This window comes from Vasconcelosia minhoensis LEGE 07310 (assembly GCF_015207255.1).
Lineage (GTDB): Bacteria > Cyanobacteriota > Cyanobacteriia > Phormidesmidales > Phormidesmidaceae > Vasconcelosia > Vasconcelosia minhoensis.
In genome coordinates this window covers 1-51,576 of record NZ_JADEXG010000037.1, presented here as the reverse complement: position 1 = coordinate 51,576, position 51,576 = coordinate 1, and the positions used below count along the sequence as shown (strand labels likewise).

Annotated in this window: 47 protein-coding genes; 20 read left to right on the top strand and 27 right to left on the bottom strand. The window is 57.6% G+C overall.

Annotated features, from left to right (window positions below; translation table 11 throughout):
- The 3 genes from modB to IQ241_RS15465 form a co-directional block, all read right to left on the bottom strand.
- Positions 1-1,750, bottom strand: a 1,750-nt coding sequence (modB, locus tag IQ241_RS15475) for a molybdate ABC transporter permease subunit (protein ID WP_193908773.1), incomplete at its 3' end; no start/stop codon positions are given.
- A 36-nt stretch (positions 1,751-1,786) separates the two neighbouring features.
- Positions 1,787-2,629 carry a molybdate ABC transporter substrate-binding protein gene (gene modA / locus IQ241_RS15470; protein WP_193908765.1) on the bottom strand — a complete coding sequence of 281 codons (843 nt, stop codon included), beginning with the start codon at positions 2,627-2,629 and terminating at the stop codon, positions 1,787-1,789.
- Positions 2,630-2,836: 207 nt separating this feature from the next.
- Positions 2,837-4,837 carry an amylo-alpha-1,6-glucosidase gene (locus tag IQ241_RS15465; RefSeq protein ID WP_193908763.1) on the bottom strand — a complete coding sequence of 667 codons (2,001 nt, stop codon included), beginning with the start codon at positions 4,835-4,837 and terminating at the stop codon, positions 2,837-2,839.
- A gap of 309 nt (positions 4,838-5,146) precedes the next feature.
- On the opposite strand from IQ241_RS15465, the gene IQ241_RS15460 reads away from it, so the two are divergent.
- Complete coding sequence (locus IQ241_RS15460; protein ID WP_193908761.1) at positions 5,147-5,566, top strand: GNAT family acetyltransferase; 420 nt, start codon at positions 5,147-5,149, stop codon at positions 5,564-5,566.
- Between the two features lie 208 nt (positions 5,567-5,774).
- Here IQ241_RS15460 and egtD read toward each other — a convergent pair whose 3' ends face one another.
- From egtD to IQ241_RS15445, 3 genes are all read right to left on the bottom strand, one after another.
- Positions 5,775-6,734: an L-histidine N(alpha)-methyltransferase gene (egtD, locus tag IQ241_RS15455; RefSeq protein WP_228021753.1), complete on the bottom strand. Its 960-nt coding sequence runs from the start codon at positions 6,732-6,734 to the stop codon at positions 5,775-5,777.
- A 46-nt stretch (positions 6,735-6,780) separates the two neighbouring features.
- Positions 6,781-8,037, bottom strand: a complete 1,257-nt coding sequence (gene egtB / locus IQ241_RS15450; RefSeq protein ID WP_193908759.1) for an ergothioneine biosynthesis protein EgtB — start codon at positions 8,035-8,037, stop codon at positions 6,781-6,783.
- Positions 8,038-8,187: 150 nt separating this feature from the next.
- A complete protein-coding gene (locus IQ241_RS15445) occupies positions 8,188-8,817 on the bottom strand; it encodes a restriction endonuclease subunit R (protein WP_193908757.1) in 630 nt (209 codons plus the stop codon).
- Positions 8,818-8,863: 46 nt separating this feature from the next.
- Between IQ241_RS15445 and IQ241_RS15440 the strand changes: the two genes are divergently transcribed.
- The 8 genes from IQ241_RS15440 (at position 8,864) to IQ241_RS15405 (ending at position 15,707) form a co-directional block, all read left to right on the top strand.
- Complete coding sequence (locus IQ241_RS15440; protein WP_228021752.1) at positions 8,864-9,730, top strand: urease accessory protein UreD; 867 nt, start codon at positions 8,864-8,866, stop codon at positions 9,728-9,730.
- Positions 9,731-9,820: 90 nt separating this feature from the next.
- Positions 9,821-10,123, top strand: a complete 303-nt coding sequence (gene ureA / locus IQ241_RS15435; RefSeq protein ID WP_193908755.1) for an urease subunit gamma — start codon at positions 9,821-9,823, stop codon at positions 10,121-10,123.
- 4 nt (positions 10,124-10,127) lie between these two features.
- Positions 10,128-11,186 carry a S41 family peptidase gene (locus tag IQ241_RS15430; RefSeq protein ID WP_193908753.1) on the top strand — a complete coding sequence of 353 codons (1,059 nt, stop codon included), beginning with the start codon at positions 10,128-10,130 and terminating at the stop codon, positions 11,184-11,186.
- Positions 11,183-11,491, top strand: a complete 309-nt coding sequence (locus IQ241_RS15425; RefSeq protein ID WP_193908751.1) for an urease subunit beta — start codon at positions 11,183-11,185, stop codon at positions 11,489-11,491. The genes IQ241_RS15430 and IQ241_RS15425 overlap by 4 nt, the downstream gene beginning before the upstream one ends.
- A gap of 180 nt (positions 11,492-11,671) precedes the next feature.
- Positions 11,672-12,571 (top strand): hypothetical protein, encoded by a 900-nt coding sequence (locus tag IQ241_RS15420; RefSeq protein ID WP_193908741.1) that lies wholly within the window; start codon positions 11,672-11,674, stop codon positions 12,569-12,571.
- 174 nt (positions 12,572-12,745) lie between these two features.
- Complete coding sequence (locus IQ241_RS15415) at positions 12,746-14,335, top strand: glycoside hydrolase family 57 protein (protein ID WP_193908739.1); 1,590 nt, start codon at positions 12,746-12,748, stop codon at positions 14,333-14,335.
- A gap of 17 nt (positions 14,336-14,352) precedes the next feature.
- A complete protein-coding gene (locus IQ241_RS15410) occupies positions 14,353-15,018 on the top strand; it encodes a hypothetical protein (RefSeq protein ID WP_193908737.1) in 666 nt (221 codons plus the stop codon).
- Between the two features lie 116 nt (positions 15,019-15,134).
- Entirely contained in the window at positions 15,135-15,707 is a 573-nt protein-coding gene (locus IQ241_RS15405; RefSeq protein ID WP_193908735.1) for a Uma2 family endonuclease, read from the top strand.
- Between the two features lie 67 nt (positions 15,708-15,774).
- On the opposite strand, the gene IQ241_RS15400 is transcribed toward IQ241_RS15405, so the two are convergent.
- From IQ241_RS15400 to gyrA, 7 genes are all read right to left on the bottom strand, one after another.
- Entirely contained in the window at positions 15,775-16,659 is an 885-nt protein-coding gene (locus IQ241_RS15400; RefSeq protein ID WP_193908733.1) for a ferritin-like domain-containing protein, read from the bottom strand.
- A gap of 16 nt (positions 16,660-16,675) precedes the next feature.
- A complete protein-coding gene (locus IQ241_RS15395) occupies positions 16,676-17,329 on the bottom strand; it encodes a ferritin-like domain-containing protein (protein ID WP_228021751.1) in 654 nt (217 codons plus the stop codon).
- Between the two features lie 625 nt (positions 17,330-17,954).
- Positions 17,955-18,503, bottom strand: coding sequence for a DNA starvation/stationary phase protection protein Dps (dps, locus tag IQ241_RS15390; RefSeq protein ID WP_193908729.1), 549 nt, complete (start codon positions 18,501-18,503; stop codon positions 17,955-17,957).
- Positions 18,504-18,571: 68 nt separating this feature from the next.
- Positions 18,572-19,114 (bottom strand): CDP-diacylglycerol--glycerol-3-phosphate 3-phosphatidyltransferase, encoded by a 543-nt coding sequence (pgsA, locus tag IQ241_RS15385; protein WP_193908727.1) that lies wholly within the window; start codon positions 19,112-19,114, stop codon positions 18,572-18,574.
- Between the two features lie 4 nt (positions 19,115-19,118).
- A complete protein-coding gene (locus IQ241_RS15380; protein WP_193908725.1) occupies positions 19,119-20,024 on the bottom strand; it encodes a cation diffusion facilitator family transporter in 906 nt (301 codons plus the stop codon).
- A 147-nt stretch (positions 20,025-20,171) separates the two neighbouring features.
- On the bottom strand, positions 20,172-21,443 hold the full coding sequence (locus IQ241_RS15375; RefSeq protein WP_193908723.1) for an ABC transporter ATP-binding protein: 1,272 nt from the start codon (positions 21,441-21,443) through the stop codon (positions 20,172-20,174).
- A gap of 133 nt (positions 21,444-21,576) precedes the next feature.
- Positions 21,577-24,081 (bottom strand): DNA gyrase subunit A, encoded by a 2,505-nt coding sequence (gene gyrA, locus IQ241_RS15370; RefSeq protein WP_193908721.1) that lies wholly within the window; start codon positions 24,079-24,081, stop codon positions 21,577-21,579.
- A gap of 194 nt (positions 24,082-24,275) precedes the next feature.
- Between gyrA and IQ241_RS15365 the strand changes: the two genes are divergently transcribed.
- Positions 24,276-24,680 carry a response regulator gene (locus IQ241_RS15365; protein ID WP_193908719.1) on the top strand — a complete coding sequence of 135 codons (405 nt, stop codon included), beginning with the start codon at positions 24,276-24,278 and terminating at the stop codon, positions 24,678-24,680.
- Between the two features lie 128 nt (positions 24,681-24,808).
- Here IQ241_RS15365 and IQ241_RS15360 read toward each other — a convergent pair whose 3' ends face one another.
- Positions 24,809-25,660: a tetratricopeptide repeat protein gene (locus IQ241_RS15360; RefSeq protein WP_193908717.1), complete on the bottom strand. Its 852-nt coding sequence runs from the start codon at positions 25,658-25,660 to the stop codon at positions 24,809-24,811.
- Between the two features lie 122 nt (positions 25,661-25,782).
- Positions 25,783-30,831, bottom strand: coding sequence for a translocation/assembly module TamB domain-containing protein (locus tag IQ241_RS26195; RefSeq protein WP_193908715.1), 5,049 nt, complete (start codon positions 30,829-30,831; stop codon positions 25,783-25,785).
- Between the two features lie 196 nt (positions 30,832-31,027).
- Here IQ241_RS26195 and IQ241_RS15350 point away from each other — a divergent pair, with 196 nt between their 5' ends.
- Both IQ241_RS15350 and IQ241_RS15345 read left to right on the top strand, forming a co-directional pair.
- Positions 31,028-33,151 (top strand): serine/threonine-protein kinase, encoded by a 2,124-nt coding sequence (locus tag IQ241_RS15350; RefSeq protein WP_193908712.1) that lies wholly within the window; start codon positions 31,028-31,030, stop codon positions 33,149-33,151.
- Positions 33,152-33,228: 77 nt separating this feature from the next.
- On the top strand, positions 33,229-34,371 hold the full coding sequence (locus IQ241_RS15345; protein ID WP_228021750.1) for a serine/threonine protein kinase: 1,143 nt from the start codon (positions 33,229-33,231) through the stop codon (positions 34,369-34,371).
- Between the two features lie 259 nt (positions 34,372-34,630).
- Here the strand turns inward: IQ241_RS15345 and IQ241_RS15340 are convergent, their stop codons facing one another.
- Both IQ241_RS15340 and IQ241_RS15335 read right to left on the bottom strand, forming a co-directional pair.
- Positions 34,631-35,341 (bottom strand): SDR family oxidoreductase, encoded by a 711-nt coding sequence (locus tag IQ241_RS15340; RefSeq protein WP_193908710.1) that lies wholly within the window; start codon positions 35,339-35,341, stop codon positions 34,631-34,633.
- A 47-nt stretch (positions 35,342-35,388) separates the two neighbouring features.
- The gene (locus tag IQ241_RS15335; protein ID WP_193908708.1) at positions 35,389-36,021 is read right to left on the bottom strand and encodes an NADPH-dependent F420 reductase; all 633 of its coding nucleotides are present in this window, start codon (positions 36,019-36,021) and stop codon (positions 35,389-35,391) included.
- A 132-nt stretch (positions 36,022-36,153) separates the two neighbouring features.
- On the opposite strand from IQ241_RS15335, the gene IQ241_RS15330 reads away from it, so the two are divergent.
- The gene (locus IQ241_RS15330; protein ID WP_193908706.1) at positions 36,154-37,068 is read left to right on the top strand and encodes a LysR family transcriptional regulator; all 915 of its coding nucleotides are present in this window, start codon (positions 36,154-36,156) and stop codon (positions 37,066-37,068) included.
- Between the two features lie 181 nt (positions 37,069-37,249).
- Positions 37,250-38,677 (top strand): 1-acyl-sn-glycerol-3-phosphate acyltransferase, encoded by a 1,428-nt coding sequence (locus IQ241_RS15325; RefSeq protein WP_193908704.1) that lies wholly within the window; start codon positions 37,250-37,252, stop codon positions 38,675-38,677.
- On the opposite strand, the gene IQ241_RS26595 is transcribed toward IQ241_RS15325, so the two are convergent.
- From IQ241_RS26595 to IQ241_RS15310, 3 genes are all read right to left on the bottom strand, one after another.
- Positions 38,652-39,092 carry a TA system VapC family ribonuclease toxin gene (locus tag IQ241_RS26595; RefSeq protein ID WP_193908702.1) on the bottom strand — a complete coding sequence of 147 codons (441 nt, stop codon included), beginning with the start codon at positions 39,090-39,092 and terminating at the stop codon, positions 38,652-38,654. The genes IQ241_RS15325 and IQ241_RS26595 overlap by 26 nt on opposite strands.
- Positions 39,089-39,337, bottom strand: coding sequence for a DUF2191 domain-containing protein (locus tag IQ241_RS15315; RefSeq protein WP_193908693.1), 249 nt, complete (start codon positions 39,335-39,337; stop codon positions 39,089-39,091). Before IQ241_RS15315 ends, IQ241_RS26595 begins: the two co-directional genes overlap by 4 nt.
- Positions 39,338-39,435: 98 nt before the next feature.
- Positions 39,436-40,458 carry a Gfo/Idh/MocA family protein gene (locus tag IQ241_RS15310; RefSeq protein WP_193908691.1) on the bottom strand — a complete coding sequence of 341 codons (1,023 nt, stop codon included), beginning with the start codon at positions 40,456-40,458 and terminating at the stop codon, positions 39,436-39,438.
- A 134-nt stretch (positions 40,459-40,592) separates the two neighbouring features.
- On the opposite strand from IQ241_RS15310, the gene IQ241_RS15305 reads away from it, so the two are divergent.
- Together IQ241_RS15305 and hpsJ-B are read left to right on the top strand one after the other, a co-directional pair.
- Entirely contained in the window at positions 40,593-41,327 is a 735-nt protein-coding gene (locus IQ241_RS15305; RefSeq protein ID WP_193908689.1) for a glycosyltransferase, read from the top strand.
- Positions 41,328-41,422: 95 nt separating this feature from the next.
- A complete protein-coding gene (gene hpsJ-B / locus IQ241_RS15300) occupies positions 41,423-42,205 on the top strand; it encodes a hormogonium polysaccharide biosynthesis protein HpsJ (RefSeq protein ID WP_193908687.1) in 783 nt (260 codons plus the stop codon).
- Positions 42,206-42,228: 23 nt separating this feature from the next.
- Here hpsJ-B and IQ241_RS15295 read toward each other — a convergent pair whose 3' ends face one another.
- Both IQ241_RS15295 and IQ241_RS15290 read right to left on the bottom strand, forming a co-directional pair.
- The gene (locus tag IQ241_RS15295; protein WP_193908685.1) at positions 42,229-43,047 is read right to left on the bottom strand and encodes an SWIM zinc finger family protein; all 819 of its coding nucleotides are present in this window, start codon (positions 43,045-43,047) and stop codon (positions 42,229-42,231) included.
- Positions 43,044-44,468 (bottom strand): aspartate ammonia-lyase, encoded by a 1,425-nt coding sequence (locus IQ241_RS15290; RefSeq protein WP_193908777.1) that lies wholly within the window; start codon positions 44,466-44,468, stop codon positions 43,044-43,046. Before IQ241_RS15290 ends, IQ241_RS15295 begins: the two co-directional genes overlap by 4 nt.
- 209 nt (positions 44,469-44,677) lie before the next feature.
- Between IQ241_RS15290 and IQ241_RS15285 the strand changes: the two genes are divergently transcribed.
- Positions 44,678-45,529, top strand: coding sequence for a tetratricopeptide repeat protein (locus IQ241_RS15285; protein WP_193908683.1), 852 nt, complete (start codon positions 44,678-44,680; stop codon positions 45,527-45,529).
- 13 nt (positions 45,530-45,542) lie between these two features.
- On the opposite strand, the gene IQ241_RS15280 is transcribed toward IQ241_RS15285, so the two are convergent.
- The 3 genes from IQ241_RS15280 to IQ241_RS15270 all read right to left on the bottom strand — a co-directional run bounded on the left by IQ241_RS15280 (position 45,543) and on the right by IQ241_RS15270 (position 46,660).
- Entirely contained in the window at positions 45,543-45,710 is a 168-nt protein-coding gene (locus IQ241_RS15280; protein ID WP_228021749.1) for a hypothetical protein, read from the bottom strand.
- A gap of 237 nt (positions 45,711-45,947) precedes the next feature.
- Entirely contained in the window at positions 45,948-46,187 is a 240-nt protein-coding gene (locus IQ241_RS15275) for a hypothetical protein (protein WP_228021748.1), read from the bottom strand.
- Between the two features lie 122 nt (positions 46,188-46,309).
- Positions 46,310-46,660 (bottom strand): rhodanese-like domain-containing protein, encoded by a 351-nt coding sequence (locus IQ241_RS15270; protein ID WP_193908775.1) that lies wholly within the window; start codon positions 46,658-46,660, stop codon positions 46,310-46,312.
- Positions 46,661-46,855: 195 nt separating this feature from the next.
- On the opposite strand from IQ241_RS15270, the gene IQ241_RS15265 reads away from it, so the two are divergent.
- The 3 genes from IQ241_RS15265 to IQ241_RS15255 all read left to right on the top strand — a co-directional run bounded on the left by IQ241_RS15265 (position 46,856) and on the right by IQ241_RS15255 (position 49,873).
- Complete coding sequence (locus IQ241_RS15265; RefSeq protein WP_193908679.1) at positions 46,856-47,065, top strand: heavy-metal-associated domain-containing protein; 210 nt, start codon at positions 46,856-46,858, stop codon at positions 47,063-47,065.
- A gap of 178 nt (positions 47,066-47,243) precedes the next feature.
- Positions 47,244-48,782 carry a GMC oxidoreductase gene (locus tag IQ241_RS15260; RefSeq protein ID WP_193908677.1) on the top strand — a complete coding sequence of 513 codons (1,539 nt, stop codon included), beginning with the start codon at positions 47,244-47,246 and terminating at the stop codon, positions 48,780-48,782.
- 98 nt (positions 48,783-48,880) lie between these two features.
- Complete coding sequence (locus IQ241_RS15255; protein ID WP_228021754.1) at positions 48,881-49,873, top strand: ligase-associated DNA damage response exonuclease; 993 nt, start codon at positions 48,881-48,883, stop codon at positions 49,871-49,873.
- Here IQ241_RS15255 and leuB read toward each other — a convergent pair.
- Positions 49,870-50,913, bottom strand: coding sequence for a 3-isopropylmalate dehydrogenase (gene leuB, locus IQ241_RS15250; RefSeq protein WP_193908674.1), 1,044 nt, complete (start codon positions 50,911-50,913; stop codon positions 49,870-49,872). The genes IQ241_RS15255 and leuB overlap by 4 nt on opposite strands.
- Before the next feature lie 76 nt (positions 50,914-50,989).
- A partial coding sequence (locus IQ241_RS15245) for an SDR family NAD(P)-dependent oxidoreductase (protein ID WP_193908672.1) occupies positions 50,990-51,576 on the bottom strand: 587 nt, incomplete at its 5' end.

Sequence of the window (51,576 nt, the reverse complement as noted above, 5' to 3'; positions counted from 1 at the left end):
GGGGAGAGGGGAGCGGAAAGAGGGAAGAGGGGGTTGTGTCTTCAACTGCCGTTGCTGTTTTTGGGTCTTGAGGTCCTGGCGTATTTTGTTTTGGGGTGTCCTTCTGTTCTTTGGTTTGGCTAGCCGCTTCTAAAAATCCAAACTGGTGGGCGCGCATCCCAATGTGGGTGAGCGTGTTTGGGATCGGTTGATCCACCTGCAAGGTGCAGTTCCAATCTAGGGCATGAACCGTAGACGAGCTGATGGAAACGGCGCAGGAGATGTTTTTGCACCCGGTCAGGCGGGCGGCGCTGACGGTTGTGGGATGTTCCAGCACTTGGTGCTTCGAGTCGTGGGCGTTGATGCGGCCCTGATCCAATACCAGCAGGGTGCTGCAAATTCGATAGGCTTCTTCGATGTTGTGGGTGACAAATAGGGTAATACCTGGATATTGCTCTAGCCACAGCTTGAGGTCTCGCTCTATCAGGTAGCGCAGATGGGTGTCTAGGGCCGAGAAGGGCTCATCCAGCAGCAGCACCTCAGGCTGGCTGGCCAGCACCCGAGCGATCGCGACTCGCTGCTGCTGACCGCCAGAAAGCTGGGTGGGGTAACGATCTCCCATCCCCTGCAGCTGCACCCGCACCAGCTGAGACGCTACCATCTGGTGCTGCTGCCGCTTCGTCAGACCGCTAGGCAGGCCAAAGGCAATGTTTTGGGCGACGGTCAGCTGGGGAAACAGGGCATAGTTTTGAAATAGGACACCCACTCTGCGATCGCGGCTGGGCAAGTTGATATTTTGCTGGGAATCAAACAGCACCCGACCATTTAGCACAATGCGCCCGCTATCCGGCGTTTCCAGACCAGAAATACAGCGCAGGATCAGGCTTTTTCCCGCTCCAGAAGCCCCCAGCAGGCCCAGGGGTTGACGATTGGTAGAGAACGATACGTCCAGGCTGAAGCCCGGCAGGTGCTTAGTCAGCGTAGCCGAGAGCTGAGGCGGGGGGTTGCACTGCTGGAAACGGTTGGGGTGCGGCAGGTCGGGGGGTGGAGATACAGCAGTGACCGGGATTGATGCATAGGGGGTTGGCGCATCGGTGCCGCTCCTCCATCTGCTTTTTCCAACCGATCTTCCTGGGTTCGCCAGCCAGCTATTCACGGCAATCAGGCCTCCCAACGCGATCGCTAAAATCACGCCGCTCCAGACGGCAGCTTCGCGGAAGGCGCCCGCTTCTACCGCGAAGTAGATTGCCATGGGCAGGGTTTGGGTCCTACCAGGAATATTGCCTGCCAGCATCAGGGTGGCTCCGAATTCACCCAGGGCACGGGTAAAGGCCAGGGACGTACCGGCTAGAATCCCCGGCAGGGCCAGGGGCAGCGTAATCCGCCAGAACAGACGCAGCTCAGAAGCACCGAGCGTTCGGGCCGCCTGCTGTAAGTTGCGGTCAATCTGGTTGAATGCGCCTAGTACGGTCTTGTACATCAGCGGAAAGGCCACGACCGTCGCCGTCAGGACGGCTGCATACCAGGTGAAAACGATATTCACCCCCAGCCCGCCGAAGGGGCCGTTTTTACCCAGCAGCAGCAGCAGCAGAAAGCCCAGCACGGTCGGTGGCAGCACCAGCGGAGCGAGAAACAGTCCCTCCAGCAGCGCTCGCCCACGGCCCCGATAGCGATGCATGAAGTGGGCCGCACCGATGCCGATAAAAAAGGTAATGACGGTGGCAATAGCCGCAATCCGTAACGAGATATAGAGCGGCGATAGGTCAACCATAGGAATCGGCAGCGGGGGCGCTGTCAATCAGAGACATCAGGCAGAGACATCAGGACTATTCAGATGGGCGGGGCCAAACCCAAATTCTGCAAACTTTATCTGGACTGCTGCGGTAGAGAGAAAATTAATAAAGTGCTGGGCCGCCTCTGGATGTTGGCTACTCTGAACAATCGCAATGGGATAAACAATCGGCTGGTGAGCGTCCGGGGGAACCGTCGCCAGCACTTTTACCCGATCTGAGAGCGCCGCATCGGTCGCATAGACCAGGCCGAGCTCGGCATTTCCACTTTCGACCGCACTTAGAACGCTGCGGACGCTGTTGCCAAAGACCAATTTGGGTTGTAGCGCCTCTAGCAAGTTCATGTGGGTGAGGACTTGTTTGGCATACTGACCAGCGGGGACGCTGCGAAATTCACCTACGGCAAAGTGAGTGATACTGGCTGCTTTCAGCTCAGTAAGGCGGGTGAGGCTAAGCGTTGAGGCTTTAGGCGCGATCAGCACCAGGCTATTGGACACTACATTTTGGCGAGAGTCAGGCAGAATCAAGCCCCGATCGGCTAAGGCATCCATCTGCTGGGTGGCGGCTGAGAAAAATATATCAACGGGTGCCCCCTGCTTGATTTGCTGCTGAAGAGCACCGGAGGAACCAAAGTTGTAGTCTACGATAATTTCTGAGTGGGCCGCTTGAAACTGAGGCGCGATCGCTTCTAGCACTTCCTGCAAGCTAGCCGCAGCCGACGCCACGATCGCCACCGGCTGGGTGGAGACTGCTCCAGAAGCGGCCTCAGGCAGTTCTGAACAGCCGACAGCTGTCAGGCCAGAGATTAGGCCAGAGATTAAACCGGCCATCAGCCAGCTCAGCCATCGACGACGTTTCATCTCTTGAACAAATTGATATTCGGCAGGGACACTGTCGGGTACCCGAAGCGAGTAAGCAGACTCAAGTCTTTAAACAACACGGTTCTGAGATACCGCCCGCCAAAGCTCGGCTAAGTCATCACAATCAGCTTACCTGCATTCTTAGGGCGCTGACCTATCTGGAGCGCCACAGACTCTTGGGGTATCTGCTGGATGAACGAGGCCAATCTACTGGGGGCGCGATCGCTGCTGAAGCTGTGTCCAGGTGCGGAGGACTTCTGCTACGGTCCAGGCTTGAGCATAGGTGCCTCGGGGCTGATGGGGTGCTTCGCCGTCAAAGATTTCGCTGAGGTTGCCGATACAGCCTCCGCTCAGGTGGTCGGCCATGGGCTGGAGGAAGCTTAGTGCCAAGCGCCGATCCTGATAGACCTGGTAGTGGGCGTCGATGAAGGGGCCGATCAGCCAGCCCCAGACGGTGCCCTGATGATAAGCGCCGTCGCGCTGGTAGCGATCGCCAATATAGTGGCTGTGATAGTCCCGATGGTTAGGGGCCAGGGACCTCAATCCGTAGGAGGTGAGCAGCTGCTGGGCGCAAACATCGACAATGGCGCGCTTTTGCTCAGGCGTTAGTAGCGAGGACTGAGCATTCAGCGTCAGTGACAGGGCAAAAATCTGGTTAGGCCGGAGGCTGTCGTCGTTTCCGTCTGGCGTATCCAGCAGGTCATAGCAGTAGCCCTTGGCTGGGTTCCAAAAACGCTGGAATCCCTTTTGAGTTTGCTCAGCCATCTGCTGATAGGGCTCGGGCGACTTGCCTAAAATCTCGGAAAACTGCACCATGCAAAGTAGCGCATTGTGCCACAGCGCGCTAATCTCAACCGGCTTGCCGATGCGGGGCGTCACCACCCAGTCATCGACTTTGGCATCCATCCAGGTCAGCTGCACCCCGGCCTCTCCGGCGTAGATCAGATGATCTTTGGGGTCGAGGTGAATGTTGTAGCGGGTGCCGCGCCGATGCCAGTCGATGACTTCGTCCAGAGCGGGGAACAGCGTTTCGAGCAGAGCTTTATCCTGAGTCGCACTGTAGTAGGTTCGGACGGCCTCAAAATACCAGAGGATGGCGTCTACCGTATTGTAAATGGGCGTCTCTCCGACGTCGGGAAAGACGTTGGGCAGCATCCCCCGGTCGAGATATTGGGCAAATGTTTTCAGCAGCGTATGGGCAATATCGGGACGGCCGGTAGCAAGGGTTAGGCCTGGCAGGGCAATCATCGTATCTCTGCCCCAGTCCGTAAACCAGGGATAGCCCGCAATTACGGTTTGGCCCGACTCACCCCCGGCCAAGGGGCGATAGACAATAAACTGGTCGGCGGCTAGGACGAGCTGGGCAATCCAGTTGGGCGGCTCAGGCTGAGGCGAAAACTTTTGCCAGCGTTCGAGCAGCTGCCGCTCATGGAGATCGCGATCGCGTCTAGCCCAATCTCCCGACAGCTCAGGCTGAGGTTCCGTACTCGCGACCAGGGTAACCGAGCTACCCGGCTCTAGCCGCGCTTCAAAGTCTCCTGCCGCATAGTGATCGTCGCTGGGGGGAAGGCCGCGATCGCGCGCGATCGCCAGCCGATAGCCCCGCCGCCAGTCTCCTGTCGGGATGGCTTTGGCTTCGGTAGATAGCAGGTAGAGCGGTGTCGCCTGCTGATGGGCTGTGAACTTTAGACCGTTCGTCATCGTTTCGGTCTGGCCGGGCCAGTCGCCCGCAGTCGTCTCGGCCCCATGGTCGCGGTAGTTGACCAGCGCCGTCAGCCTTAGGGTCAGCGGAGCCTGGGCGCGCTTAAGGGTATAGCGAACGTAGGTCGTATTAGCCCCGGGCTGCATCCAGATTTGCTTTTCGAGCTGGGCATCGGCGCAGGCGAAGGTCCATGCGGGGGTAGTCCCCTTTAGGGTGAAATGCTCAATTAGGCGAAAGCCTGAGGTGACGCTGCCGTCAGATTTGCGATCGCAGCTCAGGTCATAGCGCTGCCTCCCATACTCCACCTGCTCATCGAGCTTGGCCAGCAGAAAAACCCGCTCCACCGGCGGCTGTAGCGCTGCGACCAGCAGCCCGTGATAGTGGCGGGTCAGCATCCCCGCGACGGTGCCACAGGCGTAGCCGCCAAGGTCGTTGGTCACCAGCCACTCTCGCTGTTCAGCGCTAGACAAATGGCCGCAGATCTCGCGCCCAAACGAAAGAGTCATGATCCTGAGTCCTAATTGGCTATGGCCAGATTTATAGAATGCGACTATGGCACGTATGGTAAACCATGAAGACAATAAAAAGAGACGCCTATCTCAACCGCATCGGCTATCGAGGGTCGCTTGCCCCCACCGCTGAGACGCTCAGGTAGCTGCACCGGGCGCATATGCTGACGGTTCCCAACGAGAGATAGACAGTGAGGCTGCCTACCGCGCCGTGCTAAAGTCCGTCTTTGGGATTGAGCTGGAGTCAGAGACAAAGATTGATACACTGATGGTTCCGCTGTCCGCTGACTCGGGCTGAAGTTAGCCATGTATATTCGCCCTTTCGAACCGGCTGACGAAGCTGCTATCGTCGTTCTATGGAAGCGCTGCGGCCTGCTGCGGCCCTGGAACGATCCCCACAAAGATATCGCCCGCAAGCAGCGGGTTCAGCCCGAGCTATTTCTGGTGGGGCTGATTGAAAACCGAATTGTGGCAACGGTGATGGCTGGGTTTGACGGCCATCGCGGCTGGATTAACTATCTCGCGGTGGAGCCAAGCCGCCGTCGGCAGGGCTATGGTCGTCTGCTGATGGCAGCCACAGAAGAGCGCCTGCTTGCCCTGGGCTGCCCTAAAATCAACTTGCAGATTCGTCATGATAATCTGGACGCCATTCAGTTTTACGAACGGCTTGGCTTCAGCCAGGATGCAGTGGTCAGCTTGGGTAAGCGTCTGATCTCAGATAACTGAGAATCAGATTAGGGATTGGCAAACAAATAAAGTACCAATGGCCCTCTCCCCAACCCCTCTCCCAAGCTTGGGAGAGGGGCTCCGAAATCTAGTTCCCCTTCTCCCAGATTTGGGAGAAGGAGCTAGGGGATGAGGGCCTCTGAGATGTTATTTACGCGCAGCTCCCTTAGGACGAGACAATTAGAAAAGACAGCGCCTGCTGAAGCCGCTAATCGATTTGGGTTAAGTATTGAACGCTGAACAGCGATCGCGCATCCGTCCAAACCTCCTCTACCCTGAATCGCTCGGCCAGCTGGGCAAAGCCTTCTAGGGTGTACTTATAGGAATATTCCGTACAGATCGACTCGCCGGGTTGAAAGTTAAATGTCGCATTGCCAATCTGAACGTTCTGTTCTTTCTGCGAGATCAGGCGCATCTCTATGCGACCAAAAGCCTCATTCCAGATGGCCCAATGCTCAAACTGTTCAACTTCAAAATTGGCGCCGGCCTCGCGGTTGAGCCGATGCAACAGATTGAGGTTGAACTCAGCCGTGATGCCCTGGGCATCGTTGTAGGCGGGCAGTAAAATGTCGAGATCTTTTTGCAAATCGACACCAATCAGCAGGGCACCGTCGGGTCCGACCAGGTCGGCAATGCGGTTGAGGAAAGCGCGGGCCTCGGGCTGAGGAAAATTGCCAATAGTGGAGCCGGGAAAGAAGGCGACCCGCCGCAGCCGGGACTGTTCATTATCGGGCAGGGAGAAATCCTGTTCGTAATCGACGCAGAGCGGATGTACCTGGAGATGGGGATAGGCGGCCCGGAGCTTGCGAGCCGACTCCAGCAGCGGTTCACAGGAGATATCAATGGGCACATAGCTAGCCAGCTGGTCAATCGCCTCCAGCAAAATCCGAGTTTTAATGCTCCAGCCGCTGCCGAATTCGATCAGCTGGGCGTTGGAGCCGATTAGCGTCGCTATCTGTTCGGCATGACGCTGCAAAATCCCAATTTCAGTCCGGGTGGGATAGTATTCCGGCAGGTCGCAGATCGCTTCAAACAGCTGGGAGCCGCGTTCGTCATAGAGCAGCTTGGCCGGTAGCACCTTGGGCGACTGGGAGAGACCCGCGATCGCGGTAGCCATCAGCGCCTCTCCCTGAGCGTCAGCAAAGGTCTGAGATGAAGAAATAGACATTGTTATTGTTTAAGATTTAATCGACGTTTATGGTGCGGTGACAGCCTTAGCGGGCTAGGCGAATGCCGCTGAACTGCCAGCGGGCCTGGGGTGGAAAAAAGTTGCGATAGGTGGGTCGTATATGGCCCGGCGGCGTAGCGCAGGAGCCTCCTTTAAGGACGCGCTGGCCGTTCATAAATTTGCCGTTGTATTCGCCAATCGCGCCGTGGACGGGCTTGAAGCCGGGGTAGGGCAGATAGGCGCTCTGGGTCCATTCCCAGACATCGCCGTAGAGCTGGTCGGGGCGGGTCATGCCGCGGGCTGCAATGGGCTGGAGGTAGCCCTGCTCCAGCAGGTTGCCCTGGCGGGGGACTGAAGCGGCAGCGACTTCCCATTCGGCTTCGGTGGGCAGCCGCTTATCGGCCCACCGGGCAAAGGCGTCGGCTTCAAAAAAGCTGACGTGGCAGACCGGTTCATGCAGGGGGAGCGATCGCAGTCCGCCCAGCGTCATCACCGCCCAGCCGTCTGCTTTCTCCCAGTACAGCGGGGCCTGCCAGCCCTCCGCTTGAACAGTCGCCCAGCCCTCTGCCAGCCAGTAGTCGGGCGTCTGGTAGCCGCCTGCTTCAATAAATTCTAAATACTCACCGTTGGTGACCAGACGAGCGGCCAGCCAATAGTCCTGGAGATAGACCGGATGCGACGGTCCCTCGTTATCAAAGGCAAATTCCGATGCCGTATGCCCTAGGGTGTAAAGGCCACCGGGATAGTCTAGCCACTGCTCGCGGGATTGAGCCGCTTCATTCGGCGGCTGCGGCAGGTCTGTGCGATAGGCGGGCCGCAGCGGATTCGTTGCCAGAATATGTTTGATGTCGGTGAGCAACAGCTCCTGATGCTGCTGTTCGTGGTGCAGCCCGAGCTGAAGCAGCGATTCGTCTACTTCGGCAGACTCCGACATCAGCCGCTGCATGGCCTGATCGACATAGGCGCGATAGGCATAGACTTCCTCCAGCGTCGGTCGGGACAGCAATCCCCGCTGGGGTCTCGGCTGGCGGTCGCCGACGCTCTCGTAGTAAGAATTAAACAGATAGTTGAATTTGGGATGGAAGACCTCGTAACCCTTTAGGTAAGGCTTGAGCAAGAACGTTTCAAAAAACCAGGTGGTATGGGCCAGATGCCACTTCGGCGGGCTCACGTCGGGCATGGACTGAATCACCGAGTCTTCAGCCGTCAGCGGCTGGCAGATGGCGGCACTGAGCTGACGCACCTGCTGATAGCGCTCAGACAGCGGAGCGCGTTCGGGCGCCGTCACTTGAGAAAGCTGCATATTATAAAGGGTCCTAGAAAGAACCCCGAAAAGTACTCCATAAAGAACTCCAGAAGAATTCAAACGCCGAAAGCCTAACAAGGTTAGGTTAAGGCTTCATGAGAAAATCCGAATCTGTCTGGGCCAACTTTCTGTCTCTGGGTGGAAAGTTCAGCCTTCGATTGGACTAATCGCTGCGGCTAGATGCTTCATAATTTGCAGTACTCGCGCCAGTCCGGCGTTTTGACCTAAGACGAACTGGTGCGATCGCGCATAGTTCGGTCCGGCGTGGTCTAACTTTAGAAATATAAAATCGGTTCCATGGGTCACCAAGCCGTACAAAGGCTGCCTTCGTTCAGGTGCTGCAAGCATATAGGACAGTACTTGGGGAATGCCAACTTTAAGCGAAAACTCAGCCCGCTTAGACTCGATCACCATTACCCAAAGCCGATCTTGCAGGACTAAAATATCGAGTCGTCCCCTGACTGTCAGACTATTATCAGCCGCTTCAATGTCAACCGTTTTTTCTGTCGTGACATAAAACGGCGGTAAAAACAATCCCGCTAAATCAAGCAGCGGGGCGATAACGGCAAGCTTGACCGTGTTTTCGAGCACGGAACGATGTTCTAAATTGGCGACAGCAGCCTCAACCCTAGCGAGTCGCTGCTGCTCGGCATCGGTTAGCTTAGGGAGCTCAGCTTGCCATTCCGGAAAGAATCCTCCAGACTCGACCTGTCGCAGCCCAAACCGCTGCTCTAAGTCATAGAGTGTGACCTGATCGACTGAAACGGTTTGAGCCATTCTCAGTTCCTGCTATCTTTACTAAATTATACGCAGCCTCATTCTTTTGCCTCAAACTGCCTTCGATTTATCACCTATTTCAACTTCGGGCTGGCAGGGCAGCCTCAAACTCAGCTTTGAGCAGCGTCAGGGAAAAACAATGCCGCTGCGCAGCTATACTAGCGCTCCCCTGCGGCTCCAGCGGCCTTTTTACCCAGACGATTCGGGCAGCTGTCAGAGCGCGATCGTGCATACGGCGGGGGGCATGGTCGGGGGTGATGGGTTAGATATTCAGGTCCGATTTGGCGAGCGCAGCCAGGCCCTGGTGACGACGACGGCGGCGCACAAGGTCTATCGCAGCAGCGGGGCGGTGGCGCAGCAGCGGATCGATCTGCGGCTGGAGGCCGGCGCCTACGGCGAGTGGCTGCCCCAGGAAACCATCCTATTCAGCGGCGGGCGCTTTCACCAAAGCCTACGGGTAGAGCTGGGGCCAGCGGCGGTGTGGACGGGCTGGGAGATTACCCGGTTTGGCCGCAGCGCTCGGGGGGAGCGGTTTACAGCGGGGGAATGGCAGAGTGCTACTGAGGTATGGCAGGCGGGGCGACCGCTGTGGATTGACCGGCAGCGGCTGGTCGGCGGTTCAGCAGTGCTCGATAGCGCCCATGGACTGGCGGGGTATCCGGTCGTGGGCGCTATCGCAATTCTGGGGCATGACTTTGATCCGGCCCAGCTCGATTCCCTGAGAGCCTTGGCGGGCGGCGCTGATATCGGCGTGACCAGCCTGATGAAAGGCTTACTTTGTCGCTATCGGGGGACTTCCAGCCAGCAGGCGCGGCAGTGGTTTACCCAGGTCTGGCAGGCGCTGCGGCCTCAGCTAGGGCAGTCGGCGGCCTGCCCACCCCGGGTGTGGGGGCCGAGTTCAAAGTCCAGCTAAAAGCTCGGCCCCCAGGGCTGGGATGACTGTAAGCCGGGGCGCGAACCTGATATAACGAATGAATGTAATTGTGAACCGCAGGGCAAGCCTATGCAACTGTCTCCCCAGGAAAAAGACAAGCTGCTGATCTTTACGGCGGCGCTGGTGGCCGAGCGCAGGCGCGATCGCGGTCTCAAGCTCAACCATCCCGAAGCCGTTGCCCTGATCTCTGCCGCTATCCTAGAAGGCGCTAGGGACGGGCGGACGGTAGCCGAGTTGATGGACTATGGCACCACCCTGCTGTCCCCCGACCAGGTGATGGAGGGCGTCGCTGAGATGATTCCCGACGTTCAGGTCGAGGCAACTTTCCCCGACGGGACGAAGCTAGTCACCGTTCATAACCCAATTCGCTAGCCCTATGAGCCCCGCTTCCCGCCGCCTGCCTGACGACGATTTACCCCTCGACGCCGAGACTCGGACGGCGGTGCTCCAGGCGGTGATTGAGCATCTGGACCACTATGCCTTTCCCGAAATAGCGCAAAAGCTCCAGGCCGATCTGGAAGATCGCTTAGCAGACGGCTATAAAGACGTCCGCAGCGGCCAGCAGCTAGCGGCTACCCTGACCGCGCAGCTCCAGTCCCTGAGCAACGATCGCCAGCTAAAGCTGCACTTTAGCCCGGTGCCCCTGCCCCAGCTCGACCCGCAGCAGCAAATTTCCCCAGAGGAGCTAGCCGAACAGCGATTGCTGAGCCAGCTACGCAATTTTGACTTTAACCGGGTGGAGCGACTGCGGGGAAATATTGGTTATCTGGAGCTGTTTAGCTTTGAGCCGCCGGAGTTTGCGGGGGAAACCGCGATCGCGGCTATGACTTTTCTGGCTCACACCAGCGCCCTGATTGTGGACCTGCGCCACAACCGCGGCGGCTCACCGGCGATGGTGGCGATGCTGTGCAGCTACCTGCTGCCGGACTATCCACCCATCCACCTGAACGACCTCTACTGGCCCGGCGAAGACCGGGTGCAGCAGTCCTGGACGCTGCCCTACCTGCCGGGGCAGCGCTACGATCAACCGGTCTACGTTTTGATTGGCGCTGAAACCGGCTCGGCGGCGGAGGAATTTGTCTATAACTTAAAGCAGCTGAGCCGGGCTACGCTAGTCGGTGAAACGACGGCGGGGTGTGCCAATCCAGGTCGCGGCTATCGGCTGCACGACCATTTCTGGATGTTTATCCCAACCGGGCAGGCGATCAGCCGGCTGACTGGGGAGAGCTGGGAGGGCAGCGGCATTCTGCCAGACTTTAAGGTGCCCGCGGAGCTAGCGCCCCAGACGGCCCAGCTGCTTGCGTTTAAGCGACTGCTGGAAAGCGACCTGATGCCCAGCCTGCGGCGAGAAATTGAGCAGACCTATACGGTGGTGGAGGCCGAACTCAACCGCAAACAGCAAGACTTAGTCAGTCAATTAGGAGGATTGCGATGATTCCCGGTGAAATAATGCCCGCCAGCGACGACCTTGAGCTCAACGCCGGTCGCGCGACGGTAACTTTAGAGGTAGCCAATCAGGGCGATCGCCCCATCCAGGTGGGGTCGCATTTTCACTTTTACGAGGTAAACGAAGCCCTGGCCTTTGACCGCGAATCGGCCCGGGGAATGCGGCTGGATATCCCGGCTGGGGCGGCGATTCGGTTTGAGCCAGGGGATCAGCGCTCGGTGACGCTGGTGACGCTGGCGGGGAGCCGGGAGGTGTATGGGTTGAATGGGAGGGTGAATGGGGCGTTGGAGTGACTTCTCAGGCGCTGCTGCTCACCGTTCATCGCTGTCACTATCGAAGGCCGGAGTGCGATCGCTGTGTGCTGCTAGACCTCTGCCCGGCGGGGCAGCGCCGGGTAGAATAAGCGAATCGACGACAGGTTAAAATGAGAAACTGGGAAACCCGGCTGGGTTTCTGTCTATCGAGTCCTGGTTGTGAAGCTTATGTATCAGCCTTTTTGCCCTTCTCAGCGCTGGCTTCGTCTCGGCGTCGCCTCGCTGACGGTCTTAGGATGGGTTGGCCTGGCCCTGCCCGGTCAAGCTCAGGAAACCTCGCCGACCGCTCCGCCTGCGGCTGTCCCCTCAGAGCCGAACCGGATACCGACGCCACCGCTGCCGCTGCCCGCCCCGGATGCATTCGCGCCCAATCCGGCAGGCATCGCCGACCTGACTGAGAATCGCGAAATTGACCTGGGTATCGGCCATCTGCGGCCGCAGGATTTGAGCTTTCTGACCCAGCCCGAGGACAATGCTGACCAGCTCGGCGCGGGCTGGCTGCAAACGGTCGAGCTGCCGCTGTATGGGTCGCCCGGCGGGCCACACTGGGGCTGGCTGTATCGCGGCTGGCTGATTCCCAACGGCCAGCCCTACCTGGCGATCGGCCGCGATGCCGGGTTTGCGATGCTGCGCAGCTTTGATAACTTACTCACGTTCCCCGTCCTAGAAATTCGCCAAGACGGTTGGTTTCGGGTGCAGTATACGCCGGGCGGCAGCGCCTGGGCGCATACCTCGCAGCTCGGCCTGGGGGAGATGCCGCTGACGGTCGAAACCTGGGAAGACCGACTGGAGTCGGAGGCGGCGCTTTACTTTCGGCAGGCGAGGGGGTCGCGGGTGCTGCGATCGCAGCCCGAAGCCGCGACTAATGTCATTTCCTTTATCAGCGATCGCAGCCTGATGGCGCCGCTGGCCTTCGAGGGTGACTGGATGCGCGTGCGCGTCACCCGGCCTGCTGCGGCCTGTCAGCCGCTGACCGGCGCCCGCAGTAGCGAAGGCTGGATTCGCTGGCGTAGCGAAGCGGGAACGGCCCTGGTGTGGTATCGGCCCGAATGCTCCTAGATGTTCGTAAAAAAGTATTAATGCTGAGCAGAGCGGCGGTTCGCCGCTGCGTGACGAAGAGTATGCAATTGCAGATCGGCGCAGCGAGGGGTAAAGTTTTGCCTTACAATTTTTTCAGCTCAAATGACACCGGTCGTTTGGGCCTTTGCCGCACAGGACTTTTAGGCAGCTCTTATGTCGATTGGCTATCTCGCTCTGGTTCTCCACGCGCATCTACCCTTCGTGCGCCATCCCGAAAGTGACTTCGTGCTGGAGGAGGAATGGCTGTTTGAGGCCATTACCGAAACCTATGTGCCGCTGCTCACCATGTTCGAAGGGCTGAAGCGAGACGGCGTCGATTTCAAAATGACCATGAGCATGACGCCACCGCTGGTGTCGATGCTGGCCGACCCGCTGCTGCAAGAGCGCTACGACAGTCACCTAGCCCAGCTCGAAGAGCTGGTCGAGCTGGAGGCCGAGCGCAATGAGCACAACGGCCACATCCGCTACCTGGCAGAGTACTATGCCAAGGAATTCAACCAGGTGCGTCAGGTCTGGGAGCATTACGACGGCAATCTGGTAACGGCGTTTAAGCAGTATCTGGACAGCGGCAACCTGGATATCATTACCTGCGGCGCCACCCATGGCTATCTGCCGCTGATGAAGATGTATCCGCAGGCGGTATGGGCTCAGATTCAGGTGGCCTGCGAGAGCTATGCCGATCACTTTGGCCGTTCACCTACCGGCATCTGGCTGCCGGAATGCGCCTACTACGAAGGGCTGGAGCGGATGCTGGCGGATGCTGGCCTGCGCTACTTTCTGACCGACGGACACGGCATTCTCTACGCCCGGCCCCGGCCCCGCTATGGTGCTTACGCGCCGATCTACACCGAGTCGGGGGTGGCTGCCTTTGGTCGCGACCACGAGTCATCGCAGCAGGTTTGGTCGTCGCAGGTGGGCTACCCAGGTGCGCCGGAGTACCGCGAGTTTTACCGCGACCTGGGCTGGGATGCGGACTATGAGTACATCAAGCCCTATATCATGCCCAACGGCCAGCGCAAGAATGTCGGCATCAAGTATCACAAAATTACCGGCAAGGGTCTGGGCCTATCCGACAAGGTTTGGTATGACCCCTACTGGGCCAGGGAAAAGGCCGCCGAGCACGCGGGCAATTTCTCCTTTAACCGCGAGCGTCAGGCGGAGCACCTGCACGGCATTATGCAGCGCAAGCCGATCATCGTTTCGCCCTACGATGCCGAACTGTTTGGCCACTGGTGGTACGAAGGCCCCTGGTTCCTGGACTACCTCTTCCGTAAGAGCTGGTACGACCAGGACACCTACGAGATGACCCATCTGGCCGACTACCTGCGGATGAACCCGACCCAGCAGGTGGCCCGCCCGTCGCAGTCGAGCTGGGGCTACAAGGGCTTCCACGAATACTGGCTGAACGAAACCAATGCCTGGGTTTACCCCCATCTGCACAAGGCGGCGGAGCGGATGATTGAGCTGGCCAAGCGCGAACCCGCCGATGAGCTGGAATGGCGCGCCCTCAACCAGGCCGCTCGCGAGCTGCTGCTGGCTCAATCCTCGGACTGGGCCTTCATCATGCGCACCGGTACGATGGTACCCTACGCCGTCCGCCGCACGCGATCGCACCTGATGCGCTTCAATAAGCTCTGGGAAGATATCCCCATGGGCAAAATTGACGCCGGCTGGCTCAGCAAAGTGGAGCTGATCGACAACATTTTTCCCAATATCAACTATCGCGTCTACCGACCGCTGTAGCTGCGCTGGTAAAATTTATGGCTGTTCTGTCAGCGCGATCGCTCGCTTCTATCCTCTACTATGCAAAGGCATTCAACTTCAGCCAGCAGGATGCTCGGATGAGCTCTGCCGATTTTGACCAGCTGACGGCGGCAGTTAGCCGCCTATTTGAAGTGCTCAGCCGCCGCCAAATTCCCTATCTGCTGGTCGGTGGTATTGCCATGCGGGTTCACGTTGAGGGACGTAATACGCAGGACATTGACCTGATTATGCGCCGCTCTGATCTGGCAAGCCTGGAACAGCTGATCATTGCGGATGAGAGCCGCAACTTTATTCGCGCCGATTATTACGGTCTACAGGTCGATCTACTGCTGACGCAAAATCCTTTGTTCAAGCAGGTAGAAACTCAGTATAAAACTCAAATTCAGTGGGGGACTCAGACTATTCCCTGTGCGACTCCACAGGGGCTAGTCATTCTCAAGCTATACGCGCTGCCTTCGCTGTATCGGCAGGGCCAATTTGACCGGGCTGCCCTTTATGAAACGGATATTCTTCAGCTTGCTTACAACTACAAAATTAATCTGGAGCCAGCGATCAGAATTGTTGATCCGCATCTAATCGAAACCGATCGCGCCGAAATCCGTAATATCGCAGCAGATATCGAACGCCGAATTGACCGCATGAGGCGTTCTGGTCAGGGCTAATTGAGCGCGATCGCGCCTTTCGGCAATGGTTTCTGCCGTTCTCATCAGTAAGACTGCTCGCTAGGCCCCGGCAAACCCTATAAAATTAAGCAGCGGTTCATAAGGAGTAACTAACCGTGGTACAGGCTCAGCCACAGCTCAAAACGTTTGACCAATTTCTTGCCTACATCGACGGGACCGACAACCGCTATGAGCTAACCAATGGAGAACTGGTTGAAGTGCCGCCTGAATCAGATGAAAATCTTTACCGGGCTATGCAGCTTTACGAAGCGCTAAAGGATTTAGTCGGAATGCGCCATATTCGTCTGCAAGGGCTAGCCTTAGCCATGCCTGGTCAGCCCAGAAATCGCTATCCTGACCTAACCGTATTGCAGCCAGAGCACATTGGCCAGATGCGGACTCTGGGCCAGGCTGCAATCACTCTAGAGATGGCTCCGCCAAGACTAGTTGTGGAGGTCGTCAGCCCAGGCAAAGACAACAGCAGGCGAGATTATGTGGATAAGCGTAATCAGTATGAGTGGCGAGGCATTCCAGAATACTGGATCGTAGACCCGGTAAAAGAGCAAATTTCAGTTTTGTTTCTGACTGAGGAGGGGTACGAGCAGACTGTCTTTGCTAAGAACGAAGCTGTGGTGTCGCCAACCTTTCCCGAATGGGCATTAACCGCAGCAGAAATGCTGTCAGCTTAAATGCGTAATAGGCCCCACTGTTAGGCGGGGCCTGATTAGCTGCCGCGATCGCAGCTGGAAAACGCCTTTACCACAGCGCTCGCGGAGAGGAAGATTCGCTGTCTTCAGAATCGCTGTCCTCGGATTCGATGTCTTCGGAATCCTCTGCGTCTGAGGAAGCAGGCTGGTTGGAGGGCGAAGTCGTCGGCTGCTCAGCAACCGTCAGAATTGGGCCGACCAGAGCCAGCACTTCATCCTGAGTTGCATAGCCGTCAAAGGCAGCGGAGCTGAAGGGAATCGGAGAACCGGTCCGATTTTCGTTGTAAATTACTTCGGTGCTGCTAGCGTTCTCCGAAATCCAAGGATTGACGTCGGCGTCGAGTAGGGCATTGCGGAGAAACCTAACGCCAGCAGCATGCCGAGCTTCTACACTGTGAATGGCTAGAGCCGCTGCGAGCACCGTTTTCCCGGCTTCGCCTGCCGCTTGCAGGTTTTGTACCTGCCCCTTGTATGCGGCCACGCCCAAATCTTCAACATACTGGCCAGCCAGCAGGAAGTCCGCAGGATTGGCAAATGGGTCACGCCCTAAAATAGCAGAGTAGTTAGGATTGGCTGGAATCGTAACCGCGTTTGGATCGCCTCCTAGGGCAGGAAGAATGGCGGAAAGATCGCGAACATGGACGGCTTCGTCCTGTCCGTACGAGACAATGGCGTCTTTAGCAATCTGGGGGGCGCTGGCCAAACCGCCGCTTTGGGCTGCTGTCACGGCGCGACGATAAAAATCGGCTTCGAGTTTTTCCAGGGTCAGGGCATATTCAGCGACCTGCCGGGGGGTCAAGACGGTATCTTGAGCATAGGCTGGAGCGGTTGGACGGATGCACAGCCATAGCATCGCGACTGATAGGGCTAAGGCTATTCCCTTGAGCAGCGAATCAGCTGCCCGCTGAGCGATTGAGCTTAAACTTGTTTTCATTGAATTTCTCCTATTGCTATGCGACGAGTGCACCGTCAATTGAATTGTTGATAATGCCGAGTGAGCCTAAAATTTCTACGATTTGTCTTGGCGTGTAGAGCTCGTCGTAAGCCTTTCCCTTAAACGGATTGAGGTCAGCGTCTAAGCTGTCGTCATCGACTAGGCGGTCGCTATCGGGCTCGGTTGTGGGTTTACCCAACAACGCTCGAACGCCACCGGCATGACGGGCTTCAACCGAAACAATAGAACCCGCAGCCAGCAGATAAGTTGGGTTAGTGAGGCTGGGGCCTGCACCGTTGTAAGCATGAACGCCGACATCCTCTAAAGTAACCGCCGTATTGAGGATAGTGTCGCGATCGCTCAGCAGGGCCTCTAACCCGTCTTGATTAAAGCTGAGGTCTGCCGTTTCAAACAGCACCTGCTCACCGAGAACGCTCCGCAGAAAGGTCACATGGGCGGCCTCCTGGGCACCTAAAACGCTCAGATATTCAAGTTCTTTGCTGTCGGTGATGTCGCTTGTCTCAACCGCCGCTGCATAGAAAGCGGCTTCAAGCTCCTCCAGCAGCAGCGCAAAGTTGAGAATACCCGCGTCGTCAGCGTTGAAGGTGAGGGTTTTGCTTCGCCGCCGCCTTCTCTGCGCATTCGCTGTCTCGGGCAGGGTCGCAATCATCAATCCTCCAAATCCGCATAGTCCCCACTTTAAAAGGCTGCGGCGTGAACCGGACAAGGCCTTTGTTGTTTTCATCCTGGCGTCTCCTGACCCTAAGTCTAAATTCTGATGTTTTTCTCAATAGATGCCTTTTAAGCCCTTTCAAGCGTATGGCGAGGTAGGGCGCAGCTTCTCTATCAAAGGAGTGATATCAGGCAAAATCAGCTATTTTCAACGCTTACGTAGCGTTGACAGCGCAAAAGACACCTATTATCTTCGTGAATCGCGTATTTTCACCGATTTTCCCCATAAAAAGCTACAGCAGATGGAGTTTCTCCCGATTCAGAAAGCAGGAGAAACTCGCTGATAATAGGTATACGCCTGAGCGAACCGGTTGGATTGAATCAGCAATCAACGTCGCCACTATCGGCGGCGGGGTCGAACTTTTCGGCTGAGCCAGATCAGGAACTGCCCGATACTTTTGATCAAGCGACTGAGGGGGTTACGGCGTTCTTCTAACCTGACGCGAAGAGAAGCAAACAATAGGAGGAAGGAGAAAAGACGAGCCATGGGCTGAGAAAATGATAGAGGCTGCCCCCAGCATAGGGGGCAGATGGTGACAATAGGAAGGGCAAAAGAGCGTTTGTCAGCTCATATCGCTCTTCTTGACCAGATGCGCTTCTAGAAACCAAAGCCGCTTGTCAATGGTGCGAGAAACCTCAATGTAGAGGTCATTCGTATCCTGGTCATTGAGCTTATCGGTTTTGTCGATCGCCGTTCGCAAATGCTTAGCATAGCTGGCATAGCGGTCAGCCAGCGCCGCTACGTGAGCCATGCCTTCAACCACATCGAAGGGATACTCCGGCAGAATCGACTGGCTGGCTGCAATTCGCGCGGTGCCCATGGCGGTGCCTGCCAGGGCGGTGACCCGTTCAGCCACCATATCGATATACGCTTCGAGCTCGTCCGCCATTTCATCAAACAGCAGGTGGAGCTGGTAGAAATCCTTGCCCTTGACGTTCCAATGGGCCTGCTTGACCTGGGTTTTGAGATCGGTAGTCGCTGCCAGGGTTTGGTTTAGCAGCTCGACGACCTGAGTACGCAACTCAATCGAAAGATCGATTCGAGTGGGGTAGAAGGCGTGGGACTGCGCTTTCCCGTTTTGAGCGGACTGCTTAGATGTCTTTGTTGCCATTTTGGCTTCTCCTAAAGGTTAGAAAAAAGGCATTAACCTATTATGCCGGTTCTGCCAATTTCTAACTGTTAAGACTGAAGCGGTGGCGAGGTCGCAGGCTGAGGCCGGGGCCAGAGGTAGACCAGACCAGAGACCCAGGTAATCGCGACGCAGAGCCAGAAGAGGATTACAGCAATTGGCTGGATCTGCGGCAGTGGGGCCAGCAGCGCCGCAATCGCCGCAATTTGCGTCACTGTCTTGGCCTTGCCCCAGAGGTTTGCCCCGGGCACCTTGCCCTGCTGCATCGCCGGATTCACCCGCCAGCCGGAAATCGCCAGCTCCCGCGCCAAAATTAAAAATACGCCCCAGCCGGGAATCTGACCCAGCTCGACCAGCGCCATCAGCGGGGCTAATACCAGCAGCTTATCGACCAGCGGGTCCAGGAACTTGCCCAGGTCGGTCACCTGGTTAAGCCGTCGGGCCAGGTAGCCATCAAGCCAGTCAGTACCGGCGAAGAGAATAAACGCGCCGACGCTAAACCAGCGGCGGGCATCGGTGGGGTCTTGCAGAGCGACTAGGACGAGAGGAATGCCCAGCAGGCGAATGGTGGTAATCCAGGTGGGAAGATTCATGGGGCTAGTAGCTAATTTCTCCAGAGACGTAGCTGGGCGGTTCGACATGGATGGTAACGCGGGTCGGGCCGAATTCGTCATCCAGGCGATCTTCGACCTGCTCAGTAATATCATGGGCGGTAGCCACGTCTCTGGCCTCTACTATCAGGTGCATATCGATAAACACCTGCCGCCCCAGTAGCCCTCTTGAAGCAATGCTGTGGCAGTTGAGCACGCCCGGCACCTGCATGACGACGGCATGGATGGTTTCAGGCGCGATCGCCATCTCATCCACCAGCCAGGGTAAATTCGCCGACAGCACCACCCAGCCGCTGTGGATTACCAGCAGTGCGACCGGAAACGCCAGCACCAGATCCAGCCAGCCGATCCCCCGCCAAACCCCAATCAGGCCGCCTAGAACCGCGATCGTAATCCAGATATCGCTCATCGTATGGTGAGCATCGGCAATCAGAATGTTGCTGCCCAACCGCTGCCCCACCCGGCGCTCGTAAAAGGCCACCAGAATATTGATGCCCAAAACCACCAGCATCAGCCAGAGCGTCGTCGCCGACATCGTAACCGGCTCACCGCCGATCACAATGCGCTCAATCGCCCCGTTCAAAATCTCAAAGCAGGCAATTCCCAGGAAGGCTGCAATCCCCAACGCGCCCACCGCCTCATACTTCTGATGCCCGTAGGGATGGTCGCGGTCGGGTTCGGGGGAAGCCAGCTGGTTAGTCACCAGACCGAGCACGTTATTGGCGCTGTCGGTGACGCTGTGGAGCGCGTCTGCCATCAGGCTCAGTGAGCCCGTCGTCCAGCCCAGCCCAGCCTTGAGGATAACCACGACCAGGTTCAAAACCAGGGTCACGATTAGGACCCAGCGGACCTCAGCCCGATAGCCGCGGGTTGTACTTTTAACTGTTTCCATAGGTCCGTCGCCGCTCCGTCGCCGCTTGGAGGAGTCCTTTTGTCAGCCTAGCTTACTGTTGTGTTTGCCGGGTGCAGCGGTTAGAGAAGTTTGGATAGAGGGTCGGGGGGTGAAGGGTGAAGCGTAAAAAGAAAAGAGTGATAGGCGTTATGGGGCGAGCGGGCGGATGGCGGCTTCGGTGTTGGGGTCGAAGAGGTGAACGCGATCGCGTTCTATTGAAACCTGTACGGTTTCACCGGGCTGAATGGAATAGTCGGGGCTGACTTTGATTTGCAGAATGGTTTCATTCAGCGCTGCCGTCAGGAAGGTTTCACTGCCCAACGCTTCAACGCGCTGGACAGTCAGGCTGAGGTCGCTGTCGGGATATAGCTGAAAATGCTCCGGGCGAATGCCCAGGGTCGCGGGCTGTCCCTGGTAGGGAGATAGGGCCGGCTGCCAATGGGGCGGCAGGGTGAGTTCGAAGGTCGGATGTTTGACCCCGGTAGAGGTGACGATAACCGGCAAAAAATTCATCGGCGGGGAGCCGATAAAGGCGGCCACGAAGCGGTTGGCCGGGGCGCGGTAAAGTTCTAAGGGCGGGGCAATCTGCTGAATTTGACCGGCGTTCATGACGGCAATGCGATCGCCCATGGTCATCGCCTCGGTCTGGTCATGGGTGACGTAGAGGGTGGTTGTACCGAGCTGACGCTGCAGGGCGACAATTTGGGCGCGGGTCTCGGTTCTCAGCTTGGCATCTAGATTAGAGAGCGGTTCATCCATGAGAAAGACCTGCGGATTGCGGGCCATGGCTCGCCCTAGCGCGACTCGCTGCTTTTGGCCGCCCGAGAGCTGCCGGGGCAGCCGATACAGCAGCGCTTCAATTTGCAGCATCTGGGCAACCCGGCGCACCCGCCGGTCGATTTGCTTTTCTGCGGCAGACTGGTAGCGCAGCGACTTGGGCAGGCGGCGGGTGGCCGTGACCAGGGCGGCTTGCCAACCCGGGTTCGGCGAGGTTTCGGTAGATTGCCGCTGCCAGCTGCGCATTCGCCGCAGGCCAAAGGCCAGGTTGTCGTAGACGTTCAGATGGGGGTAAAGGGCGTAGCTTTGAAAAACCATGGCAATGTCGCGCTGCTTCGGCGGTAGGGTGTTCACCCGCTGTTCGCCGACCCAAATATTGCCGCCGGTCAGCGTTTCCAGGCCAGAAATTAGCCGCAGCAGCGTACTCTTACCGCAGCCCGACGGCCCCACCAGCACCATAAATTCGCCATCGGCCACGCTAAAGCTAATCTGGCGCAGTACGGCAGCAGCCGGTTCTGATGTGTTTTTTTCTGTGGGTTCTAGGTCTGCGGGTACCTGGGCCGGATCGCGCTGATCTGACTCAGGCGGGCGACGCTGGCTGGGAAAGGATTTGGAAACATCTTCTAAAACGACTTTGGCCATGATCACCTCCCGCTGACGACCGGCGAATACTGCAACTCCTTGGCTAGCTTAGCGGGTCAGGTGCCCCGCAAGGGGTTTAAAGGCCTCACCAAACTCAATTGGACTGAGAGCGCTATGGCGGCGGCAGTCTAACTCAATCGGCATCGGCGTCCACCAGCTCGGCGATCATGGCGGCGGTAATGACTTCGCTGCGGGCGGGTGTGAGGACGCGATCGCAGGTTTGGCTTCTGCCCTGCAAGGTCACCTCGTCTACCGGCAGCTGGGCCATGCGGTCCTGATCGGTGAGGACGGTAAAATTCGTTTCAGGTATGGCGGGCAGGATAGCGGTGAGCTGGTCCTGCTTGAGGCTAAATTTGAACGACTGGGAACCGATGCCGCCGCGGTTAGAGAGCTTGAGATTACTGACCCGCATCCGTTTGGCATAGCCCTTAGCTGACACTAGCAGCAGGGCGTCGCCCTCTGTCACCGGCACGCAGCCCACCAACCGTTCCTGCTTCGGCAGCCGGATCGCCTGTGGCCCCTGGGCGGTGCGGCCCATCGACGGCAGCTGGTCTTCATCCACCCTAAATCTAAGTAGCCGACCGCCGGAGGTGGCAATCACCAGCTGCGTTTCCATCGGCGTGGTAAAGGCGTACTGGAGCTGGTCATCGTCCTTTAGCTTCAGCGCGGTCAGGCCGCGGCCGGTCAGATGGGTGAGGCCAGAGGCCGGCAGACGCTTGATGCGGCCCTGGGCGGTGACCAGGATCAGCTGCTGCTGAAGCCGCTCGTCGTTCAGCAGCAGCTGGGCGACGAGCGTCTCCGGGGCGTTGGTGACCGCGTCGGGCAGCAGCCCAACCAGGGGCAGACCCTTTGACTGGCCTTTGGCCTGACGCTGGGATAGGGGAATCGCACCGACGTCGAGGGTATAGGCTTTACCGTCGCGGGTCAGCACCAGCAGCTCCTGGGCGACCGTGGCCTGCTCGGTTTGAACCGTGAAATCATCGGCCGCTTGCAGGCTAGAGTCTGTCTTCTGGCGGGCCTGGCGGCGCTGGAAGGCGCGGGGGGAGGAACGCCGCACGTAGCCCTTACGGCTAAATTCGAGGATTGTTTCACTTTCCTCCGCCACGATCTCTGCCAGCATCTGCTTTTCCTCCGCCCGTGCTTCTGACGACTGGAGGCGGGTGCGGCGCTCATCGCCAAATTCTTTCTTGAGGCTGCGCAGCTCCTTCTTCAGCGCTTTGAATAGGGCTTTGCGATCGCTCAGCAGGTGTTCCAGCTCGGCAATCCGCTGCCGGCGGCTGTCGGCTTCGGTTTCTAGGTTCTTCCGCTCCAGACCGGTCAGCCGCCGCAGCGGCATCGCTAAAATTTCGTCGGCCTGGCGGGGGCTGAGGTCAAACTCGTTCTGCAGCTCGACTTTGGCGGTGGAGCCATCAGCCGACTGGCGCAAAATCTCGATCACATCGTCCAGGTTATTGAGCGCAATCAGCATCCCTTCGACCAGGTGCAGCCGCTGTTGGGCTTTCTCCAACTCATGGCGGTACTGGCGCACCAGGGTGGTTTCGCGGAAGTCGAGAAACGCCTGGAGCATTTCTCGTAGCGACAGCTGCCGGGGCTGCCCCTGGTCAATCGCCAGCATGATGGCGCCAAAATTCGACTGGAGCGGCGTTAGCCGATAAAGGTCGTTGAGAATCAGCGGCGGCTGGGCTTCTCGCTTCAGCTCAATCACCACTCGCATACCATCGCGATCGCTCTCATCGCGAATATCAGCAATCCCCTCAATCCGGCCCTGGTTGACCAGATTGGCAATTTTCTCAATCCAGCTGGCCTTGTTCACCTGGTAGGGCAGCTCAGTGACCACGATCGCGTTTCGCCGCTGCCGCCCACGCCCGAGCTGAATTTCTTCAAACTGGGCAATCCCCCGTACCGGAATGCTGCCGCGCCCCGTGCGATAGGCGTCGTTGATGCCCTTCGCGTCAATAATTTCGCCACCGGTGGGAAAGTCGGGGCCGGGGATTAGTTCAAACAGCTTTTCGTCTGACAGGGTGGGCCGATCGATCAGCGCAATCAGGCCGTCTACCACCTCGCCCAGATTGTGGGGCGGAATATTCGTCGCCATGCCCACAGCAATTCCCGACGAGCCATTGAGCAGCAGGTTGGGCAGCTGGGCCGGCAGCACGATCGGCTCCTGCTGAGAGCTATCAAAATTGTCAATAAAATCGACCGTGGCCTCTCCCACGTCGCTCAGCAGCGCCTCGTGGCTGACAGAGGCCAGCCGGGTCTCGGTGTAGCGCATGGCCGCAGGCGGGTCATTGTCTACCGAGCCAAAGTTGCCATGACCGGTCAGCAGCGGATAGCGGCTGGAAAAGTCCTGCACCATCCGCACCAGGGCATCGTAGACGGCCTGGTCACCGTGGGGATGGTACTTACCTAGCACGTCGCCGACCACGCGGGCACATTTGCGAAAGGGCCGGTCGGGGGTCAGCCCCAGCTCGTGCATCGCGTACAAAATCCGCCGGTGGACGGGCTTTAAGCCGTCGCGGGCATCGGGCAGGGCGCGCCCAACGATCACGCTCATCGCGTACTCTAAGTACGACTGCTGCACTTCGGTGTGAAGCGCAGTGACAACAATTTGCTCGGAAAGGTTTAACTGTTTGGCCATGCGGGGGATCCTGTGTGAGGTCGGCTAGATGACGATGCTATACCTTGTGGGCAAGTAAAAAAAACGGCAGGATGGGTGAGCTCAGGTAATTTAACCCAAATTTGACTCGTTCTAGCCCGGATTGATTATGATCAGGTTTGCTAAGAAAAGCCGTTGAGATTAAGAAAAGCCGTTGAGAGCAGCCAAGTAACTTCATGAAGACCGTTTTGATTGTGGAAGACGACACGATTAATGCCCGTGTCTTCTCAAAAATTTTGACGAAGCGAGGAGGGCTCCTTGTTAAACATACCGAAAATGTCGAAGAGGTTATGTCGATTGCCCAAAATCGGCAGGCTGACGTCATTTTGATGGATGTTTCGCTTTCCCACAGTCTCTATCAGGGCAAGCCCGTAGACGGCATTCGGATTACCCAAATGCTCAAGGCTGACCCCGCTACCGCCAGCCTGCCCGTGATCCTAGTGACTGCCCATGCGATGGACGGAGACCGAGAAAACTTCCTTCAGCAGAGCGGTGCTGATGGCTATATTTCCAAACCTGTAGTCGATCATCAGAAGTTTGTAGACGACATCGTTGCCATTATCCCAGCTGACGAAGACTGATCCTTGCAGGGCTAGATTCTGCATAAGTATATCTGTACTATACGGAATAGTCTAGCCCTTTTCCCTAGCTAAAAGCCCCCACCGATTGATCGGCGGGGGCTTTTAGCTACGCTAGGGGTAATGGTCGATTACAGCTGCGAGAGCAGGTCCTGCACCGCCGGAGCCGTAAATAGGGCCTCGGTCGCCCCGAGCAGCCGCTCACCCCAGAGCTGCTCCTGAAGAAATTCTAGGTTAGCGTAGCGGCTGTCGCGCTCCAGCGCCTCAGTCGCCAGGCGAATCGCTTCTTCGGTCTGGCCGCCCTGGCTGTAGAGGGCAGCGGCGATCGCGAGCTGGGGTTCAGCTTCACCCTCGGCCAGCTGTAGGGAAGCGCGCCACTGCGCGATCGCGCCGTCGGCATTGCCCCGCTCAAACAGCACCAGGCCAATGTTATTTACCGCGGGCCAGAAGGACTCATCCTGTTCAACGGCAGCCTGGTACTGATCGATTGCCTGGTCATAGCGGTTGAGCTTGTAGTAGGCATTACCCAGGTCAAACAGCGCGCCCGGATTGTTGGGCTCAATCCGCAGACCCGCTTCCAGCGAGCGGGCAGCCCGAAGATACTCCGTTTCGCTAAAGTAGGCTGAGCCCAGGGCAAAGTGAACCAGGGCATTGTCAGGCTCTAGCTGCTTGGCCTGCTCCAATGCCGCGATCGCCGCCGCCGGCTGGGGTTCTGAAACCTGCAAATAGAGGCTGCCCAGCAGGGCCAGCACTTGGGGGTTGGTCGGGGCCAGCTGCACCGCCAGCTGAGCCCGGGCTAGGGCCTCATCGTACTGCTGAAACTGGGCCAGCTGAGCGGCGTCCTGAGCCAGACTAAGCCCATCGGCCTGCAGCTGTTCGGCATCGAGGGGTAGCGTATAGGGCAACAGGGCCTGGGCTTGAGCGGGCCGCGACCCAACCCAAACACCGAGCAGGAGCAGGAGTGAGAAAGTCTGTTTGAGCAAGGGAAGTACCGCTGGGAGTCAACAAGAGGAGGCAACCCGATTCCCCTAGGAGCCTTCTGCCCTAGGCAACCGGTGCTGGCCTCAGTCCAGTATAGAGCGCAATTTAGCGGATCGCAGCCAGTCTAAAACCGGGTTTCAAATTCGATTACCACCTGGTTGATATCGTCCAGGTTGGTCGTCGTCCTGACGTTGAATTCGTCGCTCAGCCGATAGCGCAGGTTGAACTCGGTTGGGGTGCTGTCGGTCAGGATCCTGAGCACCGATACGGAGAAGTCTTCGCTGACGTCAAACCCGACTTCAGCGGCGATGTCCAAAGATGAGCCCGTGTTGTTTTCAGCCGCCGAAAAGCGCGATGCTGGGGTCACCGGAAACAGGCGAAACTCGGTTAGCCCCAGCGCTCCGCCAATGGTGTCCTGGACCCGAGTGAGCAGCGCACTGCTGACCAGGCCGATCACCCCTTGCAAACTGTCGCCGCCGCTGACTGACTCCAGCGCGCTGACAAAGCCGCCGCCAATCAGGCCGACAATCTCAGCTTCTGAGCGAGACGGCGAGCTGGTCAGGGTGAGGTTGTCAAAAATCCGGCTGGCGGGACCCTCCACCGAGGCCCGGACGCGGATCGTGCGCAGCGTGCCCAGGGTGCTGTTGAAGGGGTCTAGGGACGTATCCGCCACTTCTGAACTGGCGAAGGGAGCGGGCGCAATCGGTGCGGTACTCACCACTTCGGGCACCGAGGCCCGCAGCTCGACGTCGAGGATGGGATCTTGCAGGCCCTGGTCGGGCAAGAAGGTCGCCGTATTCTCAGCAGAGCCGACGAGCTGGAAGATGGTGGTATATAGATTGACCCGGCCCGAGCGTAGGCGAATGGTGCCCTGGGGCGCGATCGCGGTCACTGGCCCGTCCAGCTGCAGCGTGCCCTCGGCCACAAAGTTGAGCAGATTATTTTGAATGATCCGCACCGAGTCGCCCAAGGTGACGCGCAGGCCCTGGAAGCCAAAGGCGGCGCGATCGGCCGGATCGCTTGGCGTCGGATCGGCTACTGGCGTCGTCGGCTGTCCGGTCCCTTCACCACCCTCGGGTAGAAAGATCTGGCCCTGGGACAGCACCATCTCGCCGCCCAGCTGCGGGCCGTTACCCAGGATGCTGCCACCGATTACCACCTGGCCATTCACCGCGCCGCCGTAGGTTCCCTTCAGGCTGAGGTCAATGTCCTGGAGATTGACCGTAAGCGGGCCAGCGGCGTCGAGCGGCAGCGGCAAGCGCGGGTCGAAGGGACGTTCTGCGTCCGGTGGGGTGACGGCGTTGGGGCCGGTGGCCAGGTCCTGACTCAGCGCTGCCAGGGCCGACTCGCTGATGATTGGTGCGGTCAGCGGCAGCACCCCGGCAGCCGCGAGCTGGCCTTCGCTGAACTGACCGCTGAGGTTCTCCACGATGATCCGATCGCCCTCAAATCGGGCCGATCCGTTGACATTCGTTAACGGATCGGGCAGCACCCGGGCTCTGAGCACCGCATTTTGTAAATTGGCGAATCCGCTCACCCGCGGGTCGGCCAGCGTTCCCCGCACCTGCAAGCGGACTTCCCCCTGGCCCGAATCCCAGGCCACCTGACGATTAAAGGCATTGAGTAGGGCTAGCCCCTCATTTTCAACGCTGACGTCAATCGCGATCGCGTCGCTCTCGGGCTGCACCGCCATAAAGTCAAAGGCGTAGGGAATCTGGGCCGCCAGCGTCAGCGGTTCGTCGGACTGGGTCGTGGTCAGCGTGCTGAGTAAGCTCAGCCGGGCATTTTGGAAGAGGAACTGGGCATTAGCCGTATCCACCGGCGTATTGTTAATGGTTGCCGCGTCCAGATTGACCGTACCGCGCAGCTGCGGATTGTCTAGGTTGCCGCCTAAAGACGCGATCGCGTTGAGCCGACCATCGACGTCTAGCGGCAGGTTGAGGATCTCCCGTAGGTCAGTGATATCCAGATTGGCCGCCGTCGCCTGCAGATTAGACGTGAGTTCGGTATCGCGGCCGTAGACAAACTGACCAGCGAGATTGACATAGACCAGCTCGGGCTCAATGGTCAGCTCTGGGTCGCTAATCTCTTCCCGGGCCAGCGTTGGCGCGACGGACTCAAATCGCAGCGGCTCTAGAATCAGCGCATTCGGCGTCACTTCTCCCTTGGCAATGAAGCGGTCGGCGGAGTAGTTTTCACCCCACTGCCAGTCTGCACCTGCCAGGTCAAACCGGGCGTTAAAGGCCTGATTAGTCCCGCCCGAGAGGGCAATGTCACCGGTAAACGGCCCATATAGCTCTTGCAGCGGTGGCAGCGGTGCCTGATCATCGGCTTGGGCGGCTCGCTCTTGCAGCGCCTGGATTTCCGCCAGCCGCCGCAGCTGCGCTAGAACCGTCGCCTCCGAGCTGCCGGTGGGGCTCGTCGCCAGAATCGTCGCCAGCTGCGCCGGCGAAAAGTCGCGCAGGAAGTCCGGCTGGCGGAAGCCCCGGGCAAAGTCTTGGAGATCGTAGATTGACAGAGCCGCCAGGATGTCCTGCACCTCTCCCTGCACCGCTTCGATATTGGCCCGATAGGCAAAATTTTCGCCGAGCTGCACGCGGCCGTTGATCAGGTATAAGCTATTGCCTAGAGTCAGCTCCCCGCCAGTGAGCGTCGCCAAGTTATTGGCAAACCTGACCTGCCCTTCAAACCGGTCAGTGCCAATGTAGCCAATGCCCAGCTGATCAATCGCAATGTCACCCACTACAGCCCGGGTGTCGAGGTTGATCGCCAAATTCGCCGTATCTAGCACGCCCCGGACCTGCCCGATCTGGGCTAAACCCTCGGCGGGCAAATTGAGTGCGGCCAGCGGGAAATCTCCGGCTTCTACCACCAGCAAATCGCCTTCGGTCTGGCCGCGGGCAAATGCGCCCTGCTGCACAATGTCAAAGTCAAAGTCGCGCGGGTCTGTATAATTAACCGCGATGCGGTCGCCGCCGCCGCTCAGAGACAGCGCTAACCCCTCAGTCCGAGAAAAATCTACCGGCCCGGTCAGCTCCGGCGCAAAGGCCAGCTGGTTAAAGACAAAGTCTTCGAGCCGGACGCGGCCCTCTAGCTGGGGCTGGCTGGGTGTCCCGGTGAGCTGCCCAGAGAAGCTAGCCAGCCCGGCCAGGTTAACGTTGGCGGGCAGTTTAACCGGTAGCGTCGCCAGGGCGTAGTCATCGGCGTTCAGGTCGAGGTTAAACCGCTCGATGCCGGCAATACTAGAGCCAGTCAGCTGAGGCGTAATCGTACCGCTGGCCCGCAGCCGGTCGCTGGTGGCCTGGTCAATGATGAGCTGCTCACCGTTCCAACGGACGCTGGCGACGAGGGGATCGCGATACTGAGCCAGCTGGGCCGAAAAGGCTGCCAATCCCTGAGAAAAGGTCAGGTCGCCCTGCCCCGTAATCGCTGCCGGGCTAAAGTCCTGGGTGGTGCCCGCCAGCTCGACCTGGCCGCTGACCTGGCCACTCAGCCGCTGCGAAAGCTGGTCGAGGGCGACATTGGCCAAGGCTAGGTCGCTATTCCAGCGGCCGTCGGCGAAAAGGGCCGAGCCGCTGACGGTACCGCCCGCCACCTGCAAAACCGTATCGCGCAGACGGATGGCGCCGTCTGCGATCGCGACCTCTCCCCGGCCCGGATATTGGGCTTCCGGGGCGCGCCACTGAACCACGGTACTGACCGTCCCCGGCGTGCCAGAAATCTGCGCATCGGCGGCCACCCGGCCCAGCACAATGTTGGTATTGACGCCGAACAGGCTAGCCAGCCGATTCGCCGGTAGATTCTGCCCGGAGACGTCAAAGGCAAAGCGAGTCGGGTCACCCAGCTCGACCTCGCCGCTGCCGGTAAGCTGGCCGCCGACGGTGGGCTGGGCCGCGATCTGATCAAAAAACAGCTGCGAATCTTGATAGGTAAACCGAGTTGCCAGTTCGGCAAAGGTCAGCTGATCCACCACCGCCCTATCCTGCGCTTCGATCCGGCCCGATATTCGCGGATTTTGTAGCGGCCCGGTCACGTCGGCTTCAGCGGCGAAGGTGCCCGCCGCCGCTACCGGCAGACTGAGGTCAAACGTGCTAACAACATCCTCGACGGTCACCTGGTCAGAGCGAACCACCAGGTCGTAGCCTTCCTGGAAGTTAATTTCGCCTTCAGCTTCCGCCTCTAGTTCGCCATAGCTCGCTACGAGTCGGTCAATCGTGAGTTCCTGTCCTTCAAACTGGGTTTCTCCCTCAATCCCGCGAATCGGCTGGGGTAGCTGGGCCACTTGCAATTCGCCGTCGTCTAAGCTCAGGTTGCCATCAAAGGCCGTGGGCTGATCGGGCCGAAAGGCCAGATTAATCGTGCCGCCGACGCGCCCCGCCTCAGCTGAGATCGGCGTATCCTGAAACCCTAGCGTAGACAGCGTAAAGGATAGGGCGTCGGCCAGCGGGGCACGGTCGGCTCGCACCACCAGGTTAGTCTCCCTGCCGGCTGCGGTGGGCTGGGTTTGGCCGCTGACGTCGATCTGGCCGCCGGCTTCGGGTGCTGTTTTAAAGTCAAAGCTGATCCGCTGGGCCGACTCTCCCTCAACAACGATCGGGTCAAGGTCTACCAGCCCGCGTACCTGCTCAAATAGAATCGGCTGGCGCTGCTCTGGCCGGTAGGGCAGCATCACGACCTGACTGTCTTTGATCAGTATTTCATCGACGCGAATTTTGACTCGACCGGGTTCGCCTTCAGGAATCCGAAATAGGATCCAGCCGCGTTCCTGGTCCTGTTCCAGGTAGCCCTCGACGCCGCTAAGTTCCAGGTCCAGGGTCAGCGTCCGGGTCCACAGCACCTCGAACAGGTCAAACTCGACCCAGACCGTTTCTGCCGTCGCTCGGGTCGGGTCATCTGCGCTGGGGCGGGGGCCCATTTCCGACGGTCCAAAGCGCAGGCTGCCCAGACCCAGGTGTTCTAGCTCACCCAGCTCGACCGGTCGCTCCAGGGCGTTGGTCAGGGCATTCGAAACCAGGGGCGAAAGATTTTCTTGGAGATACAGCCAGCCCCAGATCCCGGCTCCGATGCCGGCAATGCCGACCAGGGTTCCGGCTCCCAGACCTAACTTGAACCAGGGCCAGCGGCGAGACTCAGGCGGTCTATCCGGACTGGGATCGGGGGTAGGAGACGTCACTGATAAGCACAGTCAGGTTTTGTACCCAAACACTGTAGCAATTTTGGTTGTTTCTTTTGCGATCGCGTTCCCCTTTTCCTAAACTTCCCCTGGCTTTTCGTCAAACTGCATCTGCACCCATCGGATCGGGAATCGCTAAGTCAACCAAAAAGGCTCTGCCGTCAGCTATAAGAGAGTCAGGTTCAGAAAAAACGCTATGAATTCAAGCGCCGGGTCAGACAAAACGGGTTCACTTGAGTCGCGCTATCGATTGATTCGAGAGCTGGGGCGCGGCGGCTTTGGGCATAGTTACCTAGCCGAAGACCGCAGCCGCTATAACGAGCTCTGCGTGCTAAAGGAATTTGTGCCGCAGCTGGAAGATAAAGCGCTGATTGCCAAGGCGCAGGAGCTGTTTGGGCGCGAGGCGGGCGTCCTATATCAGCTCGACCATGCGCAAATTCCTAAGTTTCGAGAGCTGCTACGGGTACGTGAGCAGAGCGGCAAATGGCGGCTCTTTCTCGTCCAGGACTATATCGAGGGCACCACCTATCAAACCCTGCTCCAAACCCGGCGACGAAATGGTAGCCACTTTAGCGAAAGCGAAGTGACCGAACTGCTCTATCAGCTGCTGCCGGTACTGACCTACATTCACAGCAAAGGGATTATCCACCGCGACATTTCACCCGATAACTTGATTTTAAATGTTGCCGATGGGCTGCCGGTGCTGATTGACTTCGGCGGCGTCAAGCAGCTTTCTCTGTCAGTGCAGCAGCAGCTGGCGGCCAGCAGTCCGCCAGCTGAGACAACTCGGATTGGTAAGGTCGGCTATGTCCCGCCTGAGCAGCTCCAGTCAGGTAGCGCCGACGCGACCAGCGACCTCTACGGCCTGGCGGCGACACTGCTCGTGCTGACGACGGGGAAGGACCCGCAGGAGCTATTTGATGCCTACCACGGGGTATGGAATTGGTCAGACGAGGTCCTGAGCCCTGAGCTGAGCTGCATTCTTGAGCGTATGTTGGCGGCTCGTCCCGCCGATCGCTTTCCCTCAGCAGAAGCCGTTTCGCGGGCGCTGGCTGAGAGCAATATCAGCCGTAACGGGCAGCTGCCCGGGCTGAGCCAGCCCAATCTGAACTCGACCGACTCGCTTGACCTGGATCCTGGCGATACGGTGGCGATGGCGCCGCCGCCGCCCGTCCCAGAGGAATACGAAGAACTGTCGCCCGCTGCCGCCGCACCGACGCCAGGGTTGCGCAATGGCCCTTTGCCTGACTGGTGGCAGGTTATTCTCGGGCTGGTGATGCTAGTGGGAACGGCCGGTGTAGTGCTGTGGCTGGCGCTGGGCGGCATTCGTCTGCCTAACGTATTTGACTCGGCAGACCAGGAGGAGACCGTTGAATCGACTGCCGCTTTCTCTCAGGAAGAACTGAACCGCCGCAGTCAGATTGCGTCCCGTCGGCAGCGCCTGGGCATTGACGAGGGTTACTTCAATCAGCTGGTCGATCAGTTTTTTGTCAGCCGCTATCCAGAGCTGCGCGATCGCACCCTCACCGACTCGCCCGAAGATGCCCCCCTGCGGTTGCGCTGGGATAATCTGGCGGCGGAGCTGCTGGATTTACTAGAGCGCAACCTGAGTGCGCGGGCGCTGACGGAACTGGGAGGTTATGGGGCGGGAAACCGAGATCGCTGGCAGAGCCGCCTGAATGCGCTCAACCTCAGCAGCCGGGCGCTGAATGACCTGGCCGACGGTAAGTTTTTCGATCTATTCCCGCGTCAGGTCGGGCGAGACTTTTTGAATGAGCCGATCGGCCAGATTTGGTACGGGCTGGCCGCCGACCGGGTACGCCAGCTCGAAAGCGGCGAGCGTCTGGAAACGGTTTCCTTTAGCCAGGGGGCCTTTAGCCAGCGGCTATCGGGCCAGCTCAATCCGGGTGAGGGCAAAGTTTTTACCCTCCAGCTGAATGAGGGGCAAATTCTCCGGCTGAATCTGCAAGCCCCCGCTGGGAGTACGCTGATGTCGCTCTACCTGCCCTCTCCAACTGAGGAAACGCCCTACCTGCTGGCTGACTCTACCCAAACCACTTGGTCAGAGCGCCTGACTCAGTCTGGCATTTACGAAATCACCGTAGTGTCTACAGCGACAGAGGCGATTTCTTATCAGCTCAACATTGCCGTCGATAACGTGACTTCGGACCCACCGCCGGAAGCGCCAGAAGAGTTTCCAGAAGATCCCCAGCCGGAAGCTCCTGAATCGAATCCACCCGAAGACCCGCTTGAAGACTCTGCTGAACCGCCTGCCGAAAATTCCGCACCCGAAGGGGATGACGGCGCTTTGCAATTCTAGCGATCGCGCCGGCTTCCAGCGGGTATCTTAAGCGTAGCGCTGTCACCTGGAGCGTAAACGCTTTCACGGCGAACATCATGGAACTGCTGGCAGGTAAAGTTTTACGCGATCGCTACCAAATTCAGTCACTGCTGGGCCGCCAGACCGGTCGGCGGACGTTTCTCGCCAGCGATTTGCAGACCGGGTCGTCCGCGGTCGTCAAGCTGCTGCTGTTTGGCCCGGACTTCACTTGGGACGATTTAAAGCTGTTTGAACGGGAAGCCAACGTGCTTAAGTCCTTAGATCACCCCGCTATTCCCAAATATCTGGACTACTTCGAGGTTGAAACGGAGCTGGGCAAGGGCTTCGCACTGGTTCAAACCTATATTGAGGCCCAGTCGCTGCAGGACTGGGTGCAGTCTGGTCGCCACTTCAGCGAAGCCGACCTGAAGCAGATCGCCAGGGCGCTGTTAGACATTCTAGACTATCTGCACCAGCGTCAGCCGCCGGTTGTACATCGGGACATCAAGCCCAGCAACATTCTGATGCAAGACCGCACGGCCCATAGTTCAGGCCAGGTTTACCTAATTGATTTTGGCTCGGTGCAAACGGTGGTATCCAGCTGCACCCAGACTATCGTCGGTACCTATGGCTACATGCCGCTCGAACAGTTTGGCGGCCAGACTACGCCCGCATCAGACCTCTATGCGCTAGACGCGACGCTGATCTACCTGGCGACCGGACAGCACCCTGATAAACTACCGCAGCAAAAAATGCGAATCGTTTTTGAAGACCGGGTGAGTCTTAGCTCCCATCTCACGGGCTGGCTGAAGGGATTGACAGAGCCCAGCCTGGAGCTGCGACCGAGCGCGGCGAAACAGGTGCTAGAAGTGCTAGAAAATTCGAGTTTGCAAGAAAGTCGCCAGATTGCCAGATCTAAGCCTGCTGGCAGTAAGATTCAAGTTACCAGCACCGGACAGAAGATGGAGATTCTCATTCCACCAAGCGGTTTGCTTCAACGCCATTTAAACATGATCGGGTTTATAGTTATTGGATTTTTTTCATTCCCAATGTTTTGGAATGATATTTTATTCTTTCTGGATCCTAACGGATGGTTGATTTCTTTGCTTGGCATTCTTTATTTAGGTGTTATCCTTAAGTATATTTGGAACATTCTTGCTGATTTGATGGGGAGAGTAAGATTACGCATCACTCAGTCTGAAATCTCTCAATCTTTTTAAATTTTAGGGTTTGAGCCTTTTTCTCCCAACATCATCAAACAAAGCGATATTGAAAAAATCGAGCTTGTTCGTTTGAAGCATAAAATCAATTTTGAAGGGCGCTATACTATTACTTCCCCAAAAATTTATATTCGCGCAGGAACGAAGAGATTCATTTTGGGTAATAAAAAACAACTGACTGCCCCAGAGATTGAATGGCTCGCCGAAAATTTAAGCTGTTGGCTAAATTTGCCAATTACTGAAATTTAATAATGTTTTACTAGACCAGCAGGCTGCCGCCATCAATATCGATGACCGTGCCAGTGACGTAGGGGTTTGTCAGGATCTGGATTGCGATTTCTGCGATATCTTGGGGCTCTCCGACTCTCCGGGCGGGTAGGCTTTGAGCCGTATTCTGATACATGGCTTCTCGCTGGTCGTCCGGCATGCCGCTGTAGGCAGGCGTTTTGACCAGTCCCGGTGAAATGACGTTTACCCTGATCGGAGCGAGCTCAACCGCTAGCGCTTTCCCTAGTCCTTCAACAGCGGCATTAATTTCCGAAACAATTGCCATGCCCGGCGCCGGTCGGCGGCTGAGAACCCCTGAAAACAGTAAGATTGCCCCGTCATCAGCCATTTGCGCCGCTTTGACCGCCCGATAGGGTCCCCAAAACTTGCTATCCATCGACTGCATCGCATCGGCCAGGGCCAGCTCATAAAAGGCGTCTGACCTGACCGAACTGCCTGAGATAATCAGGTAATCGATCTCGCCCTCCCGTTCAAAGAAGTCGCGAACAGAGTCTTCCTGGGTCAGGTCCACCGGATAAATGAGAACATCCTGCTCGATTTCAGCCAGGGCCGCTTCCAGCTTCTTGGCCGAGCGGCCCGCAATGACAACGCTGGCACCCATAGCGGCGACTGACTTTGCGATCGCAAACCCAATCCCCGAACTGCCCCCAATCACCACGACTTTCTTATTATTCAAAGTCATACTACACCTCTCAAATGTGTCCGGTTGTTCCGTAGAACCCGGGGATGCTAGACGTTGAGCTGTTTCAACAGCGCTTCTGCTTCGCCAATTTTGAGATTTTTGTTGTACAGCGGAGCGTTGGGCTCAAAGATGGTGCCGCTGTCCAAATCGCCGATATCCTGGGGGGCAAAGCCGATTGCCTCGATTAGCTGTATCACCGTTTGCTTGGCCTGGGGATCGTCACTGCAAATCTGCACGGCGATGCGCTCATCGCCTGCGCGAAAGGCCTTCTGGTCTAGTACTTCGTAATAGACAGAGTTAAAGGCTTTGACTGTCTGAGCCCCCGGAAACTGGGCAGCCACAAAGCCGGTCGCCGTTTGGGCGTCGTCGTCGATGACGCGCTGCGCCATCTCGCCGTCTCGCTGCGGATAGGGGTTGCCCGCATCAATCAGAATTTTGCCCTCCAGCGGCCCGACCTGCTGGGCGACTTCGGGCACTTTAGCGTAGGGAACCGCCAGCAAAATCACCTCGCCAAAGTCCGCCGCCGCTTCTACGGTGCCCGTCTGCGCCCCAACGGCATCGGCCATGGGTTGAAGCGATTCGGGATTCCTAGAGCTAAACATGACCTCGTGACCCGCTTTAGCCCAGTGACGACCTAGGGTGCCGCCGATATTGCCTGAGCCGATGATGCCAATTTTCATATTCACCTCTTTGCCAAAGAACAAACGGTCGTGCTTGTGATCGTAAAGACGGATTATATATTAGTCAAATGAATACAATAGATAATTGCTATCAGTCTCATCGATTGTACCTTGCCGACGGGGATTGGACTTATGACGATTGACTACGCTCAGCTGCGTCAGCTCGACCTCAACCTGCTGGTCATCTTCGACGCTTTGATCGATAAAGCCAGCGTGACTCAGGCCGCTCAAACGCTAAGCATGAGCCAGTCTGCCGTGAGCCATGCGCTGAAGCGGCTGCGGGACATTTTGGGAGACGACATTCTGATTCGTACTTCCAAACGACAGATGGAGGTCACGCCCTATGCTCGTCAGCTCAGCATTCGGGTGCGCCAAACGCTTACGGATATCCAAGATACCCTGCTCATTCCAGAGACGTTTGAGCCCGCGACGGCCCGAGAAGACTTTCGGATTGCCGCCAGCGACTATGTTGAGGCAACTTTGGGCGGAGCTATGCTAGCGCAGGTCAGTCAGACGGCCCACATTCGCATTCGCATTGTTCCCTTTGACAAAGAAACTGTGCTAGAACAGCTAGACGACAACCGCATTGACATTGCCTTCGGCCCGGGTCTGCCGCTGAAGCGCTGGCATCTACAGCAGGCGCTATACACTGAAGAATTGGTCTGCGTGGTTAGAAGCGACTGTCCCATCGAGTCGCTATCGATGGCGGAATATGGGGCGCGATCGCATATCCTCGCCTCTCTCCGCAACGACTTCCACGGCATCGTAGACGAGCGGCTGGACCAGGCCCGCCGCGTCGCCTGGTCTACGCCCCACTTTATGGCCATTCCCTTTTTTCTAGAAAGTTCCGACTGCGTTGCCCTGCTGCCCCGGCGGATGGCTCACCGCTGCGCCCAAAACATGGGTCTGAAGCTGCTGCCGCCGCCGGTCGAGCTGGCTGGGTTTACCATTCCCATGGTCTGGCATCAGCGCAATACAACCCATCCCCGCCATCAGTGGCTGCGCCGTCAGCTGATTGAATGCACACAGAAGTTTAGGATTTTGTAAGCAGGTTCTGAATCGCAACATGAGACCATTGGGTGGGGCCACGCCGAAAGACGGCTACAACCGGTGCCGCAGCTGCGGGAATACCGTAGATTCGAGGAGCGACCTGGCTATTCATGACTGACCTATCTCTGAAGCTGTCAGCTGAGCGGTAAAATCTTAACTTCCATACGCTGCGATCAACATGCCGCTTGCTACCACTCGCGTTCAGCCACCGCTTGACTTTATCCCGCCGCGATTTAATCCTGGGATACTTGCCATTAGCCGGGCGCTGCTTCCTATTTGGCTGAGCTGGCAAACCGATCTAAGTGACATTCAAGTTAAGAACCTTGACACTCTCGTCCATCTATATGAGCAGTTCCAAAAGCAGCAGACTCGCTTCCTTCTGGCCTTTCGCCATCCTAGCCCAGATGATCCGGTTGCGATCGCGTATCTGCTCTGGCGGGCAATCCCACAGCAGGCAAGGGATATGGGCATTCGGCTAGAGCGGCCGGTCCACGCTCACTTCCTCTACGATCGCGGCATTCCGCTTTGGGCGGGTCGCTGGCTGGGCTGGCTCGGTTCTAACCTGGGGGGCGTTCCGATTCAGCGGGGCAAGTTAGACCTAGCAGCCTTGAAAACGGCCCGGCAGCTGTTTTGCAATGGCGACTTTCCGATGGCTGTCGCGCCTGAAGGGGCAAATAACGGGCATAGTGAAATCGTCAGCCCGCTGGAGCCTGGCATTGCCCAGCTCGGATTTTGGGGCGTCGAAGACCTGCGCCAGACAAACCGTCCTGAGTCAGTGGTGATTGTGCCGGTGGGACTCCAGTACCGGTACGTTGCACCGCCTTGGAAAAAGATTGCCGACCTGCTCAGTCAGCTAGAGCAAAAAAGCGGCTTAAGCCAGCCCCTGACGATGAACCGATTACAGTCGCTACGGCAGAGATTTGCCAAAACCGACCTGCCAACCCAGCAGGCTGCTGAACTTTACGGTCGCCTGTTTCACCTGGCAGAATATTTGCTTACCCTGATGGAGCAGTACTACCGCCAGTTCTATTCCATCACCCTGCCCGCGCCAGATTTGCACCAGACCCCGCAAGAACAGCTGGCCCAGCGTCTCCAAAAGCTTCTAGATGCCGCCCTTAGCGTGGCTGAAGACTACTTTACGCTGCGGCCAAAGGGCGGCTTAATTGACCGCTGCCGGCGCATTGAGCAGGCTGGGTGGGAGCGAATTTTTCGGGCTGACCTGGGAAAACAGCCGCTGTCACCGGTAGAGCGCGGCCTAGCCGATCGGATTGCCGAAGAAGCCGATCTGCGGATGTGGCATATGCGAATCGTCGAAAGCTTTGTTGCCGTGACCGGTCACTATGTTCTGGATCGTCCAGTTGCAGAGCGGTTTGGTGAGACAGCGCTGCTGCTGTGGGCGCTGGTAACCCGGCTTGAGGGCGGTAACCCTTTTCCGCGCCCTAGCCTGGGACCGCTGTCTACGACGATCACAGTGGGTAAGCCGATTTCAGTTAGCGATCGCTGGCCCAGCTATCAGCAAAACCGCCGCCATGCCGTCGCCACCCTGACCCGAGATTTACAGGCGGCGCTAGAGGCTCTGATCATTCCGACAACACCAGCGGATTAAGGATATTGAGCTCCTGAAATCGATTGAAATCTCGGTCTGCTGTCCAGAACTCAGCTACGCCATGCTGCTTACATAGGGCAGCAATACGCGCATCGTGGATTTGAGGCCCTTTGACTCTGCTTGTCTCTAAAAGATCGTCTAAAACCTTCCAGTAACCCGTTCCCTCACAGAGTAAGCTCAACGTTGGAGATTGAAGCCAACAGTCAACTTGCTTTTTGGCATCCGCTAGAGGCGTCGGCGGGTCATAAATGCGAGGATGGGTCACAATAGCTAAAAGCTCGTGGATACAGGGCCAAGGAATTGCCCAAGGTGTTCCAGATTCTGCCAATTTAGTCAGACAGCTATCGGCAGAATCGTGCCATTCTGAGTCTTCCCGATGAGCATAAACCAGGATGTTAGTGTCCACTGCAATCATCCACCCCGTCCTTCATAAATTTGTTCTCTCAGCGTGGACCAATCGCCTTCAGTAATGCCTGGCTGCAATCCATTGCCACGGAAAGAATGCTTTTGGAGCCGAAAAGGCAGACGACTTTCAGCGTTGTTTTCCAAGAATTGCCGTAATGCAGACTCTAAAACGCTCTTTAAAGTCTGCTGCCGTTTTGCCGCGAGCTGCTTGGCCTGTAGCAGAAGATTATCGTTGATTTCGACAGTTGTTTTCATATGGTCACCCATATTCATTGACCCATTAATATGGGTAGTTAGTTGAGTATAGCAGCTTTTATTTTCCTTCTGTGTCTAGCAAATGACTTGAATAAGTTTCATAGAGACAGCCAAGCCCCGTCTCGGTGCATTGACTCAGTTAGCTTTGTGAGAATGGCGACTAGAGACTGACCCTGCTGGCCAGACGAGATAGCTGAGTCCTGCTGGGTCCATATGCAGTCCACAAAATGGTCGCAGACATTGCGAAGTGGCTCTGACGGCGTCACTGGTAGGGTCACGGTCTGGATTGCTTCTGGACTGAAGCCCTGGCCAGTTTTGGCGGCTATACCCACCTGTAGCGTCAGCGGCGATGGCTGGAGTTCGTCAAAAATCAGCGTACCGCGATCGCCGACCACACAGAGCCGTCGCTGCTTATCAGGATTGGCCCAGCAGAGGTGAATCGTCGCCTGAAAGCCGCTGGAGTAGCGCAGACGGCACCAGACAGCATCTGCCAGGCCGCTGGGCGAGAGCATCGTCTGCCGCTGCGGCTGGAGCCAGCCCAGGCCCTGAGCCTGCACCTGAAGAGGAGTCTCACCTAGCCAATGATTGAAAATGGCGATGTCGTGAATCGCCAAATCCCACAGGGCATCGACGTCGTTACGAATCGGGCCAAGGTGGGTGCGGCTAGCGTAGCCGTAGCGCAGCGGCCCCAGCTGCGCGATCGCGTCTTTTCCCGCCTGTACCGCCGGATGAAACAAATAGGTATGGTCCACTACCAGCTGTCGCCGCTGCTGCTGGGCCAGCTCCCACAGCGCCCGAGCGCTTTGAGGATCGAGGGTCAGCGGCTTTTCTGCCAGGACATGCAGCGAATGATTGAGGGCCGCCTGGATCAGGACATCGTGAGTCATTGCGGGAGTCGCGATCGCAGCCGCCTCTAGCCCCGGCAGCGCCAAAGCCGCCAGCGGATCGGTCAGCAGCTGTACCTGACTATCGAGGGAAAACTGAGCCGCGATCGCGCTCAGCCGTTCAGCGGATGAATCCACCACCGCCACCAGCCGAATCTGCGGATGGGCCAGAAAATTGCGGAGCAGATGAGTCCCCCAGCGGCCCACCCCCAATAGAGCCATCCCAATCTGTGTCATAACCGTCCTTTCTCAATCACATGGATCTAATATTTCCCACCCCATCACTCTTTCCTCTTCACTCTCCAGCACTCTGCTACTTGACTTTTAAGATAATCGCTCTTTACTCTCTACCCACCAGTCCACCACCCACCATGCCCCCCACCGTCACCGCCATCCTCCCCTGCTTCAACGAATCCCGCCACGGCTACCTGCCCAAAATTTTAGGCAACCTGACCCAGCAGCAGGGTAATCCGCAGCTAATTGCGGTCGTCAGCCCCAGCCAGGATGACACCCTGGAAGTTGTCTCACGCTATCCCGCCGTTAACGTCATTTCAGCCACAGCCCAGAACCGCGCCCAGCGACTCAATATCGGCATTCAGGCCAGTCAGGGCGAGGTCGTTTTGCTGCACCACCCGGCGACGCTGCTGCCGCCCGATGATGCGCTCCAGCAGGTGGCTGAGCTGATGGCCGACCCGGCTGTCGTCTGGGGTGGCTTTCGGCATCGATTTGACTTTGACCACTGGCTGCTGCGGTTTACCTCCTGGTATTCCAACCAGCAGCGGCCTCGCCACAGCCAGATTCTTTACCTCGACCACTGTATTTTTGCCCGACGGCAGGCGCTAATCGACATCGGCGGCGTCCCAGATATGGATATTTTTGAAGATACGGCCCTGAGCCTGGCGCTGAGGCAAAAGGGCCGACCGCAGTTAACCGATAGCTACGTGACGACTTCGGCACGGCGATTTCGCGATCGCGGCATCTACCAGCAGGCTTTGCTGAATCAGCTGCTGAAGGCGATGTACCATGCCAACCTGGACCCAAAACGGCTGAATCGGCTGTACGAACACCGGAGTCAGATCAACGTCGATTACTCCGACGACTCGTAAATGACCCCGATATTGATTAAACTCTTTGCGAGCCCCTGCCAATCTGGCCATTGGCAGGGCAGAATGATGTACTGTAGCGTTTCGCCAGAATTTTTATGACTTCGGCACGTCCGGTTGGTAAGCTTCCCTCCCCCCTAGCGGCGGTCTCCCTCAAAATTGTAGGCGGGATCACGATCCTGGCCTCCCTGATCGACTTTCTGGTGCTGCTGATTCCGCCCGACTTCCTCAACCGGCAGTGGCAGATTGCCACGACGACTCAGCTGGTCGATCGGGGTATCGTGCCGCTGGTTGGCATTGCCCTGCTTTTTACCGGCTACTGGATCGATAGCAGCCTGGGCAGCACGGTTCAGCGCCGCAGTCTAGCCGTCGATATGCGATTTTGGGTCTGCGTGCTGGCCTGCATTTTAGGCGTGGTCTTTTTGGTAGCAACGGTGCTGCATCCCAACAATATTCGGATTCAAAGCCGCGATGCCCTAGCCCAGGTCAGCCAGGAAGCCGAACAAGCCAATGAGCAACTCCAGCAGCGGCTCAATGCGGAGGTGGGGCAGCAGCGAGCCCAAATTGACGCGCTCCTACAAAACCCTGAGCAGCTCCAGGCAGCTTTAGAAAGCGGACAGGTTACCGATGAGCAGCGGGCTCAGATTGAGCAGTTTCAGAACAATCCGGCAGCTCTGGACGAGTTTTTGAATTCTCAGGTGGGCCAGCTGCAGAACCAGCTTCAAACGGAAATTGGCACCCGGCAGACGACTGCGGCTAGAAACGTGCGGATTGAAGCCTGGAAGTCTGGCATCCGCATTGCCGTTAGCAGCCTGCTGCTGGCACTCGGCTATACCCTGATTGGCTGGATGGGGCTGCGCCGCCTGATGATGATGACCTGATTTTGGCCGCTGATTTTAGCCGACTAGCTCAGCGCCGTCACCATGGCCTGCTGAGCGACGGCCTGATACAGCGCAGTAAAATGTCCCATAATCACCTGGGCATCGCTAGACGGCAGGGGCAAATTTCCCAGCACCTCTAGCACCGTCTGCTCCGCCGGGGCAATCACCACCAGAGAAGAATCCAGCGGCGTTTCGTACTGCCAGAACTGAGTTAAGTCAACCGACGGCTCGGCAGCTTGATGAGCAGCGGGCTCGATGGCGCTGACCTCAGGAGTATCCATGATCGCGTCCGCCTGCACCCGCCGCTTCTGGCGCAGCGCCTCTAAAATTTGCTCTTTGGTGCGGCCCCGCAGCTGGAAGAGGATAAACGGATCTTCCCGGAAAAAGTCGCCCAGCTGGTAGTACACTGCCGCGATGTGCTTGCAGGGATTCTGCGGGTCGGGGCAGCTGCAGCGGGAATGCACGTCGGCTAGGGTAAAGGGAAACAGGCTGAGGCCGTTAGCCGTAAACACCTCTTCAATATTGGTCGGCATTTCCCCGGCCAGCAGCTGGGCAGAGTAGAGGGCCTGGTCGGCCAGGGTGTCGATGATATAGGACCAGTCTTCGTCGCTGAAGCTGTCAATCCAAATCGAGAGCTGGTAGGGGTCTGAGGCCGTGCCCTGAACCTGGGCCTGGGCTTTGGAACCCTTGAATTCCAGGCTCAGAATATGGCCTTCGCGGGCATATTTCCAGCCGCGCTCCAGCCGTTTTTTAAACCGATAGGCGTTGAGCAGGTCTACCCACTGCTGTACCCACCAGGCTTCACTGTCGAGGGCGGTCGGCGGGGTTGAGGTATAGGTCATTCGGGCAATCGACTCATCTTTGCAAGGTCTAACACGGCTTCGATCTCGGCCTGATCCAGCAGCCCCTGCTCCAGCACCAGCTGCCGCAGGGATTTGCCGGTTTCGAGCGATTCTTTGGCGATCGCGGCGGCCTTTAAGTACCCAATTTTAGGGTTGAGCGCCGTCACTAGGGCCAGGCTGCCTTCGGCATAGTCCTGGCAGCGCTGGGGCCGGGCGGTAATTCCCGCCAGACAGCGCTGGCTGAGCGCACTCAGGGTCTGGCCGAGCAGCTCGATGCTGTGGATTAAATTGTAGGCAATCAGCGGCATCATCACGTTCAATTCTAGCTGACCAGCCTGGGCGGCCAGGGCAATCGCCTGATCGTAGCCCATCACCTGAAAGCAGACCATCGAAGTCATCTCGGCCATCACCGGATTGTACTTACCCGGCATAATCGAGGAGCCCGGCTGCACCGGCGGCAGCTGGATTTCCTTAAAGCCGGTCTTGGGGCCGGAGTCGAGCAGCCGCAGATCGTGGGAAATTTTAACCCCGTCCTGGGCCAGGTTGCGCAGGCTGCTGGAGACGGCGACGAAGGGGGCCATACTCTGCATGGCGGCCATCAGGTGCGGGGCGGGGCGGATAGTCTGGCCGATAAAGTCTGACAGCAGGGCGGCGGCCCGGTGGCGATACTGGGGATGGGTATTGAGGCCCGTCCCAGTGGCGCTGCCGCCTAGCCCTAGCTCAGTCAGGTCCGCCGCTGTCGTTTCAATCCGGCGGCGGTGGTCGCGCAGAATCTGAGCCCAGGCCCGAAAATTTTCGCCCAGGCGGACGGGGACGGCGTCTTGCAGGTGGGTGCGGCCAGAGCGAACGATGGATTGAAATTCGTCGGCCTTAGCAGTGAGGGCCGCGATCGCGCTGTCCAAAGCCGGATAGAGCGTTTGGCCCAGCGCCAGCAGCCCGCCAATCCGAATCGCCGTCGGAATCACGTCGTTAGTGGACTGGCCGTAGTTGACATGGTCGTTGGGGTTGACCCGCTGATAGTTGCCCTTCTGGTCGCCTAGAATTTCCAGGGCGCGGTTGGCCAGCACCTCGTTGAGGTTCATATGGTGCGAGGTGCCCGCTCCCGCCTGGTAGACATCGACGACGAACTGATCGCGCAGCGCCCCGGCCAGGATTTCATCGGCGGCCTGGACGATAGCCTGGCTGATGTCGGTGGGGATGCAGCCCAGCTCGGCATTCGCGATCGCGGCAGCTTTCTTAATCAGCAGCCCGGCATCGACATAGACCGGCAGCGGCTTCAGGCCACTAATCGCAAAGTTTTCCATTGCCCGCAGGGTCTGGATACCGTAGTAGGCTGCCGCGGGCAGCTGGCGCTCGCCCATGGAATCTTTTTCGGTTCGCATTTCAGGCTGAAAGTCGGGGTCAGCCGCGGGTTCAGTCATCATTTAACTTTCGCATTAATAAGGATAAGCCAAATTTGGCAGCGCCTGCATCCGCAGGCTGGGCATACTGATAGAGCAGCGGGTTTACAGGTTACCCCGCAGCCTCTGACCTACTACAGTTCATCGGCGACGTAAGCAGCTTAGGCTCAGGCGCTTCAACCTACCATTTTACTGGCATTTTACTGGCACTCAGCGGCCATTTTAACGGCGTGAATCAATCCATCCAAAGCTCAAATCTGCAAACCTGGCTGGGCCAGGGTAAGGCGCTCTACGAACTGGGGCGCTATCAGAGCGCGATCGCCAAATTTGACAAAGCTCTCCAGCTCGACCCGTACCGGCTCGATGCTCGCATTAGCCGGGGCTACGCCCGCTGTGAAATCAATGACTGCGCCGGTGCCCTAGAAGATTTTGACCTGGCGCTGCGGCTCCAGCCGGAGAATGCGTCGGCCTGGCACGGTCACGGCATTGCGGAAGCCAAGCTGGGCCACTACCTGCTGGCGGTCAGCAGCTTTGAGCAGTCGCTCCAGGCCGACGACAGTGAGCCGATAACCTGGTACAACTGCGGCAATGCACTGATGCACCTGAAGCGCTACAAATCGGCGCTAAAGCATTTTGACCGGGCGGCTGAGCTCAATCCCGAAAGACATCATACCTGGTATAAGCGCGCGATCGCGCTGGCTGCCCTGAACCGCGAGCCAGAGGCCCTGGAAAGCCTCGACAAAACCGTCGCCCTCAAACCGGACTGCTACTACGCCTGGACCTACCGGGGAACCATGCTCAATCGCTTGTCCCGCTACCCAGAAGCCATTAGCAGCTTCGAGCAGTCTCTTCACTGCCGCCCCCTCAACCCCAATGCCTGGTACGGCCTCGCCACCACCTACGCCCTACTGGCCGACGCCGATACCGCCGGGCTCAATTTGCAGCGAGCCATGCAGCTCAACCCAGCAATCTATATCCTGATGGCCCAAAAAGACGCCAGCTTCGACCGCATCCGCAGCTGCGAAAAAATCCGCCGCCTGCTCCGAATTCCTCACCAGCCGCCGAGCCAACTGCGCGAGTGATCCCATAGGTGCATTACGGAATACGGTTTGCCTGAGCCATCTCGGCAATAAGTGCTTCTAACTCACCGATAGAATATTGTGCAGACGCTTTATCGGACAAATATCTCTCAAATCCCCCCTCCACCAAATATTCCTTGTCTTGGAGATAGTCTATGTAGTTTAGGATGTCGTCTTCTAGCATTTGCGCTCGGGCAATCATAAGTAGTCGAACAAAATTAATTACACATTTTTTACAAAGGAGAGCCTGATGTCATGCCGAGCCTGTCGAGGCATCTATCCCAGCAGCGTCAGTGATTGAGAGATTCCACCCTGCGGGAAGCCGCAAGCGTCTACGCTATGCTCGGAATGACAATTCCTTCTATGTAAATTTTAATGCTCAGGTACTTAAAGCGAGCTGCTGGCCAAAACGAGGTTGGGTCTAGCTCTGAGTCGCTTCAACAAGCGCCTCTTGAATAATTTCATCACTCAGGCCGCGACGCTTTAAGCTCTTAATCAGTGCAGAAATCTCGTCCTCCTCTAAACGCTCAAGATCAGATCGAAGTCCCTGCCCAATATAGGCCCGCATCAGCGGCTGATAGCCAGAGAATCCGAGCAGCGGGGCTACTCGCTTCAGGTCTTCAATCACATCTTCGGGAATCCGAATCGTAATCGACGTCATCGGTCAATTTCTATCTAACCGCTTTTTCAATGTCTCAATTTTCATAATACTCGCGTTCCTGACGCGTTGCTTGACGCGCTGAAATGATTCGAACCATTTTAGTTTTCTGTGTGCTTAGTGCCCTAATAGCGTCCGATGGTGGGATCTACTTTGCAGGCGTAGGCGTCGATGCCGCCGGTTAGGTTTTTGACGTTGCTGAAGCCTTGCTGGGTCAGCCACTGGCACATTTGGGCAGAGCGCATGCCGTGGTGGCACATGACGATGGTTTCGGCATCGGCCTCGAAGCGGCTGTGAATGCTGTCGGCCCAGTCGGCGAACTGGCTCAGGGGCAGGAGGGTGAAGTGGGGGAGGGCCGCGATCGCAACTTCCTGCGGCTCTCGCACATCAATCAGCTGGAGCGATTCGTCCGGCAGTCGCTGCGCCAGCGTCTCGACATCGATTTCGCCTATAGCCTGGTTAGGTAAAGCCACGATTCAACTCCTCTCGACGCCTTTATCCTAAATGACCAACGTAGATTACTAACAGCTGGCCAGGAATTTACCTCATCTATCTAAAAGCACAAAGCAATTTCCTCCTCCCGTGCTAGGCCGAGCGGCTGGGGCTACTGTAAGCTAGCTTGAATATCTGCGATTCGGTCGCAGCTGTCCCTTTATTCAAATCTATAATCTATGAAAATTCAGTTCAAAGTTCCAAGCATGAATGATTCCTCAGAATGTGGCCAGGCCATCACCCGGGCCGTTGCTGGAGTTGATCCTGATGCCAGCGTCGCCGCCGATCCCGAGTCCAAGTTGGTTAAAGTCGAAACTGGCGAATCATCCAATACGTCTGAAGAGGCGCTGAAGAAAGCTGTTGAGGCGGCGGGTTATCCGGTTGAATAGGCCGGTTGCGTAGGTCGGTTAAATCGGCGAGAGCAGGCTGAAAGAGGCTCGATCGGCTTTTGAGCTTTGGGTAGGGTTGGCAGGCAGTCCAGGGCCATGGGGTCTATCTTATAAACAGGGCCTCAAATCAGGAAATTTTGGCCCTGTAGCTGACCGTCACTGACCTACCCAGACATCCATGAGCACCCAGCACTATGACCTTATTATCATCGGTACCGGCGCAGGAGGCGGCACCCTGGCCTACCGCTTAGCCTCCAGCGGCAAGCGTATCTTAGTGCTAGAGCGGGGCCAGTTTTTACCCCAGGAAAAGGCCAACTGGAGCGCGGTAGAGGTCTTTCAGAAAAACCGCTATGCCACTTCAGAGCTTTGGGAAGACCACCAGGGCAAAACCTTCAGTCCCGGCACCCACTACTGGGTCGGCGGCAATACCAAAGTCTACGGCGGCGCCCTGTTTCGGCTGCGGGAGCGCGACTTTGAAGCAGTGCAGCACTGCGACGGCGTTTCACCCGCCTGGCCATTGCAGTATGCCGACTTTAAGCCCTACTACGATCAGGCAGAGCAGCTCTATCAGGTACACGGCCAGCGCGGCCTCGACCCCACCGAGCCTAGCGAGGCAGCGGACTATCCCTTCCCCCCCGTCAGCCACGAGCCCCGCATTCAGGGCATTTATGACGCGCTCAAGGCGAAGCAGCTCAATCCTTTCTATCTGCCGCTGGCGGTCAAGCTGAACGAAGCTAATTCGCTGCTGAGCGCCTGTATTCGCTGCAACACCTGCGACGGTTTTCCCTGCCTGATTCACGCCAAATCCGATGCTGACATCAACTGTGTGCGTCCCGCCCAAACGCAGGCCAACCTGACGCTGCTGACCGAAGCCAAGGTGACCCAGCTCGTCACCAGCGACTCTGGCCGCGAGATTACCCAGGTCAAGGCCGAAGTTCAAGGCTCACCCGAGACCTTTTCTGCCGATATCGTCGTCGTCGCCTGCGGTGCGATCAACTCCGCCGCCCTGCTGCTGCGCTCAGCCAACGACGCCCATCCCAACGGCCTGGCCAACCGCTCCGACCAGGTGGGCCGCAACTTTATGAAGCACCAGAACGGTGCGATCGTCGGGATTACCCTCAAGTCCAACCCCAGCATCTTTCAGAAGACGATTGGCCTAAACGACTTCTACTGGGGCGAGCCGGGCTTCGACTATCCCATGGGTCATATTCAACTGCTGGGCAAGGTGAATGGCGAAATGCTGGCGATGGACGTGCCCCGATTTATTCCTAAGCGGATACTCGATGCGATGGCGGGCCGCTCGGTGGACTGGTGGATTACCGCAGAAGACCTGCCGGAGTCACGCAATCGGGTGAGATTAAAGGGCGATCGCATTGTCCTGGACTACACCGACAACAACGTCGAAGCCTTCGACCGGCTGAGGTCTCGCTGGATTTCGGTGCTGCGGAAGATCAACGGCGAAGGTCGGGTGCCTCAGTCAGTCTACTTCAGCAAGCGCCTGCCGGTTCAGGGCGTCGCCCATCAGGTCGGCACCTGCCGCTTTGGTACCGACCCCGACAGCTCAGTCCTCGACCTCAACTGCCGCACCCACGATGTCGATAATCTCTACGTCGTAGACGGCAGCTTCTTCCCCTCCAGCGCCGCCGTGAACCCCTCGCTGACGATTATGGCAAATGCGCTGCGGGTGGGCGATCACCTGCTACAGCGGCTGGGTTAAGACTCGATTTGTCGCCGTTTGGCCTCGCGGCATAGGGGATGGGAAGCTCTCTACAATAGGGGTTGTAAAGCTATCGGTTGCTTTTTTTCGTGACTTCTCTGATTACCGTTAAGTCCGAAGGACTTTACTGCGAGGCGGGCCAGTTTTACATCGACCCCTGGCGGCCCGTAGAGACGGCGCTGATTACCCATGCCCATTCTGACCATGCCTACGCTGGTTCCGAGAAGTACTATGCGACAGCGGTTTCTGAGGGCATCCTGCGGCGGCGGCTGGGGGACATTGACCTGACTGGGGTGGAATATGGGCAGCGGTTTAAGTTTGGCCAGACCTGGGTTTCATTTCATCCGGCGGGGCATGTGCTGGGGGCGGCGCAGGTGCGGGTGGAAAAGGGCGATCGCGTTTGGGTCATTTCCGGCGACTATAAGCGGGGTCTGGACCCGACCTGTGCCCCGTTTGAGGTGGTCAAGTGCGATACCTTTATTACCGAGGCCACCTTTGGGCTGCCGATCTATCAGTGGGAGCCCGGTGCGGTTACTGCTGAACAAATCTACCGCTGGTGGCAGGGCGATCTGGAACGGCCTTCGCTGCTTTTTTGCTATGCCTTTGGTAAGGCCCAGCGGGTACTCGGTGAGCTGACGCAGCTGACCGATCGGCCTATCTATGTGCATGGTGCGGTGCATGTGCTGACTGAGATCTATCGGCAGCTGGGAATTGCTATGGTCAAGACCATCCCCGTCTCAGAAATGCCCCGCAGCCACAGCTTTGCCGGTGACCTGGTGATTGCGCCGCCCTCGGGCCATCGCTCTAGCTGGATGAAGCGCTTTAAACGGCCCCAAACGGCGTTTGCCTCGGGCTGGATGGCCGTCCGAGGGGCGCGGCGGCGGCGCGGCTATGAGCGGGGTTTTGTGCTGTCTGACCATGCCGACTGGCCCGGCCTGATCAAGACGGTGGAGCAGACTAAGGCTAAAACCGTCTACGTGACCCATGGCCAAAATGATGTCCTGTCTCGCTATCTGCGAGAGGTTCTAAACCTCGACGCGATGCCTTTGGATACGCTATTTGAGGGAGAAGAGGATAGTAGCGATCTCTAGCTGTTGTTCTGGCGCAGATTTTCTAAAAACAAATCTGTGAATTCCTGAGTGGTGACCTGAGTTTGGCTGCGCTGAGAGCAAAGATCGGCGGTGCAGTAGCCCTGGGAAAGCAAGGTTTCCTGGGTATCTAGGATCTGCTGGGCAGCGGTGGTTTCTCCCCACTGCTGGAGCATTAAGACAATACTCGCGATCGCGCCTAGCGGATTAGCAATTCCCTTTCCCGCAATATCTGGGGCTGTCCCGTGAATCGGCTCGTACAGCCCAAAGCCCTGCCCATTCAGGCTGGCCGAACCCAGCAGCCCAATCGAACCGGTCAGCGCTCCGCCAATGTCGCTGAGGATATCGCCAAAGAGATTCCCCGCTAGAACTACATCGAACTGCTGCGGCTTTAGGATCAGCTGCATTGCTAGATTGTCGGCCAGCATTGGCTCCACTAAGATGTTTGGGAAATCCCGGGCTTCCTCGTGAACCAACGCCGTCCAAGGGATCTGGGGCAGCGCATTTTCTTTGTGGGCTACTGTTAGCTTATGGCGGCGTTGCTGGGCCTGGTTTAGAGCTGCCTTGGCAATGCGGCGAATCTCAGCATCGGCATAGCGCATTGTGTGGTAGCCATAGCCTGATCCTGAATCATTTCCGCGACCTGATTCACCAAAGTAGATCCCACTGGCCAGCTCTCTCACAAACAGAATATCGACTCCTGCTAAACGTTCTGACTTCAGCGCTGAAGCCGGAAATAAACAAGGTGTAGGACGCACCGGGCGCAGATTAATGAACAAATTAAAATGCTGACGGATCTCTAACAGTCCTTGGGTTACCGCACCTAAAACAATACCATCGCAGCCTTCACACTGTCGGGCAGTTTCTTGAGGAAAGGCTCTGCCAAATCGCTGTACCGCAGGTTGCCCAAGCCAACCATACTCAACGGCGACTGTAAATGAATGAAGCTGAGCTACCTGCTGAAGAACTGCTAAAGTCGCATCAACCACTTCTGGGCCGATGCCTTCGCCGGGAAGAGAAACAATTCGGTAATGGCGAGGCATGGGGGTGGAGGGTGGAGAGTGGTGGGGTGTTCGCGAAGCGTCGCCGTAGGCGTTAGGGGTGATGGGGTTGAAGAATTTACTGGTTTGGGTGTTGGGTTTCGGCTAGGGCTTTGGCGATGATTGAGTCGAAGTAGCGGTTGGACAGCGGCGCGAGGAGGCTGTGCATTTTGCCGATGAGGGTTGTTTCGAAGCCGGGGGTAATCATGAAATCTCGGCGCTGGACTCCCTTGAGAATAGCCTGAGCAACGGCGTCAGCGCTCCAGGGTTTTGCCATGGCTGAAATGCGCTGGGTTGCTAGGGGTTTGGTCTTGGCTTCGGCGGCGAGCTGGGGCGTATCGGTGTCGGGGGGATAGGCAATGGAGACCTGGATGCCGCTGGGCTTGAGTTCTGCTCGTAGCGTTTCGGCCAGGCCACGTACGGCGAATTTGCTGGGGCAGTAGGGGCTATAGCCGTAGACGCCAATCAGTCCCGCTATGGATGAAACAACTAGGATCGTGCCTTGCTGTCGTTCGACCATGGATTTGCAGACTGCTCGGATACTGTAAAGCGTGCCGAAGTAGTTGACGGCCATCGTGGTTTCAAACACGTCGATGGGGATATCCTGAAAGTGACCAGGCTGGGCTATTCCGGCGCAGGTGATCAGTAGGGCGGGCGGGCCTAGCT

What these genes read in the sequence shown, in the direction of transcription:
- modA (WP_193908765.1), bottom strand. Translation starts at nt 2,629, where the DNA reads ATGAAACGTCGTCGATGGCTGAGCTGGCTGATGGCCGGTTTAATCTCT.
- IQ241_RS15465 (WP_193908763.1), bottom strand. Translation starts at nt 4,837, where the DNA reads ATGACTCTTTCGTTTGGGCGCGAGATCTGCGGCCATTTGTCTAGCGCT.
- IQ241_RS15460 (WP_193908761.1), top strand. Translation starts at nt 5,147, where the DNA reads ATGTATATTCGCCCTTTCGAACCGGCTGACGAAGCTGCTATCGTCGTT.
- egtD (WP_228021753.1), bottom strand. Translation starts at nt 6,734, where the DNA reads ATGTCTATTTCTTCATCTCAGACCTTTGCTGACGCTCAGGGAGAGGCG.
- egtB (WP_193908759.1), bottom strand. Translation starts at nt 8,037, where the DNA reads ATGCAGCTTTCTCAAGTGACGGCGCCCGAACGCGCTCCGCTGTCTGAG.
- IQ241_RS15445 (WP_193908757.1), bottom strand. Translation starts at nt 8,817, where the DNA reads ATGGCTCAAACCGTTTCAGTCGATCAGGTCACACTCTATGACTTAGAG.
- ureA (WP_193908755.1), top strand. Translation starts at nt 9,821, where the DNA reads ATGCAACTGTCTCCCCAGGAAAAAGACAAGCTGCTGATCTTTACGGCG.
- IQ241_RS15430 (WP_193908753.1), top strand. Translation starts at nt 10,128, where the DNA reads ATGAGCCCCGCTTCCCGCCGCCTGCCTGACGACGATTTACCCCTCGAC.
- IQ241_RS15425 (WP_193908751.1), top strand. Translation starts at nt 11,183, where the DNA reads ATGATTCCCGGTGAAATAATGCCCGCCAGCGACGACCTTGAGCTCAAC.
- IQ241_RS15415 (WP_193908739.1), top strand. Translation starts at nt 12,746, where the DNA reads ATGTCGATTGGCTATCTCGCTCTGGTTCTCCACGCGCATCTACCCTTC.
- IQ241_RS15410 (WP_193908737.1), top strand. Translation starts at nt 14,353, where the DNA reads ATGGCTGTTCTGTCAGCGCGATCGCTCGCTTCTATCCTCTACTATGCA.
- IQ241_RS15400 (WP_193908733.1), bottom strand. Translation starts at nt 16,659, where the DNA reads ATGAAAACAAGTTTAAGCTCAATCGCTCAGCGGGCAGCTGATTCGCTG.
- IQ241_RS15395 (WP_228021751.1), bottom strand. Translation starts at nt 17,329, where the DNA reads ATGATTGCGACCCTGCCCGAGACAGCGAATGCGCAGAGAAGGCGGCGG.
- dps (WP_193908729.1), bottom strand. Translation starts at nt 18,503, where the DNA reads ATGGCAACAAAGACATCTAAGCAGTCCGCTCAAAACGGGAAAGCGCAG.
- pgsA (WP_193908727.1), bottom strand. Translation starts at nt 19,114, where the DNA reads ATGAATCTTCCCACCTGGATTACCACCATTCGCCTGCTGGGCATTCCT.
- IQ241_RS15380 (WP_193908725.1), bottom strand. Translation starts at nt 20,024, where the DNA reads ATGGAAACAGTTAAAAGTACAACCCGCGGCTATCGGGCTGAGGTCCGC.
- IQ241_RS15375 (WP_193908723.1), bottom strand. Translation starts at nt 21,443, where the DNA reads ATGGCCAAAGTCGTTTTAGAAGATGTTTCCAAATCCTTTCCCAGCCAG.
- gyrA (WP_193908721.1), bottom strand. Translation starts at nt 24,081, where the DNA reads ATGGCCAAACAGTTAAACCTTTCCGAGCAAATTGTTGTCACTGCGCTT.
- IQ241_RS15365 (WP_193908719.1), top strand. Translation starts at nt 24,276, where the DNA reads ATGAAGACCGTTTTGATTGTGGAAGACGACACGATTAATGCCCGTGTC.
- IQ241_RS15350 (WP_193908712.1), top strand. Translation starts at nt 31,028, where the DNA reads ATGAATTCAAGCGCCGGGTCAGACAAAACGGGTTCACTTGAGTCGCGC.
- IQ241_RS15345 (WP_228021750.1), top strand. Translation starts at nt 33,229, where the DNA reads ATGGAACTGCTGGCAGGTAAAGTTTTACGCGATCGCTACCAAATTCAG.
- IQ241_RS15340 (WP_193908710.1), bottom strand. Translation starts at nt 35,341, where the DNA reads ATGACTTTGAATAATAAGAAAGTCGTGGTGATTGGGGGCAGTTCGGGG.
- IQ241_RS15335 (WP_193908708.1), bottom strand. Translation starts at nt 36,021, where the DNA reads ATGAAAATTGGCATCATCGGCTCAGGCAATATCGGCGGCACCCTAGGT.
- IQ241_RS15330 (WP_193908706.1), top strand. Translation starts at nt 36,154, where the DNA reads ATGACGATTGACTACGCTCAGCTGCGTCAGCTCGACCTCAACCTGCTG.
- IQ241_RS15325 (WP_193908704.1), top strand. Translation starts at nt 37,250, where the DNA reads ATGCCGCTTGCTACCACTCGCGTTCAGCCACCGCTTGACTTTATCCCG.
- IQ241_RS26595 (WP_193908702.1), bottom strand. Translation starts at nt 39,092, where the DNA reads ATGATTGCAGTGGACACTAACATCCTGGTTTATGCTCATCGGGAAGAC.
- IQ241_RS15315 (WP_193908693.1), bottom strand. Translation starts at nt 39,337, where the DNA reads ATGAAAACAACTGTCGAAATCAACGATAATCTTCTGCTACAGGCCAAG.
- IQ241_RS15310 (WP_193908691.1), bottom strand. Translation starts at nt 40,458, where the DNA reads ATGACACAGATTGGGATGGCTCTATTGGGGGTGGGCCGCTGGGGGACT.
- IQ241_RS15305 (WP_193908689.1), top strand. Translation starts at nt 40,593, where the DNA reads ATGCCCCCCACCGTCACCGCCATCCTCCCCTGCTTCAACGAATCCCGC.
- hpsJ-B (WP_193908687.1), top strand. Translation starts at nt 41,423, where the DNA reads ATGACTTCGGCACGTCCGGTTGGTAAGCTTCCCTCCCCCCTAGCGGCG.
- IQ241_RS15295 (WP_193908685.1), bottom strand. Translation starts at nt 43,047, where the DNA reads ATGACCTATACCTCAACCCCGCCGACCGCCCTCGACAGTGAAGCCTGG.
- IQ241_RS15290 (WP_193908777.1), bottom strand. Translation starts at nt 44,468, where the DNA reads ATGACTGAACCCGCGGCTGACCCCGACTTTCAGCCTGAAATGCGAACC.
- IQ241_RS15280 (WP_228021749.1), bottom strand. Translation starts at nt 45,710, where the DNA reads ATGCTAGAAGACGACATCCTAAACTACATAGACTATCTCCAAGACAAG.
- IQ241_RS15275 (WP_228021748.1), bottom strand. Translation starts at nt 46,187, where the DNA reads ATGACGTCGATTACGATTCGGATTCCCGAAGATGTGATTGAAGACCTG.
- IQ241_RS15265 (WP_193908679.1), top strand. Translation starts at nt 46,856, where the DNA reads ATGAAAATTCAGTTCAAAGTTCCAAGCATGAATGATTCCTCAGAATGT.
- IQ241_RS15260 (WP_193908677.1), top strand. Translation starts at nt 47,244, where the DNA reads ATGAGCACCCAGCACTATGACCTTATTATCATCGGTACCGGCGCAGGA.
- leuB (WP_193908674.1), bottom strand. Translation starts at nt 50,913, where the DNA reads ATGCCTCGCCATTACCGAATTGTTTCTCTTCCCGGCGAAGGCATCGGC.